We start from the raw sequence: 57,671 nt of genomic DNA, 5'->3' as shown, positions 1-57,671 counted from the left end.
TTAGACAATCATATCTATCAAGGTAATGCGCTCAATATCGATCCCAAACAAGTATTCTGGCGTCGGGCAGTCGATATGAATGATCGTCAATTACGCAATATTATCAGCGGCATTGGCAAAACTACTGATGGCGTGATGCGTGAGGATGGTTTTGATATCACCGTTGCTTCTGAAGTGATGGCTATCTTTTGCTTAGCGACAGACTTGAACGATTTAAAACAGCGCCTAGGCAATATCCTAATAGCTTCCAATAAAGAAAAACAGCCAATCTACGCCAAAGACCTTAACGCTCATGGGGCCATGGCAGTACTCCTAAAAGAAGCTATAAAACCCAACCTTGTACAAACGATTGAGGGCACACCTGCCATCGTCCACGGTGGGCCATTTGCCAATATCGCCCACGGTTGTAGCTCCGTTATCGCAACCCAAGTTGCCATGCATTTAGCAGACTATACACTCACCGAAGCAGGCTTTGGCGCTGACCTTGGGGCGCAAAAGTTTTTTGATATTAAGTGTCGTTTGTCAGGGCTGACGCCAGATGCAGTCGTTATCGTCGCCACCATTCGCGCATTAAAATATAATGGTGGCGTAACTAAAGACACGCTCACTGATCAAAACTTAATCGCACTTGAGCGTGGTCTGCCCAATCTTATGAAGCATATCGAAAATATGCAGGAAGTCTATGGGCTGCCTGTAGTTGTCGCCATTAACCAGTTTGCCAGTGATACCGACGCTGAGATTGAATTGGTGCGACAAGCTTGCCTAGTAAGAGGCGTGGAAGTTGCGCTAACACAAGTATGGGAGAAAGGCGGCGCTGGTGGTGAAGATTTAGCAAAAACTTTGCTAAGTTTGCTCCATGACAACCGTCATAAACCCAGCCAATTTCGTTTGGCTTATGACAATGACCATAGTATTGCAAAGAAAATTTGTACGATAGCACAGCGAATTTATGGGGCAGATGATATTGATATCAGCAGTCTGGCTGAGGCTAAAATACGCCGCCTAGAAGCCCTTAATCTCGATAAGCTGCCGATTTGTATCGCCAAAACTCAGTATTCACTTAGTGATAATGCCAAGCTACTTGGTCGGCCTACTGGTTTTAAAGTTCATGTACGCGATATCAGTATCTTATCTGGCGCAGGCTTCATCTTGGTGATCTGTGGACCTATTATGAAAATGCCCGGCCTGCCTAAAACCCCTTCAGCTAAATATATTGATTTGGATGATGCTGGTAATATTATTGGGCTGTTTTAACTTAATAACAAATCACTTACCACGATAGCTTAGTGCCTCAGATACGTGAGCACTGGTAATATCAATACTATCGGCAAGATCGGCAATGGTACGCGCGACTCGCAATACCCGATGATAGCCACGAGCAGATAAATTTAGACGTTGCTGTGCCATCTGTAATAGCTGCTGTTCGCCCTCTCCTAGCTGAATGTATTTATCAATCTCACTAGGGCTTAGCTCATTATTTACTTTCTGTTGCCGCTGTAATTGCTGCTTATGCGCAGCGGCTACTCGCGTGCGTACTTGTTCGGATGCTTCGCCAGCCTGAGCGTTTTGCAAGTCTGCAATCGGTAACGCTGGTACGGTAATATGTAGATCTATCCTGTCTAGTAGCGGACCTGATAGTTTGTCTTGATAGCGCTTGATCTGTTCAGGACGACAACGACAGCGCCCTGTTCCGTCACCATCGTAGCCGCATGGACAAGGGTTCATCGCCGCCACCAATTGAAAATTTGCCGGAAAGGTCATTTGCGAGTTGGCACGGCTAATCGTGATTTGCTTGGCTTCTAACGGCTGGCGCAATACTTCTAACACGGTACGATCGAATTCTGGTAATTCATCAAGGAATAACACGCCTTTATTAGCAAGCGTAATCTCACCAGGCTTGGGACGTGAGCCTCCGCCGACCAACGCCACCGCTGATATAGTGTGATGCACTTGTCTAAATGGCCGTGTGCCATAATCGTAGTCGCTGTCTGCAACTGAATAGGTGCTCGCCACTTCTAGCGCATCTTCATCACTTAAATCCGGCATGATAGTCGGTAGCCGTGATGCCATCAATGTCTTGCCTGAGCCAGGTGGTCCTGTAAATAACAGCGAGTGACCACCCGCTGCGGCAATCTCTAGCGCGCGCCTAGCATGATGCTGACCTTTGACATCCGCCAAGTCTACCGAATAGCCAAGGTGTTGCTGTGTAGGTTTAGACTGGACCACCTCTAAACGCCTATCTGTAGCACTGGAGTCTGTTAGTGATTGTAGATGATCACAGACAGCTTTTAAGTTTTGGGCGGCCAATATCGTGACACCATCGACACGGCTAGCTTCAGCACCATTGTCCATCGGTACGATTAACTCTGCGGTTTGTGGTTCTTGCCATTGCTCAGTCAGTGGCAGCTCATTGTTTTTTGACGGTTTAGATGCTTTTGACGATTTTAAGGCCAACGCTTCCGCTTTGATCGCGCGTGCTACTGCTAAGCTGCCTGTCACCTGCCGAAGCTCCCCATTGAGCGCAAGCTCGCCGATGAACTCAAACTCTGACAGAGACTCTGGATCAATCTGATCACTGGCTGCCAAAATACCGATAGCGATCGGTAAATCTAGCCTAGCACCTTCTTTGGGCAGGTCTGCTGGGGCTAAGTTAATGGTCAAACGGCGATTGGGAAATTGAAATCCTGAATTAAGAATGGCTGAGCGCACTCTATCTTTACTCTCGCGTACAGCAGCTTCTGGCAAACCTACGATGGTCAATGCTGGCAGGCCTTGGGACAAATGTACTTCAATGATGACTTTGGGAGCATGTAGGCCCACGACCGAACGGGTATAAACTTGAGCAAACGACATCGGCGTTTCCTAATATAGAGAGCCATTAATCATAAAGTATTATTAACCAACGCGCAAATGTCGTGTTTTATCGCTGGTGTAGATGACCGATGTTGTTATATGATGAGTAAATGCTCTTATATTTAGCGTTGGCTGATTGGTACAAGGTGACCATCAGTACTAAAGAGCATTGGCAATAAAAGGATTTTATTGATCATATAAAGCTCGATAATTATTGTTTTTAACGGCTTTATACACACCAACTAACCATGGATGGATAAGCTTATGAGCATTGATATGCTTAATCAGCGTGTGCCTAGGCTCGCGCTACTCACAGTCGCAGTTTCTTTTGGGCTGTCTGGGTGTTTTGGCGACGACAATGACGACTTTACGATTTCTCAACCAACTTACTCCGTAGACATTCAACGTACCGAGTTCGGTATACCTCATATCACTGCCAATGATTATAAAAGTCTAGGCTACGGTGTGGGCTATGCTTTCGCCGAGGACAACCTCTGCTCCCTGGCACGTGAACTGGTGGTCGCTAGCGGTGAGAGTATGCGGTACCTAGGTGATCAAGGTAACTTAGCTAACGATGTATTTTATACGTGGTACAACTCTCCTGAGCGACGTGCTGAATTCCTAGCGGCTCAAGATCCTGAAACTATCGATGCGGTGACAGGTTATGCGGCAGGATATAGTAGGTACTTACGCGATACAGGAGCTGCCAATATCGACCCCGCTTGTGCCAATGCTGAATGGGTCCGAGAAATCACTACCGATGATTTATTGACAGTTTATGGCAAAGCCAACCTGCGCGGTGGACTCTCTAATTTTGTCGGCGCTATCGCAGCAGCTGCACCGCCAGCGCAAAATGTAGTGATGGGCAGCTCAAGAATGAGCAGCGCTGCGACAAACCCAGTAGCCGAATCCGCACCTGAATTCGATATGACAACGATCAACGTCTTAAATGGCGGTAGTAATGCGTATGCGTTTGGTAGCGATGTGACTGGTACCGACAAGGGTATTCTTTATGGTAACCCGCATGAACCATGGAGCGGTGTTCAGCGCTTCTATGAGTTTCATCTGACTATGCCAGGTAAGCTGGATGTGATGGGGGCAGCCCAACAAGGTCAGCCCTTTATCAATATCGGTTTTAACAAGGATGTGGCATGGAGTCACACGGTTTCTACCGCCAAACGCTTTACCCTTTATCAGCTAAGCTTGGTAAACGGTGACCCGATGAAGTATAACTATCTAAATAGCGACGGTATGCTTGAGCAGCGTGATATCGAAGAAGTTGAGGTAACCGTTAAGTTGCCAGATGGCAGGGAACGCGTTGAATCGTTATATGTGTCTCACTATGGACCTATGTTGAATGCCAAAGCGCTAAACGGTCAACTGCCTGGTTGGGGGGACGCAAGCAATGTAGCCTATACTATTCGCGATGCAGCTTCTGAAAATCCCCGCGCGCTCAATCAGTGGCGTAGTATGAATATGGCAACTAGCGTTGAGGATTTAAAAGATAGAATGCAAAACATTCTAGGCCTAGGGTTTGTCAATACCATCGCAACCGACCGTTACGGTAAAGCACTGTATGCAGATATCTCAACCGTGCCTAATGTGACCGCAGAAAAACTAGCAACCTGTAGTGCTAATGCTGGTCCCGCTCTTGGCGCTTTAATAGCATCAAACTTACCTGCGCTCAATGGTAGTACTGCCGCTTGTGAATGGGGTAATGATGCAGATTCACCGCAAGCAGGTATCTTTGGCGGCTCAAATTTACCGTTCTTAATTCGTGATGACTATGTGCTTAACTCAAACGATTCTTATTGGCTGAGTAATGCAGATAAGCCCCTAACAGGATTTTCACCGTTATTGAGACGTGAGTTATTACCTCTCTCTGAAGATGCCTCGCCATTGTCTCCACGTACTCGTATGGCCTTTACTCAAATATTCGATCGATTGGATAATACAGATGGTCTAGGCGGCACTACTTTCAATCTTGATAATATGCAAGAAGTTGTCTACGGCAATCGCAGTTATGGTGCTGAATTGGTACTGGATGATGTTTTAGACGATTGTCAAGCTGCTCCGACCTTGCCTCTAACTGGTGGTGGTACCATCGACGCTACTCAAGCTTGTACTATCTTGAGTAACTGGGATCGTCGTAATAACCTTGATAGCCAAGGCGCTCATGTTTTCAGAAAATTCTGGACCAACTTTGAGTTTAGTAGTTATGCAGGATTTAAAACTCCATTTGATAAAAATGATCCTATCAATACCCCTCGTGACTTAATCATCAACGACAAAACGCGTACTGCTCTAGGCGACGCTATCAACTATTACAATAGTAAAAATATTGCACTTGATGCCACGCTTGCCGATTTACAGTTCGTCATTGATGAAGGCACAAACGGTGAGAAAATCTCAATGCATGGTGGCTTCGGAGGCGAAGGTATCTTCAATGTCGCAAGCTCAAGTCAAAACGATGATGGCACATATGGCCCAATCACCCACGGCCCCACTTATATGCAAGCGGTAACCTTTGATAGTAAAGGTCCCGTTGTAGAGGCGCTATTAGGTTATTCACAAGCTTCAGATACGACGCGACCTTATCATCGTGATCAAACGCGTCGTTACTCTGCTAAGGACTGGATACGCATGCCTTTTAGCAAAACTGAGATCAACAATCAGGCCGTTGGTAATGCGATTCAATTAAGAGAATAAATATCACCCAAATTTAACCGAATAAAAAAGACCTTAGATGAATTCTAGGGTTTTTTTATTGAAAAAAATAAGCAATATTTAACATACTAAAAAATCCATTAAGCTCCCCACTGCGAGTAAGGATTTGTTATACTAGCGACTGTTCACTTATCTGTAAATAACGCGATAAACAACCCTCTTATCTATCGTCGTTTTGGATAAAATGGGTACAAAACGCGCTACTAAAATAAATTACTAATCGATATTTGCATCGTTAGCGGTTAACTCTACAACAGTTAACCATACTATAGTCAAAACGAGGAGTGTCGCATGACGGATCATTCAAAACAAAACATCCAGCAGCCTTATAATCATGCTAACGAGCAGCCGACTACAGTACGCCATGTCATGCAGCCAGATAATCCGTACGCCAGTACGCGCGGCAGCATTACCAGCAAACAGCTACCAGCATTCGATGAAGCGATGATCAATAAATACAATCGCTCAGGGCCACGCTATACCTCCTACCCGACCGCTTTAGAGTTCTCACCGATGCCAGAGGGTCTTGAAACAAAAATTTTGCAAAACCGTGAAGCTCGTGCTCCATTATCCCTATATTTTCACATTCCATTTTGTCGTCACCTTTGCTACTACTGCGCCTGTAATAAAATTATCACCAAAAAAAATAGCGACTCAGGTGATTATCTACAATACCTCATCAAAGAGATTAAACATAAAAGTCGCTTATTATCTGCGCCAGAAGATAGTAGCAAGCCACTCGTTAAACAGTTACATTTAGGCGGTGGTACGCCGACGTTTTTGCGTGATGAAGAAATGGTACAACTATGGGAGTTTTTGCAGACGCAGTTTGAGTTTTTACCTGAAGATGAAGGCGACTACTCTATCGAGATTGACCCACGTGAGTTGAATGGTAAGACCTTAAAAGTATTGCGTAACCTTGGTTTTAACCGTGTCAGCTTAGGCGTACAAGATTTAGACGAGACCGTACAAATCGCGGTCAATCGTGTGCATTCAGCAGAGTTGATTGAAAATGTGCTCACTGAAGCGCGTGAATTGGGTTTTCACTCTATTAATATTGATCTAATTTATGGTCTGCCGCATCAAACGCCTGCTACCTTGGACACAACGGTACGCCGTATCATCGAGATGTCACCAGATCGTCTGTCAGTATTTAACTATGCGCACCTGCCAGAGCGCTTTAAAGCTCAGCGTCAAATTAAAGATGAAGACCTGCCAGATCCAGCGGCTAAGCTCACTATGCTTGGCAATACCATCAATACACTGACCGAGGCGGGCTATCAATATATCGGTATCGACCACTTTGCCAAGCCTGATGACGAGTTGGCTGTCGCACAGCGCGAAGGCAAGCTGCATCGTAATTTTCAAGGGTATACCATCATGGGCGACTGTGACTTGCTAGGCTTTGGCGTTTCATCTATCAGTCAAATTGCCAATGCCAATACCCGCTACATCCTACAAAACGATACCGATCTACAAGCCTATCAAGCCAATATTGATGCGGCGCAAAACAACCCTGCTGTTATGCCAGCGGTAAAAGTTATCAAAACCTCTATTAAGGATCGCTTGCGTGAATATGTCATCATGAACCTACTCTGTCACGATTATATTGACTTTAAAGACGTCAATCAAAAATTTGGTATTGATGCTATTACTTACTTTATTGAGGAAATTCAACAATTGGGTGAGATGCAAAAAGATAGGCTTGTTGATATGGACGCCGCTGGCATTCGTGTATTACCAAAAGGTCGCCTATTAGGGCGTAACGTGGCCATGGTATTTGATGAATATCTTGAGACAAAACATAAAGATCGCTTTTCAAAAGTCATCTAGGCTCATGAAACATAGGGCCAATTATCAGTTATAAAAAAGACCTCAAGTGAGGTCTTTTTTATGACATTGTGAAAGTCTTTGTGCAGTTAAACTTTTAACTTATCACCAACCATACCCTTAACTGTACTTAAGATATCTGCTGGCAATACCACCATTTTTGAGTTGTCAGATTCAGCCAATTGACGAATCGACTTGATATACTGCTCGCCAAGTAAGTAGACAATAGGCATCTCTTCGTCACCCATTGCAGCGGTAATAAGACGAATGGACTCCTCTGAACCTTTAGCAAGTACCACTTGCGCCTCTGCATCACGGCGTGACGCTTCTAGACGGCCATCGGCTTCTAAGATGGCTGCTTGCTTTTGACCATCAGCACGGGTCACTGTGGCACGGCGTAGACGTTCTGCTGCTGCTTGTTCTTCCATCGATGCTTGCATGGTTTGCGATGGATTGATGTCCTGAATCTCAACCGTCTTAAGAGTAATACCCCAATCGGCAATGTCTTCTGAGATGGCTTGCTTGAGTAGTGCTTTGATCTCATCGCGACTAGATAATGCATTATCTAAATCCATCTCACCAATGATCGAACGCAAGGAAGTCTGTACCAAATTACGGATACCATGCTCATAATCTTCGATACCGTAGACCGCCTTGTCTGGGCGCATGATATTGATATAGGCCACCGCATTAGCGATTATCACCACATTATCGCGAGTAATGACTTCTTGCGAGGGAATATCGAGCACAATGTCTTTGGTCGTGACCTTATAAGCAATTCTGTCCACGAAGGGAATAATGAGACTAAAGCCAGGCTCTAGCGTTTGCTGGTATTTACCCAAACGCTGCACCACCCATTTGTACCCTTGCGGTACGATACACACGCTTTTAAAAACGGTAAAAATGACTAGGGCAATCAATACAACCATCACGATACTCAGACCATTCATACTATTTATGATGTTATTCATAACACTCTCCTTGAACCATTGCTATAAATGGAGCAGCAACGTCCTATTTATTTAATATTTACAACTCCGGTGTATCGTATGGTATGACAAATAATGACTATGATAAAAAGGAGGTAATATTCTATGCTACTAATTAAATGTGAATAATCAAACCGTCCGATAAATTATTTATCCATAAACTTTTTTTTCAATCGATCTCTATCAAGACCAGGTTTATTGAGGTTTAGTCTACCAACCTTTGCTTTAGCTGCAACAGAATGACTCTCAACAGTGGGAGCGATATTGGGACGATTGACCGCTTGAGCTTCTATGCGCCTAGTTGGTGCGACAATCAGCTCATTACCGCTTATATCTGTTACCACAACTCGATCACCCACTTCAACCGTTTCATCATTGACTCGGCACGACCATTCATCTGCACCCACAATTGGTACATTAAATCGTACCACACCCAACTTGCCTGCTTGCGGTTTAACTATAATCATACCAGTTTCACCGATGATTACCCCGCCACCCAATCCAGCTTTGGTACGATCTATCGATAATGGTTTTATATACTTAACCCAAGCAAACATAAATAATACTGACAACGCTAACCAGATAATGACCTGCAATATCAAAGGAACAGGTAGCAGCCATGATAGAGCGGCAACAATAACGGCAGCAGCCCCAAACCAAAGACTTGCAAAGGTAGGAATAAATATCTCAGCAATCATTAATAAAAAACCCAATACCAGCCAGTGCCAAGGTTCAATCATCCAAATAGTCTCAATCATCAGCGTATCCTCCTTTGCAGTTCTAACTTTTAATGTAGCACACTTTGATGATAAATAATCTCTTAAAAATCAATATGATACCATTAGTTATGATTATAGATAATGTACCAAACATAATTTTATAATAAAAGTTATAGCCAAAAAAAACGACCACATAAAGTGATCGTTTTTTATTTTTATAGTAGTAACTTAAGCATGCATTAGAATTTTAAATGTGCGCCTACTGTCATAAGGTCAGCATCACTACCAGTGACGGCATATTCAGCTTCAACGTTAAAATCTTGGTTGATTGCATAGCCTAGACCTACGCCACCTGCAAGACTGGTGTCATCATCTGAGAAAGAACGACGTACTCCTGCAGTTGTATAATCGCCTTCTACTTCTGTTTTAGCAATACCTACTTTACCTTTAGCATATAAGGCAGTATTTGGGAAAGCATAGCGGTAAGTACCATAGGCGCCATAGGTTTTAGCATCAATGTCACCATTTCTATAATCAGCATCGTCTGAACCTACATACTCAGCTTCAATACCGAAATTAGGATCAAAGTTGTAACCACCGTAGACACCATACGCGGTAGGATCATCAGCACCATTAACATCTAGATCAAATTGACCAACTTTCACACCGACATACGGTTGGCCAGTATAGCCATTGCCATACGACACGGCAGCTTGTGCACTTACGCTTAATAAAGAACCAGCTGCTAGTGCAAGTAATGTTTTTTGTAAGGTTTTCATTATTATCTCCTTCGAACAAAATTGACAAACAAGTTAGTTATTAGTGTTGGCTGTTATAGCCATATCGCCTTGTTTGCTAACGATGAAGATATAGTAACAAACTATTTCTTACACTCTGTCAGTGTTTAACGGTACGAGAGTTAAGATTTGAAAGTGTTTGTCATCAAATGGGTTACAAATCCTGTTATATGAAATTTTTTGTTACAACTAACGTTTTTGTGCAATAATTCTTACTCATTACTTAAATAAAAAGCCGGAAAATCAGAGGCAGAGCAAAGGAACAACCGTATATGACAAGTTCTATCATAGAGCAATTGCGTGACACACTAACGCATTTGAAGTCTCAACAGCAATATCGACATTTGCCAAACCTAGAGCATCGGGGACGCTACGTTGTGCATAATGGTCATACTCTGCTTAATATTGCCAGTAATGACTATCTTGGGTTGGGCAGTGATGGTGAGTTGCAAGCTGAATTTTTTAGTCAATTAGAAGCGCTGTCAGCAGTACAACTGCCTAAGATGAGTGCGACTTCATCACGGTTACTCACGGGAAATGATACCCAGTTACAAGCGTTAGAGTCTGAAATGCAAGAATGGTATCACACTGCCGTGTGTCGCCAAGATATGCCCACTCCAAAGTCTGTATTGGTATTGAACAGTGGTTATCATGCCAATATTGGGATCTTGCCAGCATTGACCACTCTACCCGTCAACACGCTTGTGTTGGCAGACAAACTGGTACACGCGAGCATCATTGACGGTCTACGTTTAAGTCAAAACAAACTTGTCAGCTATCGCCGCTACCGTCATAACGATTATGAACATTTGGCCAAATTCATTGAACAAGCAGGACCTACCGTTGAGCGCATTATTATCGTTACTGAAAGCGTTTTTAGTATGGATGGTGACCGTGCGGATTTGCCTCAGTTGGTACAATTAAAGGCTAAAGATGCGCGCATTGAGCTATATGTCGATGAGGCGCACGCTATCGGTGTGTTAGGTGAGACGGGCTTAGGGCTAGCAGAAGAGACACAGACGTTGGCGGACATTGATTACTTGGTTGGTACCTTTGGCAAAGCCTTTGCCTCAGTTGGGGCTTATATTATGTGTGATGATATTGTCAAACAATGGCTGATCAACCATATGCGTCCTCTAATATTTAGCACCGCCCTACCCCCAATCAACCATGCATGGACACGCTTTATTTTAGCAAAAATGCCAACACTTAATGACCAACGCAGCCACTTGGCACAGTTATCTACAAAAATTAGCAAAGCCATCAATCAGTCACAGCAAACAGCGCCTATCCGTCAAAATGTAACCTATGAGTCACCTATTGTGCCTTACATATTAGGGGACAATGCGCGCACGATTGCCAAAGCACAGCAGCTACAAACAGCAGGATTTTATGCGCTGCCTATCAGACCGCCTACGGTTCCTGCCAACACCGCTCGTATTCGTCTGGTTATGAATGCCAAACTGACAACCGAGGATTGTGAGCAGTTGATACAACAATTATGATTTAGGAGATACTGAGGTTTGGCAGATATTTTACTCTAGTTGGTTCAAGATAACTTAGTAAGAAGAAAATTGAGTAAAAGTATGCTCAAACCATATCTGTCTTTTATGATATTAACGATATATAAAATAATAATCGACTTAATTGGATGTACTAAGCCATATGGAAATACTTGCCACGCCTTCTCGTTTTAGCAGCAGAAAACAAACCATCGCACGCCATTTTGCTAGTGCGAGTGACTATGACCAGCACGCCCATATTCAGCAGCAAGCATGTCAATCTTTATTGGCTAATATTGCTTATGATAAACAAGACAGTGTATTAGAAATTGGCGCAGGTACTGGTCAAATGACACGCCTACTAGCTGCCCACATTCAAAGCAAGCATTGGCTGATCAACGAGTTATGTACTGAGCAGACAGCTACCTTGCAATCCATCCTTCCTGATGCTCAGATAGTCATTGGCGATGCCGAAACCTTAGACTTTAAAGGAGATCATAGCTTGATAGTGAGTGCCAATGCGGTGCAATGGTTTGATAATCCACTGAGCTTTGTCATGCAATCGGCACCTCGATTAAAAGCTGGTGGCCAGCTACTATTTAGCACTTTTACCGCCAATAACTTTTTGCAAATCAAGACGCTCACCAACCAAGGGCTTCACTATCCAGAAACGAGCAAGTGGCAGCTAGCATTAACTCATGCTGGCTTTGAGAGAGTCGTACTATCAACTCAGCGTTTTGATCTACTGTTTACAACCCCTTATGCAGTATTAAAACACATGAAACTGACAGGAGTGTCGACCAACCAAACGCAATCAGTCAACGCTCAACCTTTTAAGTGGACAAAAGCGCGTTTGCAACAATTTGAGCGAGACTATTGGCAGCATTTTTCGGCAACAAATGAAGAGGGCCAGCCTTGTGTCAGCTTGACTTATGAAGTACTGATAGTGAGCGCTTTTAGACCATAACCTTATAATATACAGTAGTAACACTAAAATCATGGTCATAAAAAAACGCACCCCGAAGGATGCGTTTTTTCATTTAACGATTTATCAATTTGTATCGATTCTACCATTTTCAAAAACTTGAATAGCAAAGATAACGAGCATAAGTACTACATTGAGTAGACTAAGCGAGTTTTTGGGTTTGGTATTATTTTTTGTCTTCGTCTACTTCAGTAAACTCAGCATCGACTACATCATCATTAGCTTGGCTTGCATCCGCTGATTCAGTTTCTTGCTGGAACTGACCTGGGTCCATACCTTCTGCACCTGCGCCAGCCTCACCGTAGATCTTTTGGCTGATTGGCAAGAAAGCATTGTCTAACGCTTCAAGCTTGGCTTTGATGTCATCATGATCATCTTCTTTGGTCGCCGTTTCAAGCTCAGAGATAGCCGCTTCTACTGATGATTTTTCTTCGTCAGTGACTTTATCTTCTGCTTCTTTCAATGCTTTTTGAACCGCATGGATACGACCATCAGCTTCATTACGTACTTGTGCCAAGTTGGCAAACTTCTCGTCTTCAGCAGCATTTGCTTCTGCGTCTTGTACCATTTGTTCGACTTCTTCATCAGACAAACCAGAATCCGCTTTGATCTGAATACTTTGTGCTTTACCAGTACCTTTATCAGTCGCTGAGATATTCATGATACCGTCGGCGTTGATATCAAAGGTAACTTCGATTTGCGGCAAACCACGTGGTGCTGGTGGAATGTCTGTTAAATCAAAACGGCCAAGCTGTTTGTTTTGATTAGCGATTTTACGCTCACCTTGATAGACCTGAATCGTTACTGCTGGCTGATTGTCTTCAGCTGTTGAGAATACTTGTGATTTCTTAGTCGGAATCATCGTGTTCTTCTCAATGATTGGCGTCATCACACCGCCCATCGTTTCGATACCAAGTGTCAATGGTGTCACATCAAGTAATAGGACGTCAGTTTTGTCGCCAGACAATACGGCACCTTGAATAGCAGCACCTGCAGCTACCGCTTCGTCAGGGTTAACATCTTTACGTGGCTCTTGACCAAAGAACTCTTGTACTTTTTTCTGTACTAGTGGCATACGTGTCTGACCACCGACTAAGATTACATCGTCGATATCGCTAATTTTGATGCCGGCATCTTCAAGAGAAATCTTACAAGGACCCATGGTACGCTGAACCAGCTCTTCAGTTAGGCTTTCAAGTTTTGAGCGACTGATGGTCACTACCAAATGCTTAGGACCGCTGCTATCAGCAGTAATGTATGGCAAGTTCACTTCAGTGCTTTGCGCACTTGATAGTTCAATTTTTGCTTTCTCTGCCGCTTCTTTTAGACGCTGCATTGCAAGAGAGTCACCTTTTAGGTTCACGTCTTGCTCTTTTTTGAATTCAGCAACTAGGTATTCAATCAAGGCTGAGTCAAAGTCTTCACCACCAAGGAATGTATCACCATTGGTCGCTAGTACTTCAAACTGCTGCTCGCCATCGACATCAGCGATTTCGATGATTGATACGTCAAAGGTACCACCGCCCAAGTCATAAACAGCAACGGTGCTATCGCCTTGTTTTTTATCCATACCATAAGCAAGTGCAGCGGCGGTTGGCTCGTTGATAATACGCTTGACGTCAAGACCAGCGATTTTACCCGCATCTTTGGTTGCTTGGCGCTGTGAGTCATTAAAGTAAGCTGGTACAGTAATAACTGCTTCACTCACGCTCTCACCAAGATAGTCTTCTGCTGTTTTTTTCATTTTTTTCAAGATTTCAGCAGAAACCTGTGGCGGCGCTAATTTTTTACCGTTCACTTCGACCCAAGCATCACCATTATCTGCTTTAGCAATTTTGTATGGCACCATACCGATGTCTTTTTGCACCACTTTGTCATCGAAACGACGACCAATCAAACGCTTGATTGCAAACAAAGTGTTGCTTGGATTGGTCACTGCCTGACGCTTGGCTGATTGACCAACAAGCGTTTCGTCATCTTTATAAGCGACGATAGATGGCGTTGTACGTGTACCCTCAGCGTTCTCGATAATTTTGACCGAATCGCCTTCCATTACGGCTACACATGAGTTAGTTGTACCTAAATCAATACCAATTACTTTACCCATAATTAATTACTCCAAATTTATTCTAAATTACTGTTTATAAGATTGTTGCTTACCCACGCTAGTCTTTTAAACAACTGGACGATATTACTGGTTTTAGTAATAGACCAAGTTATTAATATAAGCCACTAAGCTTGAGTATCAGACCTTAAGTGGTCACTTGTTGCTTTATATCGGTTTGTGTTTGTGTTTTTTCAAGTCAATGACAGTACATTAACTTGGTTTTGTGTGAAGTTTTGTGAATATCCTTACTTCTAATAAGGCTTACACTCATTCTCACTTCACTTATTGACCAACACGTACCATAGCTGGACGTAATAAACGGCCATTCAAGCTATAGCCTTTTTGCAATACTGTACCAACGGTGTCCGCTTCAGCGTCAGCATCTATACCGACTGCCTCATGAAAGTCTGCATTGAACTTTTCGCCTTGTGGATCGACCACCTCTACGCCATGTCTATTAAGGACCGCAAGTAGCGCTTTATGAGTCAACTGCACACCTTCAGTCACTGGGTCGTTATCAGTAGCGCTCTCAATAGCGCGCTCTAAATTATCGACGATCTCTAGTAGATCTTTGGCAAATTTTTGTAGGGCGAATTTTTTACTTTTATCAGTTTCTTGCTCCATACGCTTTTGCGCATTGTAAGCTTCAGCATTGGCACGAGCCGTTCCTTCTTTGGCTTGTTTTACCTCGCCTTCAAGCTCAGCAATACGTGCATGAAAAGCATCGATATCAATATCGTTTTTAACCGTACTTTCTGCGCCTGAGTTGTTTTCTGGATCAAATTCGTTCATGGTTTCCTCTAAAAGGCTTTCTTCACGCTCAATATTACTCTGAGCCGCCTTTGGATCATTGGTATCAAACTCATGATTGGGTGCTTGTTCAGTCATAATAGCTCCTTATGATTTTAGTAATGGTGCTTAAACTTAATATAAAATAAAACCGTAAAATCTAGATTTCTTATAAATAAACGTTCAATACAATTGTATTCTGATAGCTGCTTGATAAAGACCCTAAGCATAAATTTCAAGCCTAAATGAGATGAATTTTTGGCTTTTGATGAAATAATGAGTTTTCATAGATAAAGACTCGCGTAAAGGACGTTAAAAACCAGCAGCAAACAGGTGCGTGACATCATAGGTTTGTTAACTACAACCAAGCTACCTGCTATAAGTTGTTTTTCTTTTTACTAAATTCGCTAAGGAATACTATGCCTGTTTTACCAACGCCATCTGTCAATGTACTGGTGAATAACATTGCTACTATTATAAAAGTGCTGCGCAATCGAGCAAACAGTGAGGCGCCAAAAGGCGGCTTACTAAATAACAGTCATCTGTCATTTAGTCGTCTAAACCATCGCCACTCTAGCGATACTCTCCATTTACCAGCACGCTATCAAAAGCATGCCTTACACCACATGCTAAAAAGTCTTGGCTATCTACCAACGCCCTTACTTGATAAGTTAAATGCACTTGTTAATGGTGCAGATATTCAGAAATATCCACATACTGATACTCACATGCGCCTGATTATAGCGTTAAACAATAAGCTTAAACGTCCGTTAAGCTTGGATAGTTTGCCGACACTGCGTCACAAATTTGCAGCCGATGCAGTCGCTATGCAAGCGCCAGACGTCTGGCAACAGTTCGATAACCAATCAAAGTCGCTGATTAAAGATAATGCAGAAATCAACGCAAAAAACAACGCGAAAACTCGTACACAAGGTAAGGCAAAAACTGGTGCAGTGGTGCGCTGGCAAGATGACATAATAGCGAACGCTGACGGCGATGATATGACGGTGCGTTGCTACCAACAGCATAAGCAAGGTAATGATGAAACGAACATCGACAAAACAGTTATGTTGTTCTTTCATGGTGGCGGGTTTTGTATTGGCGATATTGATACTCATCATGAGTTTTGTCATACAGTCTGCAGACGAACAGGCTGGTCTGTGGTTAGTGTCGACTATCGATTGGCGCCAGAGCACGCTGCTCCGACCGCTCTTAGAGACTGTCTGGCTGCTTATGAATGGCTAGCTGAGCACTGCCCTACCTTGGGTGCATTGCCATCGCGTATTGTATTGTCAGGTGATAGTGCTGGCGGTTGCTTGGCCATCTTGGTCGCCCAGCAGATCACTGCGCCAGACGCTACGCAATGGTTAAATTTAGGGTTAGATGAAAAAGACATGATTAATAAGTTGCAAGACTTGCCCTGTCCACTTGCCCAACTGCCTCTCTATCCTGTGACCGACATTGAGACGAATTATCCTAGCTGGGCTTTATACGGTAAAGGGTTATTGCTCGATTACAATGATGTCGAAGTATTTGACACCGCCTACATGCAACATAGTACTTTGACAGGCTCACATCCGCTTACTTCACCCATGCATGGTCACAATGCGCATATGTGTCCTAGCTACATTGTGGCGGCTGAGCTAGATATCTTACGTGATGAGGCTCTCGTTTACGCTGACCAATTACAAGATAGTCGTATCGCAACTAAGACCTACACTGTGCTGGGCGCGCCACACGGTTTTATTCATTTAATGAGTATTCATAAGGGTGTTGGTCATGAGACGGCTGGTATTATTGACAAGTTTGCCAGCTTTGTCCGCCAACTACTTACCACTAAGAGCGATTAACCAAATCTCTGAGCGCGAACCCAAGCGAAATGGAATACCCCAAAAACCATAGCCAGATGACACCACAAAGTGTCCACGACCAATCGCTTCATAACCGTAACCTAGACGGTTAATCGAACTGACGATAAAATTAGCAGGAAATACTTGACCATTATGAGTATGTCCTGACACTTGTAAATCAATCGGTAGCTGGCTATGTTCAACGATATCGCTAGGGCGATGGTCTAGTAATATAATAGGCTCATCTATATTGACTTGTCCCAGTAACTCTGGTGTCGCTACGCGCTCACGTTTGTGATTATCAAAACGACCAACCAACCAAATCGGCTGTCCTTGGTGCGTCAGGCAGTACACATCGTCGTTCAATAAATGCACGCCAGCACTACGCAGCGAGTGACTAATAGGCTGCTCGTGTCCGTACAAATCATGATTGCCTAACGTCGCATAAACCCCATAAGACAGGCTGCCACATAGTTCAGTTAAGTTTGCCTGCATATCGTAGGCAATAAATGCGTCGGTATTGTCATCCATAATATCGCCTGGCATCAGCAATATATCTGCCTCAGACTGGATGACGAGGCGGCGCAGCCTATCTATTGCACCGCTACCAAACAGTCGACCAATATGCAAATCACTGGCGACCGCGATACGTAATTGCCCTACCATCGGTTTATTAATATGAATCGTTTTTTTACGCACAACAGGTATGTAGGCGCTATATAAAGCATAAATAAATAGACCAATAAAGATAAGCAGAGCAAGTACTCGCAACCCTGTTGCCACTACCGAAGGATTAAGAGCACGGTAGTCAGTAAAGGTTACTATTAACCAATACCCTCCGTATAACAGGCTGGTCAGCAGCGCGGTTAATACCATAAAGTGCATGAATAACATCCAACCACTCACCCAGCGATAGCTATTGGCAAACACCCTTTTTACACTCAGTAGCAGCAAACTATTGGTAATGATAAATATAGCAATCCATATGGAAATTTGTAGCGCAGGATTTATCAAAGGCTGTAACCACCACTGTAAGCTTAATGCAGCTCCTAAACTAAAAAGCTGCAACAGTACAAAAATAGTGATAAAAAATGCGTAGCGCATGAGTAATTCCGGAGTAGTTTTGGTATTTAAAGAGATTTAGACCAGACAAAGAAAGTTTAAGCGGAAGTTTGGTAGCGTATAAAAAACCCCTACTATGCTTGTATATAGTAGAGGCTTTTAGTATGGGCATTATGTCATTTACTTAAACAGTTTATAGGGCAGATTGTAACCTGATCATCCATATCTCAGACCGTGTTCCCAACCTAAATGGTACAGGACCAAATCCATAGCCTGAAGATACCAAAAACTGCGTATCCTTTATATTTTTGGTGCCGTGTACCAGTGGTTGAAACCACTGCTTTAATAGCGTTAACGGGAATATCTGCCCGCCATGCGTATGCCCCGATAAATGCAAATCTACAGGTGTATCGCCGATCTCTTCTAGCGCTGTAGGGCGATGCTCCAAAAACACCGTTGGCTTATCGGTATCGACCTTCGACAGTAATTCAGAGGCTGATAAACGCGTAGGATCCATATCATCCGAGCGTCCGACTAACCACACCGTGTCATTAAGCAGCACACTCTCATTATCAAGTACGGTGATACCTGCATTGGTTACCGCTTCAGCGATTGCTTCTTCGTACCCTAAATAATCATGGTTGCCTAAAACCGCGTATACGCCAAGCGGTGCGCGTAGTTTTGATAAATGTTCATGCATGTTGGTTTTGTCATAGTAGACGGTAGTATCATTCATCACGTCACCTGCCAGCACCACCATGTCGGCATCTTGAGCATCGATGAGATTGACCAACCTATCTATCTGTCGATTGCCAAACCATCTGCCTAAGTGCGTATCGGATACTAAGGCAATATCTACCGGCTCATCTAATGGTTTGATTGTCGTAACCGTTAACTGATGTACCACTGGCGAGTAAGCATTAAACACCGCTAAACTTACGATACCAATATATGTCATGATGCCGAAGCTACGTATGAGCTTAGGTCGGCGCTGACCTCTTAATAACTTATAATATATCAGAGCAATAGCTGAGGTAATTATCGCCGCATAGATCATAAAGCCTTGTAAAATACTGACGACTAAATAGACATGAAAACGCTCACGCCAAAACTCACTAAGCCCATAAATGAGCGCCACATTATTAATAATAAAAACGGATGATATAATTGCTTTTTTTGGAATCGAACGTCTTGGCTTGATAAGCCACCATAAAATGATACTAGTCGTTGACGCCAATATTTGGGTAACGACAATAAAGAAAAACCACATAATAATATCTGATCAAATAAAGATGCAGCTATCTTACGCCAAGTTTCTTACGCGCTGAATACAGATATTTTATTTCATTGAGGTTTCATGATTTTTATATCTCTATAGTGTTCAAACGTCCAATTTAGTCAGTTATTTTAGTCATTTTTGACAGACATAACTCAATAACTTTTTGAATTACCTGCGTTTCACATGAAACCATACCGTTTTCTATAACTTTCAAAGTTCTATTAATTCTGCTCTTCTAACGCCTGCTTGAACGTTGGCTGTTTAAACTCATAACCTGCGTCCTGCAATGCTTGTGGCAATACCTTTTGCCCATCAATGAGTAGTGTCGACATCTCACCGAACATCAGCTTTAGTAAAAACTCCGGTAACGTAAAAAATGTTGGACGATCTAACCATGATCCAAGCGCCTTAGTAAAAGTATGATTGGTTACAGGGTTAGGCGCAGTAAGGTTATACACCAGCGCTGGCGTATCATTTGTGGTTTTTAGCGAGTTATTATTTATCATTTGAGTGTTCGCAGGATCAGCAAGAGACTTTTCAATAATAAATATCGCAGCCCCCACCCAGTCTTCACGACTAACCCAGCTCATTATTTGCTTGCCATCACCTAATTGTCCACCGACGCCCATTTTAAAAGGTGTTAAAAGCTTACCCAGCATACCGCCATCAGGATGAATCACCACACCAGTGCGCACAATAGCCACCGGTACGCCATGTTCAGTCGCTTTGAGTGCTAATTGCTCCCAATCATCACACAATTTATGAGCAAAATCCGTCTCAAAACCACTGCTTTCAGTCAATGGTTTATCGCCTTGCGTGCCATACCAGCCAATCGCTGAACCACTAACTAGCAGTTTAGGTTTGGCGCTGCTACGTGCAATGAACGCAAGTAGTGACTCGGTAGGCTTCACACGGCTGGCAAGCAGTGTTTCTTTGCGCTCATCACTCCAGCGCGAGTCTGCTATTCCAGCACCTGCTAAATTGAGAATCACATCAAAGCTTTTATCACTCCCTGCAAGCTCATCATAAGTCATCATAGCAATATCGTCAGGGTGTGCTTGGCTGCTATCGCGAGTAAGCCAAGTAATCTGCAGCTCTTTATTTTGTGCGCGGTAACGTGTCATAAGCTCACGACTAAACGCACTACCTAAGAATCCTGAGCCACCACTGATCAAAATATTCATGTCCTACTCCCTAATTATTTTTAGCACTATGATTAGTGTGACAAAAAATAAGCTACAAAAACAATAGGATAATTGTAGAAGTAACTACTTAAGTACAGATTTAGAATATGCAACTTGGCAGCCGCATAGAAAGAAGCATAGGATAAGAGAGACTTAATTTAGGTAATTAAGTCATAGGTAGTTGGCTGGTAGAAAAGCGCCGATAAAACATCAGTATTTTATTCATATACTATCTGATTATTTTCCCTGTCAAGGCATCTCCGATCTGGCTTGGCAACTTATAGCCTAGTGTATCTCCTGTTAGATAATGCACTTGTCGGTCCAGATTACTGTGTTCATTGTCGTTAAGAAAATAGGCTTGTGCTTGAATTAACGTCAGGGCTGGAGGTTTTCCTGAAGGGTTACAGCTTGTCGACACAATAAAGCCGTAAGGATTGTCTGGTGAAACCATCTGCGTACATAGCTGTTGGACTAGAGGGTGCGCGATAATACGTACGGCCACACTATCGTGTTCTCCAGTAATCCATGACGGAATAGGTACAGTAATCTGTTTTGATAAGGGTAATAACCAAGTATGCGCCTGCTTTAAGATAGCTTCTGGGTGCATACGCCAACTCTCAAGGACCGTCTGACGTTGACTGTCGTTTAGGTCATCTAACAATGGCGCTATACGGTGAACATCGTCAGTGACGACAATCATCCCTTTGTGTATTGGCCGCTGTTTCATAGCTAATAATTGCTGCACTGCCATTTGGTTAAATGGATCACAGCCGATACCCCAAACGCTTTCTGTTGGATAAGCAAGTAGCTTTCCTTCTTTAAGCCAGTCAGCAGCTTGAATGACAGAATTAGTAGTAAAGGGCGCGGATTGTTTCATGACTTGAGTGCTTCAAAGAGATAGGAGGTTAAGCACTCATAATAACATATGACAAAGAAAGACTAGGATAGCAGAGTTTGAAATTACCAAAATTGTTCTTGGTTTAAATACTCAATAATTGGAATAAAGAAGAACTTTAAGGTAACTAAAACATAGTTTTAGACGCGTAAGTAGCGCCCGCCTTGCACACTGATAACCCCTAATAATTCAAGCTCCATCAACTGGCCGATTAGCTGCGGTGGGGCCATCTTGGTGGTTACTAACAATGCATCTAAATCCTGTCCATGCCAGTCAAGTTGATCATAAACCGTTAGTAAATGTTCAGCGACGTTTATAGCGTTACCAGAAGACTTAAGAGTAGATGATGACAAGTGATGAGTAGCGGTAGCGAGGCGGCTGTTTAGATCTGACGAATGAAAAATGGGGCTGATATTTGATGTGGTTCTCGCGGCTCTTTTGTGCGAGCGACTACCATAATCTAGCTGACTATTGACATCCTCTATGACCTGTTTAGGATGGTAAATCAACGTTGCGCCTTCACGTATCAGATGATGACAGCCTTCTGCATTACTATTATCAATATGACTTGGAATCGCAAAGACTTGCTTGCCTTGCTCAGAGGTTAGGCGCGCGGTAATCAAGGAGCCACTTTGAATGGTAGCTTCGGTCACAATCGTCGCCAAACTCAGTCCAGCGACTAGTCGGTTGCGGCGTGGAAAAGTATGTTTGTGCGGCTGCGTATGCGGCAGTAACTCACTGACAATACAACCACCTTGCTCGATAATTTGAGCAAACAATTTGTCATGATGATTGGGATAATGCACATCAATCCCTGTACCCATAACACCAATTGTACGGCCTTGAAGTTCAACGTCTGTTTGGGACAGTGCACCTAGATGTGCCCGCTTATCTACACCCATTGCAAGCCCGCTTGTCACGACGTAACCTGTTTGCGCTAAGTACTGTGCAATGTCAAAAGTAATCTTTTGCGCATGTGCTGTCGGCTTTCGACTACCGACGATAGCGATTTGAGCTTGATGCAAACGTGCACTATTACCTCGATAAAACAGCAATGGCGGTGGATCATATATCTGTAAAAGCTGGGAGGGATAATCGGGCTGATCGGCGAATAAGAGACTATAGCGTTTTTCTAGCAACGCCTGCTGAATTTTATCAATATTGGCGAGCGTTTGATCTGGCTGCTCATGACGTTTGAGATGAGTATGATGAATACCCAACTGACGCCATGCTTCTACCGTCGCTTGCCAAGCAAGCTGCGCATCGCCAAAAAACGTCATAAGTTTATGATAAGCAGATAATGACGCATTCACCTCATACCACAGTGCTAAGATTGCACGCTGTTCAATTGATAAAGAAGGCGAATGTTCCATCATGACTGCTTACTCTTAGATAATGGTATAAATGCCTATAGATAAGGCGGTGGCAACAGTTGATCGCCCACATTCAGGGGTAGCTCTGAGCTTAAAATATAAGCATAGCTAATATCATCAAAAGTATTAAATACCATCGCCATACCAGCAGGCTCGCTTGGCAAGCGTACGGGAGTGTCATTGTCCATAGTATCGCGTACTAAAGGGCCTTTTCGATAGACTGTCATTACATCACCAGGTTTAGCCCCTTGGTTACTACCCAAGTTGATTGCAACCACACTACCCTTCGCCGCAGAGCTGATTGAATCCATCACTCGAACGATCAATCCGCCACGGTTTACCGTGGCAGGCGCAGGATAGAATACTGGCGGAATAGAGTCGTCTAATTCGACAAACACGCGATCGCCTTCCCGTACTTCTTTGCCATAAGAGTCCGTCAATTGCAGGCTGCTCACACCGTTCTCTTCAACACTCGTTACCAAGCCAGTGGCTACTTGCGTCACTTCAAGGCCAATGACCTCTTGGGTTCTAGGTTCGACATACATCTCACCTTCACGATACACCCCGTAGCGTTGGCCAACGATAAGTGGTATTCCTTTGGTATAAATCTTATCGCCACTAGCGGTGATCAAGTTACGATTTTTGGACGCTAATACATAAGGGGTGGTATTAAAGTCTTTTGGATTAACGATAATTGTCTTGTCCAACCAGTGCTGGATCGCCGCACGTGGAATCGCCGGAATACTATTGGCAACCGAAGTGACTGCAACGGTATTAGCCACTACATTGCCTGTTACTTGTCTTTCAATACCTGCGCAGCCCTCACCTGTATCAACACCGATTAGCGTCTTACCTTGAATCACACATAAGATAAGCACATCGTTGGGATAGATTAGGTTAGGATTTTTAATTTGTTTATTGGTGGCCCAAATCTCTTTCCAACGCCATGGGCTATCTAGATAACGACCTGATATGTCCCACAATGTATCGCCTTTTTTGACGATATAGCGGTTGGGTGCATCGGCTTTGATAGTTGGCGGTGGGTTATTAGCGTGAGCAGTATTCATCAGCATTGCACCACTAAAAGCAGTAGCAATCAGCGCTTTTGCTATAGAGTTTAGACTCATTTTCATGATTGTATCCACAAATTTTAAAGTACAGCGTAAATAGAATTTTGTTTTATTACTTATCCTTGCAAGATTGAAACCAACAAGTTATTAGAATTGCTTATTAAGTAATGAGACAGTTAAAATTACAATTATATACACAATAGCATATAACCAGACATCTATTTACAAAAATTTAAGTCACACAACAGTCTGTTCAGTCCTAAAATACTTCAATAATCAGGGTTAACTATATCGGTAAGCTAAGTACAAAAAAGCCTCACTATCCGATATGTGGATAGTAAGGCTTATATTAATATATATATAAAGTTTCACGTGAAACAAAATATTTAAGCTTATGTCTACAAGGTAAAACTACGACAAATCAGCCGTTACATGTTGACGAATCTGTTTAGCGACCAACTCTGCTTTGTTGTCCAAAACGATAACATGTTGCGGCAATTCTTCTAATCCTTCGGTGTGAGCAGGACGCTCAATGTCTATTTGACCAACAGCTTCAATGATCGTATCTGCAAATTTGACTGGCAACGCCGTTTCTGCACAAATAATAATTTCACCGTCCTGCTGCAACGCTTTAGCGACTTTAATGCCATCAGCGGTATGTGGGTCAACCAATTCGCTATATGTTTCATATAAAGATTTGATCGTTTGCAGGCGGTCAGCGTGCGTAGACTTGCCTGCAGCGAAGCCATAACGGGTATTAACAGCCTCTAACACATCTGATAAATCAAAACCTTGGCCAGACTTTACGCCCTCAAACAATTCATGGACGCGAGCGCTGTCTTTTTCTAGTAATAGATAAACAAAACGCTCAAAGTTTGATGCTTTAGAGATATCCATTGATGGGCTAGAAGTCACATAGGTTTTATCAGTCGCCCGTGGCTGGTAAGACCCTTGATTAAAGAAGTCATTTAACACATCGTTTTCATTAGTAGCGACGATTAAACGACTTATTGGTAGCCCCATCTCACGAGCAATGTGACCTGCGCAAACATTGCCAAAGTTCCCCGAAGGAATACTGAAGCTGACCTGTTCATCATTGCTACTTGTCACTGCAAAGTAAGCTTTAAAATAATAGACAATCTGCGCCAAGATACGACCCCAGTTAATGGAGTTGACCGTGCCTAAGTTGTAAGCAGCTTTAAATTCTACATCTTGTTGTAAGGCTTTAACGATATCTTGGCAATCATCAAACATACCGTCGATAGCGATATTATGGATATTTTCATCCGTTAAGCTATACATTTGCGCGCGCTGAAATTCACTCATTTTGCCATGTGGTGACAGCATAAAGACTTCGATGTTTTCTTTACCGCGCAGCGCATACTCTGCTGCACTACCCGTGTCACCGCTGGTTGCACCAATAATGGTAATACGCGCCTCTTTTTTCTTAAGCACATATTCAAAAGCATTACCCAAAAACTGCATCGCCACATCTTTAAATGCAAGCGTTGGACCGTTGGATAATCCTAAAATATAAAGATTATCCTCAAGCTTACGGACCGGCACAATTTCATCAGAGCCAAATACTTCAGCAGTATAAGTACGTTCAATAATATCTTTAAGATCGGCAATAGGAATATCTGTGGCAAAGCGCTGCATAATTGCTAGCGCAAGCTCTGGATAGCTAAGCGTGCGCCATTCATCAAGCGTTGCATTGTCAATATTTGGATAGTGCTCAGGTAACATCAAGCCACCGTCTGGTGCCAGTCCCATCAATAGCACATCACTAAAATCCATCGGCGCTGTCTGACCACGGGTACTGATATATTTCATAGTGCATCCCTACTTAAAATGTCTAGAGTTAGTCTTTAGTACCTGAATCTCAATGTCTTATGAATCGCCACAGTCTAGTATTTTTAACCAAGCATTTTGCTTACGCAAAGGTTTATGCTTAGCTAAAAAAACCAGCTTATATTAATGAATCTATAAAGCTGAGAGTGAGGTTCTGTAATATTGTATTTTATTCAGCAGTCTTTTGCAGCAATGCATAATAAAAACCATCTCCGCTAGCGCTATCTATCGGTAGACACTGACGACCGATCGCTTGAGCGATGCCCCAGTTACAATCCTCGGTAAATTCAATCGCTACCGCATTGTTATAGTGCGTGAGGAACTCTTGCATTTGTTCAACGTTTTCTTGCTTTAAGATAGAGCAAGTCACATATAATAGATAGCCACCGACTTTAAGTTGTGGCCACAGATTGTGCAAGATATCCGCTTGTAACAGTGCGGTTTGCTCGACGTCTTCTTCCGTACGCAGGATACTGATATCAGGATGACGACGAATCACCCCCGTAGCCGTACAAGGTGAGTCTAGTAATATAGCGTCAAATACGAGCTTGCTCTTTTTCTTACCAGCACCTTGCCATGTCGTGGCGTCCGCACAGACAATATTGAGCGCGATGTTTTTTTCAGCTTGCTCTAAATCTTGCTGTTGTAAGTTTAAGCGCTGTAAGTTTTCATAAATACGTTCGATACGAGGCGCTTCGTTATCGATAGCCGTTGCCTTGATGTCACCAATCACAGGTGATGTTTCAGTATCCTCTTGTTTCACGTGAAACAACGATGGCTCATTTAAGCTAATTAATTCTAACCAATGAGCAAGCTTACCACCGGGTGCAGCGCAAGCATCTAAAATGCGCAGCTGGTTATTATCAGCGTCTGAATCAATATCTGTATTAGACTTATCAGCACTAACTTTATTCATTAAAGCGGTATGAATGAGTGGCGCGGCAAGTTGAGCATGCATATCTTGTACGCTGGCAGCACCTTCAGCGAAATGAGGCAAAGCGTTCACTGCAGTGCTTTGATGTAGCCTAAGACCTTTGGTTGATAATGTGGTAGGCGTGGCTGTATCTGACGAACTCGTTAAGTTAAAACCACTGGTTAGCTCAATCAAATCCGCTTCTATCTCTGCCCCATCCAATGTTTGTTGATAATCCTCTACTGAGCTAATCCCTGAGTTTACCCGTAAAAACATCGGCGCAGGCTGGCGTAAACCTTGCGTCAACGCTGCATACTCATCACTCCAATCTTGTTTAAGCTGATAAGCGAGCCAGTTGGGCAAACTGTGGTTCTTGTCGCATTTTTTACGGAATTTATTGGTGTTTTTGGCGACTTTACGTAGGATCGCATTGACAAGACCAGAAGCCCGCGCAAATTCAATTTCTTTGGTTGCCTCTACCGTTTCATGAATAGCAGCATGGTCAGCTACCTCTAAGTAAAGCAGCTGTACAAGACCCACTTGAATAGCAGTGCGCACCTCAATCTCATCAATAGGATTGTCAGCTAAGCTATCAAGTAGCCTTGCAAGTGCGTGCCATTGACGCAGCGTGGTCAATAATAACGCATGTGCAAAGCCTTTATCACCGTCGTGTAAGCTATTTAGTAGGGGATCAAGCACACTTGAGAGTGACTGACCCTGTTGAATGGCAAGTAAGCTGCGAATGACGCGTACGCGCACGCTACCCGTCATTTTAAGGTTACTGGACGGTTTATTGTGGTTGTTAGTGCTTTTAGACGCAGTTGCGTTATGTCTCATTAGTATTCATATCCTATACGCATTGGAGCGTCTGCAGTGATTAATTGAATTCGGGGCCAAACTGGTCACCATCATCGAGCTGGTTGCCATGACAGATTTGCTCAGCGCTAACGGGCTTACCACCTGCAAACTGCAAATGAGTAACGGCTAGAGTAGTGGCTGATGATTCAGTTTCACTCTCTTTACCACAAGCGACTAAAATCGCTTTACGTCCCACGCTGATAACAGTGCCAGAAGGTTCTGTAGTTTGCTGTGATGGGTTTGCTGGCAAGCTGTTTAATACTTTTACGCGCGCACCGTTTAAAAACGTATAAGCGCCTGGCCAAGGCGTTAAACCGCGGATTTGACGCTCAATAATGTTAGCTGACTGCGTCCAATCAATCTCGCCCTCAGTTTTTACCAGTTTTTCAGCGTAATTGGCTTGACTGTCATCTTGTACAGTCGCCTCTGCTTGGTAATTTGACAAATCTTGTAGGACAGTGCTGATAGCCGTTGCTCCTAAATCAGCCAATTTGTCGTGCAAGCTTGCAGCTGTATCATCATCAGCGATAGTACAGCTGGCTTCGTAGAGCATATCTCCAGTATCCAGACCTTTATCCATTTGCATAATGGTAATGCCAGTCTTGGTATCCCCTGCCAATAACGCGCGATGAATAGGCGCCGCGCCGCGCCAGCGCGGTAGAAGTGAAGCATGGATATTTAAACAACCATAAGTTGGGATATCTAATACACCGATAGGCAAAATCAAACCATAGGCTGCGACAATCATGATATCAGGCTGATAGCTTGCCAATGTCTGTCTAGCAGCCAAGCCTTCAGTATTGGATTTTTTGAAGGTAGCAGGTTGCTCGATGGCAATATCATGAGTGAGCGCTACTTGTTTAACAGCAGAGGCAGATAGTTTTTGGCCACGGCCTGCCTTGCGATCGGGCTGCGTATATACCGCAACGATGTCTATATTAAGTTGCTCTTGCTGAGCGATGAGTGATTCAAGGCTAGCTGCAGCAAACTCAGGTGTGCCTGCAAACACCACGCGCAATCGATTGGTTTGTACCCTATCATTAGAGACAGCATTAGTTGTGGTCATAGCACCATATTATATATTGTGTGATTGGTCGTCACATTATAGGTGAGTTTACAGTGTTGTGCCATAATTGTGAGCTGAGTTATCTATTTGCAGATAGCTATCGTTGTCTTTAATTTATAATGACTCTCTTGACTTAGTCTGTATTGACATTATGCTAGTGACTTTTGCTATTTATAGGTACTTATCTAGTTGGTATTCACTAGTCGATAGTTAGTTTAGTATGTTTAAATGATAAACCAAGCGGCCACGCTATGTTCAATTTAAAGCTTAAGTAAACATTTAAATTAGTATAATTGTCATAACCGTAAGAGGGACAAATTTGTTACTATAAAGTTTTACCTAACTGTTTTTACTAATACCTCAACCTTTACCTTACGCCTAAAGGTTTGTAGATAATAGCGCTGTCAAAGCGCCCTATCCAACGAATAGATTATATTATTTTAGCTTACCATCGCACTGTATTGTCGCGCAGGTATAGGAACATACCCACATGCAACAGTTTCAGTCATTAAAACGTCTGCTTCTCTTTTATATTTTGACACTGCTAATAATGCTGGCTTTATACTATGCCATGATGCTTTCGACGCTCAAAACTCAGAGCCAGACGCATAGCCAAGTTGTGTTTGCAGCGTTGAAGCATGAGATTATTAATCACGCCGTACCGACAGAAACTGAAATCGAAAACATCGTTACCAAACCTTTTTTTCAAGACATAAGCTACCAGCTGATTTTTATGCTGCCGTCTGGACAAACGTATGTTTATCATCACATACAACCTCAAGAAACCGAGTTTACTAGCGTGACTTTTCCTACGCTTACCTCAACATCTACTACAAATAACAGCTCGTATCAGATAGATAATGACACATTAACTGGTAGAATTAAGCTTGAAAACGGTCATCAGATATATGTCGTACTGCGTCATCAACCTCTCAATATAAGCTGGATATCCTATCAATTTTGGTTGCCACTAATGACAGCGATTATGTTATTTAGTTTGGCATTGCTTTATGCGCTTAAACGCCGTACTAATTGGGAGCAATTGATACAATATACGGACAGTTTAACGATAAGCTCTAAAGAGGCCTATATACCGCCCCCATTCGTCACAGAAAAAGCCACCCCCGAGTTTTTACGCCTCGGCCATACCCTAAGCCGCATCAGTTATCAGCTTCATGACCATCATCGCCGTATCAAAATACTCAATCAGCGTTTAGAGCACTTAGTCAATCAAGCCCCTTTACCAATGTTAATGGTCATGCGCCAAGGTCACATCAGTTTTTTTAACCAGCGCTTTGAGCAAGTTTTTACCACAGCCTTCCAACGTCATAACCATTATAGCTTGACGGATTTTTTGACCGGCAGTGACAAAGCGACTCAGCAACTGCTACAAAAGCTCTCCACGCTACGCGTTACTCGTAATCTATTGGTTTATGGACTAGAGGACAGACAAGCCTATCAGCTACACATTACTCCATGGTTTGGCGCTCATGGACAAGTTCATGGGTTTACAGTGATACTTAATAATATCGATAATCTCATTACGCAAGCTGATGACCTGCACCTGCAAAACCAACAATTACAGCTGCAGATAAAAGAGTTTACCAAGCTTAGGTCTATTATTGGTCATGAGCTACGCACACCATTGAACGCTATTATCGGCACTTTAGGGTTGATAGAGGCGCATCGATTAACGCCAAGGCAGCAAGAGGTGCTGTCGATGTTAACCCAGTCTAGCCAATCAATGCTGGCGATGCTAAACGATATGCTCGATATGGCAAAGATAAAAGCAGGAAAAGCAGATATCGTGAATGAGCCTACTGATATCTTTAAGCTTGGACAACATGTTAGCGATTTAATGATTGGTAGTGCACGTCGGCAAGGTATCAATCTGTTGTATTTTTTTATGCCCGATAGCCCGCGTTATATCAGCACAGATGGCAACCGTTTACGTCAAATTCTTCTCAATTTACTAGATAATGCCACCAAATTCACCTCATCAGGTTATGTAGCACTGGTTATAGAGCCTATTACTTATGAACAGATGCGTTCTATCACAAGCCTTGATAATAAGCGCACCTTAACCACTATTGCACGCAATCAAAATTTAGCCCCCGACAATCGCTTACCCAATACTGGCGCCGAGCATCAGTGGATGCGTTTTAGTGTCAAGGATACTGGCATTGGTATCGCAGAGTCTGAACAAGATAAGCTGTTTTCTTATTTTAACCAAGCAAATCGGCAAATCAGCCAAAACTTTGGCGGTACAGGCTTGGGACTGGCCATTTCTAATAGCTTTGCTCAGTTGTTGGGTGGGTTTATCCAATTAGATAGCGAACTTGACGTAGGTAGCAATTTTGCTCTTTACCTGCCTTGTCAACAGCCGACTTATCAGCCTATTTATCACTTTCATAGTAGTCTCATGCATATTCGTTTTATCGTTATTGTAGAGCAAGACATCTGCGTAACCTTTTTCCAGCATTTGTGCTCCCACTTATCATTGCCCGTGAGTATCTATACGGACTTAGACGACAAGACCGCTCAAAAACTGTATAAGCAGCTAGAGCTTGAAGCAAAAACCCTACAACCTATACTGTTGTTGGATTATGAGTATTATGAAACCTATACTCACTTAGCGCCCGTGACTGGCGCTACTGACGATCCAAGCATAGGTAATCAACAAAGACTTGTTAACAGTGAACAAAGTCAGGTTATTCATAAATTATTGAACGTTACCTCTTTGCCAAAATTGTTATTGAGCATGAAACCTGAGCGCAGTATTCCATCCTCCTTTTTGGATCAGTTTGATGGGTTTTTGAATAAACCTTTAGACGTGGCCTTGTTATTATCTGAGCTCATCCGTTTATTACAGTCTACAACCGTCTCGCATAAATACGAGGATACTGGTAAAACCTCTGAGAGTACAAAAAAACCAACGATGGATAATAACACTGTCGAGGTGGCCAGCGCTCCTACCATATTAGTTGTCGATGACAATCTAACCAACCAAAAAATTACTTGTAAGATGTTGGATAAGTTGGGCTATCCTAGCTTGGTGGCAGATGATGGTCGACAAGCCTTAGAACAACTTGATGCACAGCGACAACAAATCTCATTAATCCTTATGGATTGCCGAATGCCAGTCATGGATGGTTTGCAAGCTACTCAAGTCATACGCTCACAAGGGAATAGTATTCCCATTGTCGCATTAACTGCGAATAATACAGAAGAAGATCGTGAAGCTTGCCGCCAGGCGGGAATGGATGATTTTTTGGCGAAACCTATCAATAAAGATAAGTTAAAAACAGTCTTGCAAAGCCTAATGACAACCGAATAAGTTATTTAACACCGTCAAAAGCTGTCAGTAGGCTTTATTGTTTTCTACTTTGTTACCTGATGCTACGATACGGATTATTTCATAAAACCATTGTCAGCCAAAAAATCTTCAGTAATTTGACTTTGCGAGCTTGGTGCGCCTATGCTGCCTGTTTGCGACTTGCCTAACAGACGCTCCAAATAGCGAGCAACGATATCTACCTCAATATTGACCTTGCTACCTACCAGCCAGTGTTTGGCGATATTGGTTACTTGCGCGGTATGCGGAATGATATTGAGGCAGACGATATTGTCACGTACTAAGTTGGTCGTCAGGCTAATACCATCAACGGTGATAGAGCCTTTAGTCGCAGTATAATGCGCCAGCTCTTTAGGTATCTCAATTTCAATATAGATAGAGCGCGCATCTTGTTGCAGCTTACTGACGCGCCCGACCCCATCGACATGACCGGCAACGATATGGCCACCAAAACGCGTAGTTGGTAACATCGCTTTTTCTAAATTGACAATATGACCCGCTTTTAGCTCTTCTAAAGCGGTTCGAGCGATTGTTTCGCGTGAAACATCAACAGAATAAGAATTACTACCCACTTCTACTACAGTTAAACAAATCCCATTTGACGCAATAGAGTCGCCCAACTTGACATCACTAAAGTCCATGTCGTTCGACTCTATAGTTAGACGGATATCACCGCCTGTAGGCTGCATAGACTTTACTTTTCCGATATTTTCTATAATTCCGGTAAACATATAGACCTCGTGTTTTATCGTGTTGCTGTCGTTAACAACGTATTTTGCTTAATTAATGTACGTTTATATAAGATAAGCTTTAAAAAAATTTGATTATTTTTAATCCTATGATGGGATAAGTTGTGGATAAGTAAGAATAAATGAAGTTACACCCCAACAAAAACCCTTTTTTATACTAAGTTATCCACAAAGTAGTATTTTAGCTTTACTATATCGCTTTTCTTGCAGACTAACTGTAAGTATATGATTTATATATATTATTTCGAATATAGTCTTAAGAGCTACAGTTTATAGTTTCATGTGAAACAAAGTTATGCACAGTTTCACATGAAACATTTTTTTTGACTGGATGACTATTATAAATACTGTACTTTGACAATAATTGTCTACAGCTGTGGATAAGTTGTTTATAACTTATAATTCACAAAGGATATAAGATCAATTTAAGATCAGGGCCAAGCTGCTCATGGCAGCTTACTCTAAAACGCAGCTGCTCAGATAAAGACAATGGATTAAAAGCAACCATCGGCCGTGCCTTTTCACCTAATAAACAAGGCGCTTGATAAACAATAAGCTCATCTACCAGTTGTTGACTTAAAAAACTGCTAGCGACGCTTGCACCCGCCTCTACTAGTACGTCATAGCATTGATATTCACTGACCAAATCTTTTAATAATGCAGTCAAATCATCATTGCGCCAATAAAGCGTATCCAAACGGCGGCATAGCTGATAATCGGACTGCAGACTGTGTTCTAAGCGTTGACGCCTATCCAGCACTACAACCTTAGGAGCTGGTACTTGCCCAGCTGGCACACCCAACTGACTAGAGCGCACGTTAAGTTGTGGATCATCAGTAATGATGGTCTCACTACCAGTGACAATCGCACCACTTAGGGCGCGAAGTTTTTGTACATCCTCGCGAGCTGCTATCGAGGTAATCCATTTTGACTCCCCTGTTGCCATCGCGGTGCGACCATCGAGACTGGCAGCAATCTTAAGCCGAACGTAGGGCATTTGAGTGCGCATCGCCTTTAAAAACCCACGGTTTAATGCTTCTGCTTGTTCTGTTAGTACGCCAACCGTGACTGCAATGCCAGCCTGCTCTAATAGCCTCACACCGCGTCCCGCTACTTGCGGGTTCGGGTCTAGACCTGCAATTACTACGCGCTGTACGCCTGCCTCTATCAGACCTAAAGCACAAGGCGGCGTACGTCCTGTATGGCTACAAGGCTCTAAAGTGACATAGGCGGTGGCACCGACCGCGTACGCACCTGCATCTTTGAGCGCAAATACTTCTGCATGTGGCTGGCCTGCCTTGGGATGAAACCCTTGACCCACCACTACCCCTGCTTGGACAATGACGCAGCCCACAGCAGGATTGGGTCTTGTGGTATATAAACCTTGCTTGGCCTGCTCAATCGCCAGCATCATAAAGTAGCGATCTTGTGCATCTTGCGCGTGGTTGAAGGTAGACATAAGAATCGGCTTAATTTATAAAGAATGTGTGACTATAAAAACGGTACAACGAGACTGGTATAAGTTTTTTGCAGCCTCTGTCAGCGTAGACACAGCAAGCAAGAAAAATTTATACCAGTTGCGTCTCACATTACAACGTATTGATTTTATTTGGTATCGACTATAGCCTATTTTTCATTAGGACGGATATTGGCAATCTCTTGATGAAAAGCATCGATATCTTGAAAGTCGCGATAGACACTGGCAAAGCGTACATAAGCGACATCATCTAAAGTTTTAAGCTCACTCATGATAATCTCGCCCAAGACTTTACTACTAATTTCTCGCTCTCCCATCTGTCTGACACGCTTCTCAATACGACTAATCATCGCCTCTTGCTCGTCAATCGTGATAGGGCGTTTTTGTAAGGGTAATAAGATAGAGCGACGCAGTTTTTCATTATCGTAAGGCTCAATTTTGCCGCTAGACTTAATAATTCTTGGCATCACCACCTCTACCATCTCAAAAGTGGTAAACCGCTCTTGGCAGCTGTTACAAGAACGACGACGACGCACTTGCGCACCTTCCGCAGCAAGACGCGAGTCAATAACTTTGGTATCTGACGCGTTACAGTACGGGCAGTGCATAGTAATTTCCTTGTTTTAACATTAAGAGCAAGAGCCGTTGTTGATAAGTTTAAGCTTTTTATCAGGCAATCGAAGATAGAAACAGTAGTTTGCTAATCACTTACCAATACAAAAACTGCCGAATATCTTACCTAGTAGGTCATCAGCACTGAATTCACCAGTGATTTCACCCAAACTATGCTGAGCTTGACGTAAGCTTTCAGCGACTAACTCTCCTGCTTGAAAGACCGTTAGCTGCTCATGCGCCTCTGCTAGATAGTCAGCCGTCCGTCTAAGCGCATCTATATGACGCGTACGGGCGATGAGGCTATTCTCTGGTGGATGGAAGCCGACTTTAGCACATAATTCTTCGATTAATGTATCAATGCCAGCACCTGTTTCACATGAAACATTTACTTGCTCATAACCGCGATTAGTGATTTCATTTTGTGAGACCGTCATCGCTATTTTATCTTTGCTATGAGTCAACAAATCACTTTTATTGGCAATAATTAATAGTTTTTTGGTGGCTGGTAATTCGCCAAATAGCTGCTTTGCAAGTTGCAACGGTGTGGTATCTTCTTCAAGATCCCGAGTAACATCATAGACCATCAGTAGCATATCAGCTTGCTTAATAGCGGTACGCGCCCGTTCGATACCGATACGCTCCACAGTGTCTTCGGTATCGCGCAGCCCTGCGGTATCAGTGAGATGCAGGGTCAGGCCATTGAGGACGACGGTTTCTTGTAGTGTGTCTCGCGTGGTGCCTGCCACATTGGTAACGATAGCGCGCTCCTGCCCAGCTAGACGATTGAGTAAGCTTGATTTGCCAGCATTAGGACGCCCTGCCAACACCACATGAATCCCATCACGTAACAGCTGACCTTGTTTTGCCGTTGCCAACACTTGCTGTATTTTATCTTGAGTTTGTTCAAGCTTGTTTTGAATGACGCCATCAGATAAAAAGTCAACGTCCTCTTCATCAGGGAAGTCGATGGCGGCTTCAACGTGCAGGCGCAGATGAATAAGCTGTTCTAATAGCTGGTTAATTTTTTGCGAAAACTCCCCGCTTAGCGAACGAATGGCACTGCTCGCAGCCGCAGCACTCGTGGCATCAATAGCATCAGCAATCGCTTCTGCTTGCACCAGATCTAATTTATCATTGTCAAAAGCGCGGTAGGAGAACTCCCCTGCACTGGCCTGTTTGGCACCCAGCTCAAACACGCGAGCAAGCAGCTGGTTTTGCAAAATCATGCCACCATGCCCTTGCAGCTCAATCACATCTTCACCGGTGAACGAATGCGGGCCTTTAAAATATAACACTAATCCTTCATCAATTACCGTGCCATCTGCCTGATAAAACCGGCAAAAACTGGACATGCGCGGAGTAAATGCTGTCTTGCCTGTGAGCTGACAAGCAATGTCATAAGCACGCGCACCTGACAGCCGTATCACACCGACGCCGCCACGCCCAAGTGGTGTGGCAATCGCGGCAATCGTAGCCAAACCGGATGGCTTAGACTTTCCAGATGAATCAGATAAGGCTTGCGTCGTCTGTAAAGAATTCAAAGTTATTCTCATTAACTAAAAGCTCCATTATAGACGCCTAAACCCAGCCTGACAAAGCAAACTTTATATCCTAATGTAGGGTACATGTTTGAGCTTTTATGACGCTGTATTAGCGTTCTGCTTACCTACCAGCAAAAAATATTATAAACAAATTACCTATAAAAAAAACCACCGTTTGCACGATGGTTTTTTTATTCAAAGGCTCTTATTCAAACTAATCAAGTACTTTAACAGTGCGCTGTTTCTGTTCTTCTTCTACCTTTTTATTCACAATATACTGATGCGTCATACTAAACAAGTTGTTCACCGTCCAATACAATACTAGACCTGCTGGGAAGAATAGCATAAAAGCGGTAAAGATAATCGGCAAAAATTTCATTACTTTTGCTTGCATAGGATCCGCTGGCTGTGGGTTTAGCTGCTGCTGTATGAACATAGAAGCACCCATCAGCAGTGGTAAGATAAACCAAGGATCCATCGCTGAGAGATCTTGAATCCACAGTATCCATGGCGCATGACGTAGCTCAACACTTTCGACCAATACCCAATATAAAGCTAAGAAGATTGGCATTTGCATCAATATTGGCAAACAACCTGCCATTGGATTGACTTTTTCTTCTTTATAAATGCCCATCATTTCTTGCGACATTTTCATTCGATCGTCGCCATGCTCTTCTTTCAGCGCCGCTAATCTTGGAGCAATGGCACGCATCTTCGCCATTGAATAGTAGCTCTTATTTGAGAACCACATTAAGGCAAACTTAACCAAGATAGTCAGTACAATAATTGACCAACCCCAGTTGCCAATAATTTTGTGGATACCATCCAAAATAGCAAAAAGTATCTTTGATATTGGCCATAACAAACCATAATCAACCGTCTGATTTAGACCTACTGCTACGTCCTTAAGCTCAGATTGTACTTTTGGTCCTGAATATAACGTTGCATTCAAGGTCGCTTGCTTGTTCGGTCCAACATTGACAGGTTGGCTGTTAAATCCGATAAAGTAATCGTTACCAGTTTCACGACTAAAGAACTTGCCGGTAAAATTCTCAGGTGTCCATGCAGAGACAAAATAATGCTGCACGATACCGACCCAGCCATCATCACTAGTCACTGACAGCTCGTCACTAAAGTTCTTGAATTTTAGCTTATTGTAAGGATCATCAGGTGTACCCCAAGCGCCGCCTAGATAAGTTGCCATGCTAAGCGCACCCTTATCAGACATACCAGGATCTTTACTGTCATCACGCTTCAACTGCGCGAACATCTGTCCTTGCCAGGCATTCGCAGAAGCGTTTTGAATCTGATAGCTAACATCAATCGGATATTTATCTTGCGTAAAAGTAAAGGTTTTGGTGATTGTCACGCCATCTTTTTTATAAGTAAGCGGTACCGACAAGGTTTGTTGGCCCGCTTCCATCACATAATTATTTGCAGTATGGCTATAAGTTGCACGTCCTTCAGCTGTGTCAATACCATCTTGACCAATCAGACCAGACTGAGCCACATAGACACGATTGCCGTTATTTTCTAATAGTACGAAAGGCTCATCACTATCAAGCGTGGCATCATACTGCTTTAAAGCAGCATAGACGATATCACCACCTTCTGGATTGATTTTGATGTCATAGCGGTCAGTTGTAACTGTGATTAATCCTGCATTTTTGGCAGGTGTCGTAGTCACAGCACCAGAGCCAACAGGTAGTGTCTGTACTGGTATGTCACCTGCTGCACCACTTGTAGAGGGAATGTCGGCACCGACCGACGTTGCTGTTTCTGATACCGTGTCTACAGCTGGCTCATTAGCATAATCATCTCGCCATGCCAGAATTAGCAGATAAGCGGTGATTAACATCGCAATGATGATCATCACCCGAAATATCTTTTGCATAAACCTTTCCTAGATTAAAAAATTAGGGAATAAAAAATCAGGCATGTGTTATGACCGCCGCATAGTATTAACTCATACCTTGAGCAGCAGTATCAGCAGTCAATCACATAAAATGTTCATCATTTTACTAAAAAACCACTCTAAATGATACCAAGAGTGTGGATAACTTGTGGGTAACTAAATAGATATCCACAGATGGTCTATCAATGACAAAAACTACATTAGCTTCATCATATGGTTCAAACGAGAAACATAACTTTTACGATCTTTATAGACATAAATACCCTGAAAACTAACGGTAGCTATGGTAGTAGCGGGCACATATTGATAGTAGTAAGAAGACAAAGGTAGCGGTACAAAATCGACACCATGTCCACCCAAAGGATGACAACTTCCAATACGTTTTAACAGTAGCCAACTACCAGATCGAACCCCATGCCATTCTAGAGCTTGCTTGCCATAGTTAGAACATGTTGGGTAATATCGACAACGAGCAGGCAATATTGGACTTATTAATTTTTGATAGAAAACAATTAAAGTAAATAACAGTTTATAAATAAAGTTATTTTTATTTTTTAATATAAAATTCATTTTATTTTTTTTCTATTTTTTTAAAAATATTATTTATCTCGTTTTTTAATTCTTTATTACTTAAATATTTAACAGATTTTTTAACAATAAAAACAATATCTTTATTTTCTAACTTTGAAGATCTTAATCGAAACTGTTCGCGAATTTGACGTTTAATTAAATTTCGTGTGACTGCTGTAGGTACTTTACGCTTAGTAATGGCCATCCCTATGCGTGGTTGCTCGTTCGTATTAGGACGTATAAAGGCCATTAAGTGGGCTTGATGGAGCTTACGTTCAGGCGCATCAAAGACCTCGCGAAAGGCTATAGGCGTTAGTAGACGCTGCTCTTTAGTGAAGCAGGCATTAGGCGTCGTTGAGACAGTATTGGACATAGTACAACCCTGTATGAGAACTAATAATGTTAGTAGAGAGAATAACAAAGTATAGAAATAAAAAAAGCGCCGATATGGGCGCTTTTTTTATATGGCTAAGTGTCAGTTGTGATGATTGACTATCGCAATCTATAAATAATAGAAACACAACAAGCACTATAAACCATGCTCATCGCAGTATTCTGATTATACAGTAAGGCGATGACGTCCTTTAGCGCGGCGACGAGCTAAAACTTGACGACCTTTTTTAGTTGCCATACGGGCACGGAAACCGTGAGTACGTTTACGCTTGATCACGCTTGGTTGGAATGTACGTTTCATAACTCACCTATCAAAATAATGGACTAAATTCGTAATAACGCAGGATTATACCACTGCATTATATCTTGGTCAATAAACTAATTTATTCAGTCTTCTACATTGAACTAATAACTGCTTATTTACAGAAATTCTTTATCAGAAGAATACCTAAAAAAGAGTTGTCTTATGTACTAGTTGAAAAGTTATCCACAGAATTCCTTCGGTTCTATAATAATTATTAATTAATATATATAAGTATTGTTGTTATTGGGAGGCATATTTTCTGTGGTTAACTAAGATTTATTGATTTTTATCAATGAACTAGCTTATGGGTAAACCTGTGGATAACCTGTGGGTGAAATATGGATAACTTGTAATATAAACTTATCCACAATACTGTCCACAATCTTATCCACAAAAAACATGATGTTATCCACAGGCTGTTTATGTTAGATTGTGTCCTAGTTTGATGAGTGATTATTCGGTTGTTTTATATCATCATTTTTTAAGCAGTAACTACAGGCTGTTTTTATTATCAACGAGTCAAATGATACTTGTTAAATTTAGAATATGGGGCGTTTACTTTTCATGATGGATACAGCAGCTATTTGGGATAAGTGTTTGAACGACTTACGTTATCATGTCAAAGATAACGTTTTTACTATGTGGTTAAGACCGCTATCGGCACAGCAAGAAGCACAAACGCTAATAATTCTTGCACCTAACGACTATTTCGTCACATACATCAAAAAAAACCATCTGCATGACATTCAACAGTTAGTTGCTAAACATAGCCAAGGCAGTATCGAAGAAGTTGTTGTACGTGTTGATAATGCTGGCCGCGAGCCAGCTGAGAGTAATCAGGCACAGCCAGACTCCTTGTTGGTAGCAGAAAGTCCCTCCCCTACCCTGCCAAGTTATGATTCTGAAAACACACATCATCGTATCGCTAAAGCAGATATTGACGCTAATATGCGCCATACCGAATTGGTTCATTCTGCTGACGCCAAGTCGTTGAGTTACCTTAATCCAGACTTTACCTTCGAGACTTTTGTGACTGGTAAATCTAATAATTTAGCTTATAAAGCATGTTATGAGCTCAGTAAGCGCCAATCAAAGAATCGTCATAATCCTTTATTTATTTACGGTCCTTCAGGATTGGGAAAAACTCATTTAATGCATTCCGTTGCTCATCGCTATTTAAAAAATAATAGAAGTTTTTATTATTTTACTTCTGAAAAATTTATTAACCAATTAGTTTATTCATTAAGAAATAATAAAATAGAAGATTTTAAAAAGAAAATAAAAAAAGTTGATTTATTAATTGTAGATGATATTCATGTATTGGCTGGAAAAACGAAAAGTAGTAACGAGTTTTTAACGTTATTTGCTGACTTTACTAGTGGTGATAAGCAACTGATTTTGGCTTCTGATCGTCATCCATCACAAATGACGGAATTCGATGAACGCTTTAGATCACGCTTTTCTTGGGGGCTGACCGTAGCTGTTGATCCCCCCGAAATCGATACTCGTATGCAAATCTTGCAGAAGAAGGCAGCATCTTATGGCATGACACTTCCTAAAGAGTGCGCACTATTTATCGCTCAAAATGTGGTTTCTAATGTGAGGCGTTTAGAAGGTGCTTTAAATCAGGTATTTGCTAATGCCAATTTAACTGGTGCACCGATTACTCTTGAGATGGTGCAATATGCACTAAAAGATATCGTGGCAATGCGAGTACAATCCGTCAATATGGACAACATCCGTAAAGTGGTTGCAGAATATTATGACGTTACAGTGAAAGATATCATGGGACGTAAACGTACGCGTAGTATTGCAAGACCGCGTCAAATCGCCATGGCGCTAGCACGTGAGCTCACGGGCGATAGCTTTCCTGAGATTGGGCAGTCATTTGGTGGACGCGACCATACAACGGTCATGCATGCTTGTGATAAGGTCAACCAACTGCGCGCAGCTGACCCTGCTTTTGATAAGGACTATAAAACACTTGCATTAATGTTACAGGCGGCATAGATCGTTTAGTATCACTATGTTTTAGTAGGGGGATATGGTTTATAATATTGAGCGGATAAGCGCACAGATGGTTGATGGTTTATAGCCAGTAGACAAGGTATTATTAAACCATCGTTTGAATTTTATAAAAATAGAGTCATTTAAATATAGTGAGTTCAGTATAAAACCGATACAGTGAGACTGGGATAAATTTTACGCAGCCTTTGTCTGCGCAGGCACAGTACACCAGAAAAATTTATACCAGTTCCGCGTTGGCATATAACGTATCTGTTTTATGTAGAATCGACTATAGTAACTTAAATAAGAGTAACTAAGCATGCAATTATCGATTAATCGAGAGTCGTTACTAAAAGCTATTAATTTAATCGCCAAGGCTGCTGACAAGCGTCATAACATGGTGATCTTAGGTAATATAAAGCTGCAGTTGTCTGAGTCTGAGCTTGTTTTGACCGCATCTGATCTAGAAGTAGAGCTGACATCGACATTGAGATTGCCTACAGGTGCTTGTGTTGAAGCAGGGACAACGACATTACCGGCAACCAAATTAAAAGAGATTTGTAAGTCTTTGCCCACTCAGGCACAGGTAAACCTTACTACCCAAGAAAACGAGCGCTGCTTACTAACTAGTGGCAAGAGCCGTTTTACTTTAGGAACCTTGCCTAGTGAAGATTACCCAAGCTTAGGCAACCCAGAGAACATCACGCCATTGACGATCAGTCGCAGTCGCCTAACTGATTTGATCCATAAGACTCAGTTTGCAATGGCAATCCAAGACGTACGCTATTATCTAACTGGCATGCTATTTGATGTTTCACAGCAGCAGCTGACGACGGTTGCGACCGATGGGCATAGATTGGCTTTAGCACGTAGTGTGATTGATGTTAGTAGTGATTTGAATATGCAAGCTATATTGCCACGTAAAGCTGTCATTGAGCTTGAACGTTTGGCTTCTGAGCTTGGTAAAATGTTGGGCGATAAAGACAATCCAGTAACTTTGAGTTTTGGTCGTGAGTTTTTGCAAGTCAGTTTACCTTTTGGTGAGGTAGATAGTGCAGGGCAGGTCAGTCAAGATCTAATGGTGACTTTTACCGCGCGTTTGATCGATGGTAAGTTTCCTGACTATCGCCGTGTTATGCCAAGTAACACTGACAAGCTGGCTTTGTTTAATCAAGAAAAGATGACTGAAGTGCTGCGCCGTGTTGCAATTTTGAGTAACGAAAAATCTCGCGGTGTGGTGTTTAATTTTGCCAGTGACGGTATGGTAGAAGTCCGTGCCAACAATGCTGAGCAAGATGAGGCGGTTGAAATGATACAAGCTAAATATCAGGGCGACCCGATGGAGTTGTCATTTAACGCCGCTTATCTACAAGATGTGCTAGGCGTTATCCAAGGTGATTTGCAAATGCACATGAGCCAATCAAACGCTTCTGTACTGGTCAATCAGCTAAATGATGATTTTCATCAGTATGTCATTATGCCAATGCGTATATAGTGTTTTTCTCCACTATGGTTAGTACAGCTGTTTTAGTTTGAGATAGGTTACAAGTTGAGGCAATAATTTTTAAATCATCGTTTTTTAATCAAAATTTTGCCCATTTTGGGTTTTTTATAGGCAGCCACCGCTGTTATGATTGAACGTCTACAAGTCTCATATTTGCGTAACTTATCTCAAGTTGACCTGTCTTCTGCCGCTTGTAATGTCATCATCGGTGTCAATGGTAGCGGCAAAACTTCACTACTTGAAGCAATATTTTTATTATCAAGAGGTAAAAGCTTTCGTCATCATCAGCCCAAACGTTATATTCAGCATCATAAAGACAGTACTACTGTACATGCTAGGTTGACTGATAACAGTACATTAGCTATTCAAAAGCAGGCCGATGCGACAACGTTATTACGCCTTAATCAAACCACTGTCTACAACCAAAGCATCCTCACCGAACAGTTGCCCACGCTGTTGATAGACCCTTCCACAATGGATATGTTAGAGCAGGGTAGTGCCAGTCGTCGACAGTTATTAGACTGGTTGGTGTTTCACATGAAACAAGGCTTTCACTCCCAGTGGGTAGCGTATCAGCGTCTATTAAAACAGCGCAATAGTTTGTTAAAAAAGACGAATCATTTATCACATGTTCAGCTTGCAGAGCTAAGATCCTGGGACAAAGGGCTTGGTAACCACGCTGCGCTTATTCACCATTATCGTGAGCAAGTATTTACCGAATGGCAGCCTTATTTTGCAAAAAGCATTGCACAATTACTGCCTGCCTATGCGGATCAACTAAGCTTAAGCTACAATGCAGGCTACGATACAAGTGTGGGACTTGACGTGCAGCTTAATGAGCGCCTAGAGCAGGATTTGCAATTAGGGTACACTCGTATCGGCAATCATCGTGCTGATATTCATGTACATTGGCGCTCTAGTGACTCTACAGGAGCCAAAAGTTCTGATAAAGAAGTAGATGTCGCCTTAAGAGATGAGTTAAACCACAAATTGCCGATTTTGAAAGAACAGGCAGCCAATGTCTTATCTCGCGGTGAAAAGAAGCTCTTGATTACTGCATTGCGTTTGTCTCAATTGCCTTTGCTACTTAATAATGAGGTAGTCACAAAATTATCTAATAGTGATATCCAAACAAGAATGACTCCTGTCGTACTTTTAGATGATATTACGGCAGAATTGGACAGTAGGGCGATAAAAATATTACTAACAACTTTAGCGCGTCTACCTTGTCAAGTATTTATGACCAGTCTGACTGATGATGTTGTACCCCTAGTTAAAGAATTATGGTCAAATCCTAGAACGTTTCATGTGAAACATGGTCAGATCTATTTGACTTAGCAAATTCTGTTATTAGATCACTGTTTTTACTTCTTCATTACATCCTTATTATTTTTCTATTCTCTCATATTTCCAGCTAACTGCTGTCTGGTGTTTATATAATATTTACTACTCTAAAACGACTGTTTCCAAGACCTAAAACAGCCAGTAAACAGTGACTTACGGGTAAAAAAATGTTAAAATAAGGCTTTATTTTTGCCCTATTCTCAGCAAGTTATCTTGTGATTTCATATCACTGTTAGTTATTACTTATGAGTTTGTAAGTAATTGATAAGTTTACTGTTTTATTGATTGTTGGTCGTCTTAATGCAAAGTGGAAATTATAGGCAGACATAATGTGTTGACTCGAAGTCAGTATTATGTTTTATGCAGCTTTGGTTAATGAGACAAGCTCGAGGTTTTAACAGTAAAACGTTCATTTTAAGATAATACTGTAAAGTCTCACCAAAGTGGTGAGTTGATGATATATGGCTGATTGTGGCTAGATTAAGGAATGCACATGAGTGATTCATTACCTACCGATTACGAGCAACTGACGTCAGACAATATGATGTCAGATACTATCGTTGAGACTATTGCGCCAGCGACTATTTCTGAAGGACTTCCATCTGAGTACAGCTCCAAAGACATTCGTGTATTGCGCGGTTTAGAAGCGGTGCGTGTACGTCCTGGTATGTATATCGGTGATACAGATGATGGCACAGGCTTGCATCATATGGTCTTTGAGGTAGTGGACAACTCTATCGATGAGGCGCTAGCTGGTCACTGTGATCAGATTGATATTATCATCCATGAAGATGAGTCGGTCAGTGTCATGGACAATGGTCGCGGTGTCCCTGTTGATATTCATCCAGAAGAAGGGGTGTCTGCCGCGCAGGTCATTATGACCGTACTACATGCAGGCGGTAAGTTTGATGACAACAGCTATAAAGTCTCAGGCGGCTTACATGGCGTTGGCGTTTCAGTCGTTAACGCATTATCGAAAAAGCTTGAGATGAATATCTGGCGTGAAGGTTATCATTACCATCAAACTTATACCGACGGTGTGCCAGATGCTGATATTCAGCAAATGGAAGCGACCGATAAAACGGGTACACAAATCCGTTTTTATCCAAGTAGCGACGTATTTACGGGTACTATCTTCGAGTATGATATTTTGGCCAAACGCTTACGTGAGCTGTCCTTCTTAAACTCAGGTGTGCGCATTGTCTTAACTGACGAGCGTATCGATAAGCGCCATGAGTTTGAGCACAAAGGCGGGTTATCTGAGTTTGTAAGCTATATCAATGCAGGCAAGGACGGCATCAATGAAGTGTTCCATTTTACTAGTGAACAAGACGATGGTATCGCAGTCGAAGTCGCGTTACAGTGGACGGACACTTATAATGAAAAAGTACTTTGTTTCACAAATAACATCCCGCAGCGCGACGGTGGTACGCACTTATCAGGGTTTCGCTCAGCGCTTACCCGTGGTCTAAACAGCTATATGGATCGTGAAAACCTGTTTAAAAAAGAGAAAGTCGCGGTCAGTGGCGATGATGCGCGAGAAGGTCTAAGTGCTATTGTTTCAGTAAAAGTACCTGATCCAAAGTTCTCTAGTCAGACCAAAGACAAGCTGGTATCAAGCGAAGTCAAATCTGCTGTTGAGTCAGCGATGCATGATAAGTTTAATGATTATCTGCTTGAAAATCCAAGCGCTGCCAAAGGTATTGCCAATAAGATTATCGATGCGGCAAGGGCTCGTGATGCGGCGCGTAAAGCGCGTGAGATGACGCGTCGTAAGACTACTTTGGATATCGCAGGTCTGCCGGGTAAGCTGGCTGATTGCCAAGAAAAAGATCCCTCGTTATCAGAGCTATACATCGTGGAGGGTGATTCTGCTGGCGGCTCAGCGAAGCAAGGTCGTAGCCGGAAGACGCAAGCAATTTTGCCACTAAAAGGTAAGATTCTAAATGTCGAGCGTGCGCGTTTTGACAAGATGCTATCGTCTGCAGAAGTAGGTAACTTGATTACCGCGCTTGGCTGCGGTATTGGTCCTGACGAGTACAATCCTGACAAAGTACGCTATCATAAAATTATCATTATGACCGATGCCGACGTCGACGGCTCGCACATTCGTACCTTGCTACTAACGTTCTTTTTCCGTCAAACGCCAGAGCTGATTGAACGTGGTTATATTTATATTGCGCAGCCACCATTGTATAAAGTCAAAAAAGGTCGCCAAGAGTTGTATCTAAAAGATGATGAGGCGCTCAAAGCTTATCTGTTGTCATCTACGATTGATAATACTAAGTTGCATATCAGTGCCGATGCTCCTGCTATTACTGGTCAAGCGCTTGAAACACTGCTAAATGATTACAACCAGACACAGCTGATTAAAGCCCGTTTGCAGATTCGTTTTCCAGCAGTAATTTTGGATGCGTTGACGCATACACCAAAGCTTAGCACTGACATGACTTATGATAAGTCTGCTATGCAAGAATGGCAAGAGACTATGCAAGCTCAGCTTAATCACTTCGGTAGTGATTTAAGCCCTGAGATTGAGCTGGTCAATATTCATGAACAGCAGTCTGAGAGTATGGATGCAGCAGAAAACGTACTCAATATAGAGCCAGCAGTAGAAAACGTAGAAGCCATATCTAATAAAGCGCAGTGGTTACCACGTATTACCGTTTATGTGCATCAATTAGCACATCATTACTTGCTTGATGCAAGTTTCATCAATTCAGGTGAGTATAGCAAGCTGCTTCGCTTATCAAGCGAATGGAACACGCTACTTGAGGATGATGCTTTTATTCGCCGCGAAGCAAATTCAGGTACAGCCAAAGATATCCCTGTGCGCGACTTTGACTATCTCTGGCAGCAAATGATGCTAGATGCCCGTCGTGGTTTGGCAGTTCAGCGCTATAAAGGGCTAGGGGAGATGAATGCTGATCAGCTTTGGGACACGACGATGGATCCTGAAAACCGTCGCATGCTACGTGTCACCATCGAAGACGCTATTGCAGCGGATCATATGTTTACCTGCTTGATGGGCGATCACGTCGAGCCGCGTCGTATCTTTATCGAGGAAAATGCATTAACGGTTTCTAACCTTGATATTTAAGGTTTAGCTTTTACGTTAAGTATAAAATACCGCCTTGTCTTCCAAGGCGGTATTTTTTAACAATAGAGTTGTTTCACGTGAAACTTTATTTAACACCTTATAATACCTTTGCTATATTTTGAGTTAATGGATAACTGGATAATAAGATGGTTGAAGTGGTACTACTGGCTATCGCTTTGGCGATGGATGCGTTCGCAGTCTCTATAGGACTGGGCGCTAAATCGCAAAAACAAAGCCGTCGATATATAGGGCGACTGGCTGTCTACGCTGCCTTATATTTTGGGATTGCACAGGGGATAATGCCGCTTATTGGTTATTTGCTGGGTGCAGCTTTATTAGGTTGGCTTGCCGCTGCTGCTCCTTGGACCGGAGGTTTTATTCTTATTGGGCTGGGCAGCAAGATGCTCTATGAGGTGTTTTTGGGAAGTAAGGAGGCTATCTCAGATCAACAACTTGATGTAAGTAATAATGCCACTCCAGTAAGAAATAACGCAGAAAAATATATCAATCATCGCACCATGTTTACCCTCGCGATTGCCACCAGTATCGATGCCATGGCGGCTGGTTTTACTTTAAACCTACTCGATCTTGATGCGTGGTTTGCTTGTGTGATCATCGCGATTGTCACGGCTATCTTTAGCGCAGTGGGCATCTATTTGGGCAAAAAATCAGGTACGTATCTTGAAGATAAAGCAGAAGCACTCGGCGGCATCGTATTGGTTTTGATTGGGCTCAAAATTATGTTTTTTAGCTAAATAGATACGTTATTTTATGCTCAAATAAAAAGCCACTATAAATCTTTATAGCGGCTTTTTTGTTTCACGTGAAACTCTGTTAATACGCTTTGGCAATGATTATGCTTCGTCAATATTAAATCGCCATGCTAAGACACGGGTGTTTTTTTGTCCTTGGCTCATCTCAATAATACGCATCTGCGCGACGCCAAGCTCTTTTAATAATTGCTGTAACGGTTTTACATTCTCAGATTTTGAGACTAGGCTAGTAAACCAACCAACATGCTCAGCATAGTTTTGGCTCTCTTTTATCATATTACTCAAAAAAGCAATTTCACCACCTTCAGACCACAATTCTTTATGTTGACCGCCAAAGTTGAGGTTTTGCGCGGCATTACCTGACTTTGTAGAGTGACGACTGATTTGTGTACTTTCGTTTTTGCCCCGGTGTCTTTGCAGATTGTGTTGTTTACGGCTATTTGCTTGCAAGGCTTCATCCAAGGAGGCATGGAAGGGCGGATTACAAACCACCACATCAAAGTAGTCTTGACGTCCAATGATATTTTTAAAAATATATTTTGGCTCGGGTTGCAGTTTGACCTTAATCGCGCCTTTTAGTTTTGGGTTCGCCTGACAAATAACGCTTGCGGTATTGACAGAAACGGGGTCAATATCGCTTGCAGTAAAGCGCCAGCCATAGCTTTGACTGCCGATAATAGGGTAGATGGCGCTAGCACCTGTCCCAATATCGAGGGCATGAATTTCTTTGCCAATCGGCGGTGTGTTGTTTTCGTTCACGTGTGTGGTTTGAGCCAATAAGTCGGCAATATAATGAATATAATCGGCGCGTCCAGGGATGGGCGGGCACAAATAACCTTCTGGAATGTCCCAAAACTTGACACCATAATAATGGGCCAATAGCGCTTGATTGAGCACCCGTACCGCCTGATGATCCGAAAAATTAATCGTCGGCTCACCCTTAGGATTGGTGATCGTATGCTTGGCAAGCTCAGGTAAGGCGCGGGTCAATAGCGCAAAGTCGTAGCGACCTTGGTGCGGATTACGCGAGTGCAGCTTGCCAAGTTTTTTGGCAGTCTCAGGTGCGCGGTTTCGGTGTTTATTAGTGTTTGGTCTACTGGTCATAGTATGGGGCTTTGAGGTTTGAATATAACTGTTCAGTTTAGCAGATTTTGCGAGTAGCGAATGTCTTATCGGCTACGTAAAATGAGGTTTAACCCTAATATTATCATTGCGCTACCTAAGATACGGTTTATCCAGTGCTCAATACGCCCAAAACGTCGCAGAATAGCAGGAATAGAGAGCAGCATCACCACAGCGCTAAACCATGCCATCTGTAGCACCATCATCCATACGCCATAGATGGAGAGCTGCCACAGCGGGATATCGGGGGACAATACGAGGGTAAATATTGCGACAAAATATACAGGCGCTTTAGGGTTAAAGACATTACAGAAGAAACCGCGTCGCAGGGTAGCAAGGGTTGAATCGGCTTTTAAAACGTCTTGCTTTGCCTGTTTGTCCGCTTCCTGCTGTGGAGTATCTAGTGCTAAGTCAGTTGTAGGCTTTGGTTTGGCTTGAATACCTTGCCATCCCAAATAAATCAGATAGCTACCACCCAACCATTTAATAGCAGTCAATAACGGCTGCGAATGAGCTATTACCGCCGCTAACCCTAACACGGAATAAATAATATGCACCGCAAGACCAACTGTAATACCTAGACTACAAATCAAGCCAGTACGACGTCCTTTGGTTAAAGTTTCACGTGAAACTAACACAAAGTCAGGACCAGGAGAGGCGGCTGCGAGTAAGTGCACACTAGTGATAAGTAAAAATCCATGCCAAAATTCCATAATAGGCTCTGAGTAATGTTTTAGTTTGAATAATAGTTGCACCAATCGTAAATCAGGTCAACTATTATCGTCAGGTCAGTGAGTATTGATAATGGCTTTGCTGCTTGTGTAATAGTGTATAGATGGCTATATTAAAAGCGACTTCTTATGATTCTCAATAAAGACAAGTATAAAAGGACGAAACTATGACGACGGAACATAATCATCACACAGACACTCGCATTACTTATGAAGTCCAAGACTATATTTGTCTTATTGGACTAAATCGCGTAGATAAGCGAAATGCCTTTGACAGCCATATGATCAATCAATTGTCTGATGCGCTGACTCATTATGACAATGACGATAATTTACGTTGTGCGCTGATATTTGCGCATGGTGAGCACTTTACCGCTGGTCTTGATCTCATGGAGCTACAAGACAAATGGGACAAAGGTGCGTTTGAATTTAACGATGACGAGATTGATCCGTGGGGCATCAGTGGTAAATTACGCACCAAGCCTATTGTCGTTGCGGTACAAGGCACCTGTTTTACTGCTGGGATTGAGCTCATGCTCAACAGTGATGTGGTCATCGCGAGCGAAAATTGCAACTTTGCGCAGATGGAGGTGCAGCGGGGTATTATGCCATTTGGCGGGGCGACGGTCAGATTTGTCGCAGCGGCTGGCTGGCAAAAAGCCATGCCATATTTATTAACTGGCAAGCCCTTTGACGCACAAACCGCTGATAATCTCAATCTGGTCAGTGAAGTCGTGCCGAATGGCAAAGAATACGAACGCGCATTGACCATTGCTAAAGAGATTTGCAAAGCTGCACCGCTTGGCGTACAAGGGCTACTGTCCTCAGCACAAGATGTGAGTCGTAGTGGCACCGCCGCGGCACTGGCTAATATTCATAGTTATTTGCCACATTTATTTCATTCAGAAGACGCTCGCGAGGGTGCGATGGCGATGGTTGAAAGGCGCGAGGCGAATTTTAAAGGTCGTTAAAAAAGGGCGTTAAAGTTTGATTTTATATTCATCCGAGGATTGATTGATTATAATCGCTTGATTATATTTATGCCTACAAGGGGCAATCACACCTATGTTAGACATTATTAACATCACCGCCCCTATCTTCATCATCATTGCGCTTGGCTATTTGTGCGTGCGCATTAAAGCCATCGCTCCTAAGCACGCTAAAGGTATGGGTAGTTTGGTGCTAAATATTGCACTGCCTGCACTCATGTTTAACGCTATTGCAGACATGCCTTTTCAACAAGTCATAATGCCGCACTATCTGTTTGCCTATGCTCTAGGCTCGGTCATGGCTTTTATAGTGGGTGTCGTGCTGACCAAAGTGATTTGGCGACAAGATAATGTCTCCGCCGCACTCAACTCTACGGCGCTTTCGTTCTCTAACAGCGCCTTTATTGGCTATGCGGTGGCCTCTATGGTCATCGGCACTGATAAGGCTGCCGCCTATTTATCCATGGGCGTCATCATCGAAAACCTTATCATCCTGCCGATGCTGTTTATCATGGCTGATATCAATCCCACTTCTAACAAGTCTTTAGCCAGTGTGCTGCTCGGTATTGGCAAAAACTTTACCCGTAATCCGCTGATCATTGCTTTGGTGGTCAGCGTGATCTTTTCTATCTTTAGTCTACCTATACCGCAAGTGGTTGCTCAAACTGCGCAAATACTTACTGGCGCGGCGGCTCCTGTTGCGCTGTTTGTGATCGGTATGAGCCTGTATGGACTGGAGCTTAAAGGCGATTTACCAAAAATCACTACGGTCGGCTTGGGTAAGCTGATACTACATCCGCTGATGATTCTGCTGGCTATTACCTTAATTCCGGGCGGTACGCTAGAAGGTAAATATGTGGCGATGCTGTTTGCTGCCGCGCCGACATTTTCGACCATCGCTATCATTGGTCAGTATTATGGCTTGGTCAATCGTATGTCGGCTATCGTCATCGTCTCTACCATCGGCTCGTTCTTTAGTATGAGTGCGGTGCTAATTTATTGGCAGATGACGGTGGGGTTTTAGGGGGTGTTTTGCATGAAGATAAAGGAAAGGTTTTAGAGGAAGGTAGAATCTAAAGTTTTCATTAACAAGAGTGACTTAATGTAATTCAAATATTTTGTACTGGTGTCAAATGCATATTTACAACCATAAAAGTAACAAGCTCCCTTTATAGTTAAAACTGTATTATTTGACAATCCGCAAATTTCGTACCGTCCAAACCAACCCTCTAAACAACTATCGCTAATATGCTCAATTTGAATAGCAAAAACCCCGCAATAGCGAGGTCTCATTATTTTGTCTAGGGCTAATATCTGTACCAGCATTTTTAACTTTACTATAGTTATTTAGCTGACTTGTAGTAGTCAACGAGCATCGTACCTAACGTACCATTGTCATCGATAGTGACTATTCTGACCGTACCTGACTGTGACTCGGTACTAGACTGCACTTGTCCGGCAGTACCTAAGACGACTTGGTTGTTGCCTGCCGCCATTGCTCCATTGCCGATAGCGATACTGTTCATACCGCCTGCCATAGATTTATTCCCTACGGCGACCGAGTTTTCCCCTTGTGCTGCTGCTGCCTCACCCACTGCGGTAGAGCGTACGCCGCTCGCATTGGCGATATGACCAAAGGCTTGAGCGCGTTCGGCAGTGGCTTTAGATTGCCAACCGATAGACGTTGAGCCGAGACCCGCAGCGTTGGCCTCACCACCAACAGCCGTGGCTGAGTTGAGTCCTGCATTAGCTTTATTACCGATGGCAACGGTATCATTGGTGCCGCCAGCGGTTGCCGCTTCACCCACCGCAGTAGAGCGTACACCGCTCGCACTGGCTAGATGACCGAAGGATTGCGCACGTTCGGCGGTGGCTTTAGATTGCCAACCAATCGACGTTGAGCCGAGACCTGCGGCATTGGCTTGACCGCCAACAGCGGTGGCTGAGTTGAGTCCTGCATTGGCTTGGCTACCGATAGCGACAGTATCGTTAGTGCCGCCAGCCATCGCGCTATTACCGAAAGCAAGGGCAGTACTGCTGCTTGCTTTCATTGGTTGAGAATCAGCGCCTGTTGCCATAGACGTACATGAAGCGACGCCTACAATTGCTAAAGTAAGTGCGCTTATTTTGAGTACTAAGTTTGGTGAAAAATCCATTTTCATTATAAGTTATCCTATGTTAAAAAAGCCAACTTGGCTCAGTAGTGATTTGGGTAAGTAGTAACAGGATTTATACTGCTCATAGTGTTGCATCCCTCCAATAATATAAATCCGAATGTACATTTATATTTATAAATACAAACGTACTATTAACTTATATTAATAACCCAAATAATACTAGTATTTTATTTTAAATATCAACTAAGTCGATAAACAGATAACCCGCGCTAAATAGTTTTAGTCTGTGTATTATCATCTCACTGTACATCTATATGATTTTTATAAAGCGATTGGCGACGCTGCCATTCCTGTTGTACTCTAAACGCCTACTTTACTAATGAAGGAGAATGCCTGTGCTACATAACTTTGACGAGATAATCGACAGACGCGGTACAGGGTCCCTTAAATGGCATTATAGCGACGATACCATTCCACTGTGGGTGGCGGATATGGATTTTAAAGCTGCCAAGCCTATCTTAAACACCATTGAGCGCGTGGTTCAGCACGGCGTATTAGGCTATACCAAACCCACTGAGGCACTATATCAAGCGATTGTTGACTGGCATAGTAGCCGTTATGGATTACTGTTAACCAAAAGCGATATCTTATTCTCCCCAGGCGTGGTGCCAAGTTTAGCGTTAATGATGAACGTCTTTACCGAGATAGGCGATGCGGTACTGATCAATGATCCTATCTATACGCCTTTTATGACCAAGGTTGAACAAAACGATCGCAAGCTAGTGACCTCTGCGTTAAAAGAAGTCGAGGGACAATATCATCTGGATTTGGACGACATCGAAGCCAAAATTATCCAGCATAAAGTAAAGCTTTATTTGTTATGCAATCCGCACAATCCTGGCGGGCGTGTTTGGACGAGGGATGAACTTGAGGCGTTGCTTTCGATTTGCAAAAAGCATGATGTAGCGATTGTCAGCGATGAGATTCATCAAGATTTAACTTTGAACGGTCACACGTTTATCCCTTTTTTAACGCTTGCAGAAGGCTATGAACACAAGGTGGTGAGCCTGACTTCGATGACTAAAACTTTTAACGTAGCGGGCATCAAAGGCTCAATGATTTTTGCTAAGGATGAGGCGTTACTCAAAAAAATCAGCCAGAAACAGAATTTAAATGATGAGTATGAGCTCAATTTATTTGCCTATACCGTGATGCAAAGCGCCTATGAAGAGGGCGAGGAGTGGCTTGAGCAGGCACTTGCTTATATTGAAAAAAACATTGAGTTAACACTAGACTTTTTAGCAGGTCATTTGCCTGACATTAAGGTCATGCGTCCAGAGGCGTCGTATTTAATCTGGCTTGATTGCTCGGCGTATGGGCAAGATGATCAAATGCTGTATGACAAGCTGCGCGATGCTAAAGTTGAGCTCAATGCGGGTATTAAATATGGCGATGAGGGGTATCTTAAAATGCGCCTTAATGTGGCGTGTCCTGAAGCGCTATTGCGAGAAGGGTTGAATCGTATTTATACGGCTTTTAGTGATGTCGTTAAGGACTCATAAAGCTGGCAAGAAATTCGTTTCATTAGCACTGTTTCTGTTTTTGCCTTTATATCTAGCTCTGTTGCTAGCCCATTTTTAAAGTAGATTAATTATCATAGATAAAAACAGCAAAAAGGCTGGGCTACCAACGTAGCCCAGCCTTTTAATTTGATACTTTTTAATTTGATAATTGAGAAAAAGCTTAAATACAGTCACTTTCGATTAGCTACTTCTCATTTCCGTTGTTTTTAGCGTTCACAGCGTTTTCAGTATCCTCGCGCATTTGCTCCCATTCTTCATGTTGATGCATGATTGAGCCTTCAAGTGATACTGAGGTTTCCCCTACTTCCCACGGCGCATTATCAGGCAGCTCTTCGATATGAATGGTTTTTATATTGTAATCAGGCTGATAAGCGAGATCATAACGCGCAGCTTTAATGACCGAGACCATCATCATCGAGAGAATGATAATGAGCGGCGCACCAGCGATAATAGAAGCAGTCTGCAAGGTTTGCAGGTCTCCTAAGAACATTAAAATTGCTGGTAATAAACACAATGTGAATGCCCAAAAGAGACGATTCCAACGGTGCGGTTCATCATCGACTTCTCGTTGTACCACGGACGCCAAGATATAAGAGATAGAGTCAAAGGTAGTAGCAGTAAAGATAGTAGCTAAAAAGGTAAAGATAGCGATGACTACATAAGACATCGGCAAGCTATTTAAGATAGCGAAGATGGCCGCAGTGGGCGACTCATTATTTAGGACAGCCACCACATCGACAACGCCTGTCAATTGTAGATATAGACCATAGTTACCCAAGATAATCATAAACATCGCACAGCCAAGCGAGCCATAGAACATCGACCCCAAGACCATATTACGTATCGTGCGCCCTCTCGAGATTTTGGCAATGAACAGCCCGATAGTCGGTGCAAATACCAACCACCATGCCCAATAAAAAACGGTCCAATCTTGCGGGAAGGTGGTGTGTTCAAAGCCGAACTGTTGGAAGTCTTTGAAGGGTTCTATATAAGTCATCATACGCGGCATTTCGGTGAGAGAACGCCCGATAGCTTCTAAGCCAGTATTCAAAATAAAGACGGTCGGCCCGACAATCAGAATGAATAATAAGAAAACGACGGCTAAATAAAAGTTGATATTGGAGAGTTTTTGAATCCCGCCTTTTAACCCCTGATACGCACTATAAGCAAAAATCATAGTGGTAATTAACAACACCACAATCTGCATAGTGATGTTACGTGGCAAGCCAAATAAATTGTAAAGGCCTTCGTTGATAAGCGGAGAGGCAAGACCTAGCGTCGTCGCACCGCCGCCAACCATACCAAAAACAAATAATACATCGAGCATTTTGGCCCAATTGCTGCCAGCTAGCTTTTCGCCTAATAATGGCATAAGCGTTTGGCTAACTTTAAGTACCGGCGTCTGGCGCACATAATAAAAGTAAGCGATAGGTATAGCAGGTACTAAATAGATAGCCCAAGCGACAGGCCCCCAATGAAAAATACCATAGGTGGTGGCCCAGCGAATGGCATCCGGCGTGCCGCCTGCTATGTTAAAAGGAGGGCTTTGATAATAATACGCCCACTCAATCAGACCCCAGTACAGAATACTGGCTCCAATACCACCGCAGAACAACATCGACGCCCAAGAGGCATCGGAGAACTCAGCGGTTTCTTCTGGACGGCCTAGTTTGATCTTGCCAATATCAGAAATCACGATGTAAATGACGAACAACATGGCAAGGACGCCAAAAGCTAAATAGGCAAAACCAAAGTTATCACTGACAAAGCTACGTGCTATCCCGACCCATATTTTTCCCTGCTCGGGGAAAAGTATCAAAGGCACAGCGATACTAAAAAGTATGACAAGCACCATAAAAAAAGTGAACTTGTCGATACGGGTATCTGGTACGTGATCAGGCCGCCACTGCGGAATGGACATACCTACATCAAAGGTACCTAGATGAGGAGGCTTATGATGCTTTGATCGTGCTCTTACATAGTCTGGAAGATATTCTTTTGATAGCCCGAGACCTGACTTAGATTTATCAGGTTTTTTATTGCCTTTACTGTTATCAGTGTTGCCCATGTTGTTTTCTCTTTGTATTGGTTGTTAAATTCTATACCTTGCCTAGATTCTCTAAGTCTACAAATTCCTTTTTTCCGTGGATAGTATACATTTTTCGATTGATGTCTGGGTAATTGCAAATATCAATCGGCGGTCTGCTTCCGCCCATCAGATAGACTGCGTCTGTATCGCTATCGTTGAGCATAGAATGGGCAGCTCCATGCGCGGGGAAACCTACGAAGTCGCCAGCAGTTAACGGATAATTGTTATCGCCATAACGCAATGAAAGCTGTCCTGATAATACATAGACAAATTCGTCTGACTCTTCATGATAATGATGCTGCGTGGTCTCATCTCCCGGCTCAACGCGCACAAGATGCAGACCGAATTTAGTCAGACCAGTGATGTCACTCAACGAAACCGTATGCCGAATAGCACACTCATTGAACTGGTGAACATGCTTGGTCTCAGGCGTATTTTCGATATCAGACTTGGTTAGGATGTAGTCTTGGGTGTTTTTGAGTGTCTCTTGAAGTAACTCTTGGGGTAACCCTTTCAATGGCTTAGTCATCGTTTATCTCCGTCACTTTTATTTTGCGCTTAACCTTATAGTAGCTATAAATGCATGGTTTTGTTTACTTAATTGCGTATAAAATGCGATTAGTAAGCGCAAAGCTTCCTTATTATCGATATTGCTGCCTTTTCTTTTCTCACATTTAATACCGTCAAATTCAAA

42 protein-coding genes and 1 pseudogene (1 of these 43 cut by a window edge) are annotated in these 57,671 nt (G+C 42.8%); 15 read left to right on the top strand and 28 right to left on the bottom strand.

The annotated features are described in order from the left end of the window. On the top strand, positions 1-1,254 hold the 3' portion of the coding sequence (locus ACS8FC_RS06265; protein ID WP_439296194.1) for a formate--tetrahydrofolate ligase. Its footprint begins 456 nt before the window's first position; only the last 1,254 of its 1,710 coding nucleotides appear in the window; its start codon lies beyond the left edge, outside the window; it ends in the stop codon at positions 1,252-1,254. Between the two features lie 12 nt (positions 1,255-1,266). On the opposite strand, the gene ACS8FC_RS06260 is transcribed toward ACS8FC_RS06265, so the two are convergent. Continuing rightward, positions 1,267-2,853 carry a YifB family Mg chelatase-like AAA ATPase gene (locus ACS8FC_RS06260; RefSeq protein WP_439296193.1) on the bottom strand — a complete coding sequence of 529 codons (1,587 nt, stop codon included), beginning with the start codon at positions 2,851-2,853 and terminating at the stop codon, positions 1,267-1,269. Positions 2,854-3,117: 264 nt separating this feature from the next. On the opposite strand from ACS8FC_RS06260, the gene ACS8FC_RS06255 reads away from it, so the two are divergent. Then, complete coding sequence (locus ACS8FC_RS06255; RefSeq protein WP_439296192.1) at positions 3,118-5,562, top strand: penicillin acylase family protein; 2,445 nt, start codon at positions 3,118-3,120, stop codon at positions 5,560-5,562. 387 nt (positions 5,563-5,949) lie between these two features. Continuing rightward, positions 5,950-7,413, top strand: coding sequence for an oxygen-independent coproporphyrinogen III oxidase (hemN, locus tag ACS8FC_RS06250; RefSeq protein WP_439296218.1), 1,464 nt, complete (start codon positions 5,950-5,952; stop codon positions 7,411-7,413). Positions 7,414-7,499: 86 nt separating this feature from the next. On the opposite strand, the gene ACS8FC_RS06245 is transcribed toward hemN, so the two are convergent. The 3 genes and pseudogenes from ACS8FC_RS06245 to ACS8FC_RS06235 all read right to left on the bottom strand — a co-directional run bounded on the left by ACS8FC_RS06245 (position 7,500) and on the right by ACS8FC_RS06235 (position 9,897). Then, entirely contained in the window at positions 7,500-8,360 is an 861-nt protein-coding gene (locus ACS8FC_RS06245; RefSeq protein WP_439296217.1) for an SPFH domain-containing protein, read from the bottom strand. 341 nt (positions 8,361-8,701) lie between these two features. Then, positions 8,702-9,157 (bottom strand): annotated as a pseudogene (locus ACS8FC_RS06240) (NfeD family protein); the annotation flags it as partial. Between the two features lie 200 nt (positions 9,158-9,357). Beyond that, positions 9,358-9,897 carry a porin family protein gene (locus ACS8FC_RS06235; RefSeq protein ID WP_439296191.1) on the bottom strand — a complete coding sequence of 180 codons (540 nt, stop codon included), beginning with the start codon at positions 9,895-9,897 and terminating at the stop codon, positions 9,358-9,360. 290 nt (positions 9,898-10,187) lie between these two features. Between ACS8FC_RS06235 and ACS8FC_RS06230 the strand changes: the two genes are divergently transcribed. Next, positions 10,188-11,420, top strand: coding sequence for an 8-amino-7-oxononanoate synthase (locus ACS8FC_RS06230; RefSeq protein ID WP_439296190.1), 1,233 nt, complete (start codon positions 10,188-10,190; stop codon positions 11,418-11,420). Positions 11,421-11,580: 160 nt separating this feature from the next. Continuing rightward, complete coding sequence (locus ACS8FC_RS06225; RefSeq protein ID WP_439296189.1) at positions 11,581-12,384, top strand: methyltransferase domain-containing protein; 804 nt, start codon at positions 11,581-11,583, stop codon at positions 12,382-12,384. A 184-nt stretch (positions 12,385-12,568) separates the two neighbouring features. Here ACS8FC_RS06225 and dnaK read toward each other — a convergent pair whose 3' ends face one another. Beyond that, a complete protein-coding gene (gene dnaK, locus ACS8FC_RS06220; RefSeq protein WP_439296188.1) occupies positions 12,569-14,509 on the bottom strand; it encodes a molecular chaperone DnaK in 1,941 nt (646 codons plus the stop codon). Positions 14,510-14,791: 282 nt separating this feature from the next. Continuing rightward, positions 14,792-15,397, bottom strand: a complete 606-nt coding sequence (grpE, locus tag ACS8FC_RS06215; RefSeq protein WP_439263403.1) for a nucleotide exchange factor GrpE — start codon at positions 15,395-15,397, stop codon at positions 14,792-14,794. A gap of 320 nt (positions 15,398-15,717) precedes the next feature. On the opposite strand from grpE, the gene ACS8FC_RS06210 reads away from it, so the two are divergent. Beyond that, the gene (locus ACS8FC_RS06210; protein WP_439296187.1) at positions 15,718-17,148 is read left to right on the top strand and encodes an alpha/beta hydrolase; all 1,431 of its coding nucleotides are present in this window, start codon (positions 15,718-15,720) and stop codon (positions 17,146-17,148) included. Here ACS8FC_RS06210 and ACS8FC_RS06205 read toward each other — a convergent pair. The 9 genes from ACS8FC_RS06205 to fmt form a co-directional block, all read right to left on the bottom strand. Then, positions 17,125-18,252, bottom strand: coding sequence for a metallophosphoesterase (locus ACS8FC_RS06205; RefSeq protein ID WP_439296186.1), 1,128 nt, complete (start codon positions 18,250-18,252; stop codon positions 17,125-17,127). The genes ACS8FC_RS06210 and ACS8FC_RS06205 overlap by 24 nt on opposite strands. A 151-nt stretch (positions 18,253-18,403) precedes the next feature. Beyond that, on the bottom strand, positions 18,404-19,480 hold the full coding sequence (locus ACS8FC_RS06200) for a metallophosphoesterase (RefSeq protein ID WP_439296185.1): 1,077 nt from the start codon (positions 19,478-19,480) through the stop codon (positions 18,404-18,406). 230 nt (positions 19,481-19,710) lie between these two features. Then, positions 19,711-20,673 carry a TIGR01777 family oxidoreductase gene (locus ACS8FC_RS06195; protein ID WP_439296184.1) on the bottom strand — a complete coding sequence of 321 codons (963 nt, stop codon included), beginning with the start codon at positions 20,671-20,673 and terminating at the stop codon, positions 19,711-19,713. Positions 20,674-20,902: 229 nt separating this feature from the next. Continuing rightward, positions 20,903-21,550, bottom strand: coding sequence for a Sua5/YciO/YrdC/YwlC family protein (locus ACS8FC_RS06190; RefSeq protein ID WP_439296183.1), 648 nt, complete (start codon positions 21,548-21,550; stop codon positions 20,903-20,905). Positions 21,551-21,708: 158 nt separating this feature from the next. Next, entirely contained in the window at positions 21,709-22,941 is a 1,233-nt protein-coding gene (dprA, locus tag ACS8FC_RS06185) for a DNA-processing protein DprA (protein WP_439296216.1), read from the bottom strand. 35 nt (positions 22,942-22,976) lie between these two features. Continuing rightward, positions 22,977-24,074 carry a LysM peptidoglycan-binding domain-containing protein gene (locus ACS8FC_RS06180; protein ID WP_439296182.1) on the bottom strand — a complete coding sequence of 366 codons (1,098 nt, stop codon included), beginning with the start codon at positions 24,072-24,074 and terminating at the stop codon, positions 22,977-22,979. A 348-nt stretch (positions 24,075-24,422) separates the two neighbouring features. Next, positions 24,423-25,844 (bottom strand): threonine synthase, encoded by a 1,422-nt coding sequence (gene thrC / locus ACS8FC_RS06175; protein WP_439296181.1) that lies wholly within the window; start codon positions 25,842-25,844, stop codon positions 24,423-24,425. 187 nt (positions 25,845-26,031) lie between these two features. Further along, a complete protein-coding gene (locus ACS8FC_RS06170; RefSeq protein WP_439296180.1) occupies positions 26,032-27,612 on the bottom strand; it encodes a transcription antitermination factor NusB in 1,581 nt (526 codons plus the stop codon). Between the two features lie 40 nt (positions 27,613-27,652). Beyond that, positions 27,653-28,699 carry a methionyl-tRNA formyltransferase gene (fmt, locus tag ACS8FC_RS06165; RefSeq protein WP_439296179.1) on the bottom strand — a complete coding sequence of 349 codons (1,047 nt, stop codon included), beginning with the start codon at positions 28,697-28,699 and terminating at the stop codon, positions 27,653-27,655. A 490-nt stretch (positions 28,700-29,189) separates the two neighbouring features. Here fmt and ACS8FC_RS06160 point away from each other — a divergent pair, with 490 nt between their 5' ends. Next, a complete protein-coding gene (locus ACS8FC_RS06160; RefSeq protein WP_439296178.1) occupies positions 29,190-32,036 on the top strand; it encodes a response regulator in 2,847 nt (948 codons plus the stop codon). A gap of 74 nt (positions 32,037-32,110) precedes the next feature. On the opposite strand, the gene ACS8FC_RS06155 is transcribed toward ACS8FC_RS06160, so the two are convergent. The 8 genes from ACS8FC_RS06155 to rpmH all read right to left on the bottom strand — a co-directional run bounded on the left by ACS8FC_RS06155 (position 32,111) and on the right by rpmH (position 39,615). Next, positions 32,111-32,785 (bottom strand): riboflavin synthase, encoded by a 675-nt coding sequence (locus ACS8FC_RS06155; RefSeq protein WP_439263380.1) that lies wholly within the window; start codon positions 32,783-32,785, stop codon positions 32,111-32,113. A gap of 421 nt (positions 32,786-33,206) precedes the next feature. Beyond that, positions 33,207-34,262: a bifunctional diaminohydroxyphosphoribosylaminopyrimidine deaminase/5-amino-6-(5-phosphoribosylamino)uracil reductase RibD gene (gene ribD, locus ACS8FC_RS06150; RefSeq protein ID WP_439296177.1), complete on the bottom strand. Its 1,056-nt coding sequence runs from the start codon at positions 34,260-34,262 to the stop codon at positions 33,207-33,209. Between the two features lie 167 nt (positions 34,263-34,429). After that, the gene (nrdR, locus tag ACS8FC_RS06145; protein ID WP_058369796.1) at positions 34,430-34,888 is read right to left on the bottom strand and encodes a transcriptional regulator NrdR; all 459 of its coding nucleotides are present in this window, start codon (positions 34,886-34,888) and stop codon (positions 34,430-34,432) included. A 96-nt stretch (positions 34,889-34,984) separates the two neighbouring features. Then, positions 34,985-36,436, bottom strand: coding sequence for a tRNA uridine-5-carboxymethylaminomethyl(34) synthesis GTPase MnmE (mnmE, locus tag ACS8FC_RS06140; RefSeq protein ID WP_439296176.1), 1,452 nt, complete (start codon positions 36,434-36,436; stop codon positions 34,985-34,987). Between the two features lie 214 nt (positions 36,437-36,650). Then, positions 36,651-38,330, bottom strand: coding sequence for a membrane protein insertase YidC (gene yidC, locus ACS8FC_RS06135; protein WP_439296175.1), 1,680 nt, complete (start codon positions 38,328-38,330; stop codon positions 36,651-36,653). A gap of 216 nt (positions 38,331-38,546) precedes the next feature. Next, positions 38,547-38,921, bottom strand: coding sequence for a membrane protein insertion efficiency factor YidD (gene yidD, locus ACS8FC_RS06130; RefSeq protein ID WP_439296174.1), 375 nt, complete (start codon positions 38,919-38,921; stop codon positions 38,547-38,549). A 1-nt stretch (position 38,922) separates the two neighbouring features. Further along, positions 38,923-39,294, bottom strand: coding sequence for a ribonuclease P protein component (rnpA, locus tag ACS8FC_RS06125; protein ID WP_439296173.1), 372 nt, complete (start codon positions 39,292-39,294; stop codon positions 38,923-38,925). A 186-nt stretch (positions 39,295-39,480) separates the two neighbouring features. Then, positions 39,481-39,615: a 50S ribosomal protein L34 gene (rpmH, locus tag ACS8FC_RS06120; protein WP_007394757.1), complete on the bottom strand. Its 135-nt coding sequence runs from the start codon at positions 39,613-39,615 to the stop codon at positions 39,481-39,483. Between the two features lie 567 nt (positions 39,616-40,182). Here rpmH and dnaA point away from each other — a divergent pair. From dnaA to ACS8FC_RS06095, 5 genes are all read left to right on the top strand, one after another. Continuing rightward, entirely contained in the window at positions 40,183-41,628 is a 1,446-nt protein-coding gene (gene dnaA, locus ACS8FC_RS06115) for a chromosomal replication initiator protein DnaA (protein WP_439263368.1), read from the top strand. A gap of 316 nt (positions 41,629-41,944) precedes the next feature. Then, positions 41,945-43,120, top strand: coding sequence for a DNA polymerase III subunit beta (dnaN, locus tag ACS8FC_RS06110; RefSeq protein ID WP_439263366.1), 1,176 nt, complete (start codon positions 41,945-41,947; stop codon positions 43,118-43,120). Between the two features lie 135 nt (positions 43,121-43,255). Beyond that, the gene (recF, locus tag ACS8FC_RS06105; RefSeq protein WP_439296172.1) at positions 43,256-44,467 is read left to right on the top strand and encodes a DNA replication/repair protein RecF; all 1,212 of its coding nucleotides are present in this window, start codon (positions 43,256-43,258) and stop codon (positions 44,465-44,467) included. A gap of 532 nt (positions 44,468-44,999) precedes the next feature. Continuing rightward, positions 45,000-47,573, top strand: a complete 2,574-nt coding sequence (gene gyrB / locus ACS8FC_RS06100; RefSeq protein ID WP_439263460.1) for a DNA topoisomerase (ATP-hydrolyzing) subunit B — start codon at positions 45,000-45,002, stop codon at positions 47,571-47,573. A 146-nt stretch (positions 47,574-47,719) separates the two neighbouring features. Further along, on the top strand, positions 47,720-48,328 hold the full coding sequence (locus ACS8FC_RS06095; protein ID WP_439296171.1) for a manganese efflux pump MntP: 609 nt from the start codon (positions 47,720-47,722) through the stop codon (positions 48,326-48,328). A gap of 99 nt (positions 48,329-48,427) precedes the next feature. Here the strand turns inward: ACS8FC_RS06095 and rlmF are convergent, their stop codons facing one another. Both rlmF and ACS8FC_RS06085 read right to left on the bottom strand, forming a co-directional pair. Continuing rightward, positions 48,428-49,450 (bottom strand): 23S rRNA (adenine(1618)-N(6))-methyltransferase RlmF, encoded by a 1,023-nt coding sequence (gene rlmF / locus ACS8FC_RS06090; protein WP_439296170.1) that lies wholly within the window; start codon positions 49,448-49,450, stop codon positions 48,428-48,430. A 65-nt stretch (positions 49,451-49,515) separates the two neighbouring features. After that, positions 49,516-50,181, bottom strand: a complete 666-nt coding sequence (locus ACS8FC_RS06085; RefSeq protein WP_439263359.1) for a LysE family translocator — start codon at positions 50,179-50,181, stop codon at positions 49,516-49,518. A gap of 185 nt (positions 50,182-50,366) precedes the next feature. Here ACS8FC_RS06085 and ACS8FC_RS06080 point away from each other — a divergent pair, with 185 nt between their 5' ends. Beyond that, positions 50,367-51,170 (top strand): crotonase/enoyl-CoA hydratase family protein, encoded by an 804-nt coding sequence (locus tag ACS8FC_RS06080; RefSeq protein ID WP_439296169.1) that lies wholly within the window; start codon positions 50,367-50,369, stop codon positions 51,168-51,170. Between the two features lie 94 nt (positions 51,171-51,264). Beyond that, positions 51,265-52,212 (top strand): AEC family transporter, encoded by a 948-nt coding sequence (locus ACS8FC_RS06075; RefSeq protein ID WP_439296168.1) that lies wholly within the window; start codon positions 51,265-51,267, stop codon positions 52,210-52,212. A 319-nt stretch (positions 52,213-52,531) separates the two neighbouring features. Here ACS8FC_RS06075 and ACS8FC_RS06070 read toward each other — a convergent pair whose 3' ends face one another. Continuing rightward, positions 52,532-53,350, bottom strand: coding sequence for a hypothetical protein (locus ACS8FC_RS06070; RefSeq protein WP_439296167.1), 819 nt, complete (start codon positions 53,348-53,350; stop codon positions 52,532-52,534). A 344-nt stretch (positions 53,351-53,694) separates the two neighbouring features. Between ACS8FC_RS06070 and ACS8FC_RS06065 the strand changes: the two genes are divergently transcribed. Continuing rightward, complete coding sequence (locus ACS8FC_RS06065) at positions 53,695-54,867, top strand: MalY/PatB family protein (RefSeq protein ID WP_439296166.1); 1,173 nt, start codon at positions 53,695-53,697, stop codon at positions 54,865-54,867. 205 nt (positions 54,868-55,072) lie between these two features. On the opposite strand, the gene ACS8FC_RS06060 is transcribed toward ACS8FC_RS06065, so the two are convergent. Next, positions 55,073-56,956: a BCCT family transporter gene (locus tag ACS8FC_RS06060; protein ID WP_439263349.1), complete on the bottom strand. Its 1,884-nt coding sequence runs from the start codon at positions 56,954-56,956 to the stop codon at positions 55,073-55,075. A 31-nt stretch (positions 56,957-56,987) separates the two neighbouring features. Beyond that, positions 56,988-57,506 carry a cupin domain-containing protein gene (locus ACS8FC_RS06055; RefSeq protein ID WP_439263347.1) on the bottom strand — a complete coding sequence of 173 codons (519 nt, stop codon included), beginning with the start codon at positions 57,504-57,506 and terminating at the stop codon, positions 56,988-56,990. Positions 57,507-57,671 lie beyond the last annotated feature (165 nt).

The sequence above is a fragment of the Psychrobacter sp. 1Y4 genome (genome assembly GCF_051847555.1).
This window is presented reverse-complemented; position numbering and strand designations above follow the sequence as displayed.

Excerpts from the sequence above, each read along its gene's own strand:
- ACS8FC_RS06190 (WP_439296183.1), bottom strand. The coding sequence starts at position 21,550 with ATGAAACAATCCGCGCCCTTTACTACTAATTCTGTCATTCAAGCTGCT.
- ACS8FC_RS06055 (WP_439263347.1), bottom strand. The coding sequence starts at position 57,506 with ATGACTAAGCCATTGAAAGGGTTACCCCAAGAGTTACTTCAAGAGACA.
- nrdR (WP_058369796.1), bottom strand. The coding sequence starts at position 34,888 with ATGCACTGCCCGTACTGTAACGCGTCAGATACCAAAGTTATTGACTCG.
- ACS8FC_RS06180 (WP_439296182.1), bottom strand. The coding sequence starts at position 24,074 with ATGAAAATGAGTCTAAACTCTATAGCAAAAGCGCTGATTGCTACTGCT.
- ACS8FC_RS06260 (WP_439296193.1), bottom strand. The coding sequence starts at position 2,853 with ATGTCGTTTGCTCAAGTTTATACCCGTTCGGTCGTGGGCCTACATGCT.
- ACS8FC_RS06080 (WP_439296169.1), top strand. The coding sequence starts at position 50,367 with ATGACGACGGAACATAATCATCACACAGACACTCGCATTACTTATGAA.
- ribD (WP_439296177.1), bottom strand. The coding sequence starts at position 34,262 with ATGTCTACCTTCAACCACGCGCAAGATGCACAAGATCGCTACTTTATG.
- dnaN (WP_439263366.1), top strand. The coding sequence starts at position 41,945 with ATGCAATTATCGATTAATCGAGAGTCGTTACTAAAAGCTATTAATTTA.
- ACS8FC_RS06255 (WP_439296192.1), top strand. The coding sequence starts at position 3,118 with ATGAGCATTGATATGCTTAATCAGCGTGTGCCTAGGCTCGCGCTACTC.
- rnpA (WP_439296173.1), bottom strand. The coding sequence starts at position 39,294 with ATGTCCAATACTGTCTCAACGACGCCTAATGCCTGCTTCACTAAAGAG.
- dnaA (WP_439263368.1), top strand. The coding sequence starts at position 40,183 with ATGATGGATACAGCAGCTATTTGGGATAAGTGTTTGAACGACTTACGT.
- ACS8FC_RS06065 (WP_439296166.1), top strand. The coding sequence starts at position 53,695 with ATGCCTGTGCTACATAACTTTGACGAGATAATCGACAGACGCGGTACA.
- rpmH (WP_007394757.1), bottom strand. The coding sequence starts at position 39,615 with ATGAAACGTACATTCCAACCAAGCGTGATCAAGCGTAAACGTACTCAC.
- ACS8FC_RS06225 (WP_439296189.1), top strand. The coding sequence starts at position 11,581 with ATGGAAATACTTGCCACGCCTTCTCGTTTTAGCAGCAGAAAACAAACC.
- yidC (WP_439296175.1), bottom strand. The coding sequence starts at position 38,330 with ATGCAAAAGATATTTCGGGTGATGATCATCATTGCGATGTTAATCACC.
- recF (WP_439296172.1), top strand. The coding sequence starts at position 43,256 with ATGATTGAACGTCTACAAGTCTCATATTTGCGTAACTTATCTCAAGTT.
- ACS8FC_RS06060 (WP_439263349.1), bottom strand. The coding sequence starts at position 56,956 with ATGGGCAACACTGATAACAGTAAAGGCAATAAAAAACCTGATAAATCT.
- rlmF (WP_439296170.1), bottom strand. The coding sequence starts at position 49,450 with ATGACCAGTAGACCAAACACTAATAAACACCGAAACCGCGCACCTGAG.
- ACS8FC_RS06230 (WP_439296190.1), top strand. The coding sequence starts at position 10,188 with ATGACAAGTTCTATCATAGAGCAATTGCGTGACACACTAACGCATTTG.
- ACS8FC_RS06170 (WP_439296180.1), bottom strand. The coding sequence starts at position 27,612 with ATGAGACATAACGCAACTGCGTCTAAAAGCACTAACAACCACAATAAA.
- ACS8FC_RS06195 (WP_439296184.1), bottom strand. The coding sequence starts at position 20,673 with ATGAATATTTTGATCAGTGGTGGCTCAGGATTCTTAGGTAGTGCGTTT.
- ACS8FC_RS06160 (WP_439296178.1), top strand. The coding sequence starts at position 29,190 with ATGCAACAGTTTCAGTCATTAAAACGTCTGCTTCTCTTTTATATTTTG.
- ACS8FC_RS06085 (WP_439263359.1), bottom strand. The coding sequence starts at position 50,181 with ATGGAATTTTGGCATGGATTTTTACTTATCACTAGTGTGCACTTACTC.
- ACS8FC_RS06075 (WP_439296168.1), top strand. The coding sequence starts at position 51,265 with ATGTTAGACATTATTAACATCACCGCCCCTATCTTCATCATCATTGCG.
- dprA (WP_439296216.1), bottom strand. The coding sequence starts at position 22,941 with ATGGAACATTCGCCTTCTTTATCAATTGAACAGCGTGCAATCTTAGCA.
- hemN (WP_439296218.1), top strand. The coding sequence starts at position 5,950 with ATGCAGCCAGATAATCCGTACGCCAGTACGCGCGGCAGCATTACCAGC.
- ACS8FC_RS06095 (WP_439296171.1), top strand. The coding sequence starts at position 47,720 with ATGGTTGAAGTGGTACTACTGGCTATCGCTTTGGCGATGGATGCGTTC.
- fmt (WP_439296179.1), bottom strand. The coding sequence starts at position 28,699 with ATGACCACAACTAATGCTGTCTCTAATGATAGGGTACAAACCAATCGA.
- ACS8FC_RS06155 (WP_439263380.1), bottom strand. The coding sequence starts at position 32,785 with ATGTTTACCGGAATTATAGAAAATATCGGAAAAGTAAAGTCTATGCAG.
- ACS8FC_RS06210 (WP_439296187.1), top strand. The coding sequence starts at position 15,718 with ATGCCTGTTTTACCAACGCCATCTGTCAATGTACTGGTGAATAACATT.
- dnaK (WP_439296188.1), bottom strand. The coding sequence starts at position 14,509 with ATGGGTAAAGTAATTGGTATTGATTTAGGTACAACTAACTCATGTGTA.
- ACS8FC_RS06070 (WP_439296167.1), bottom strand. The coding sequence starts at position 53,350 with ATGAAAATGGATTTTTCACCAAACTTAGTACTCAAAATAAGCGCACTT.
- thrC (WP_439296181.1), bottom strand. The coding sequence starts at position 25,844 with ATGAAATATATCAGTACCCGTGGTCAGACAGCGCCGATGGATTTTAGT.
- ACS8FC_RS06245 (WP_439296217.1), bottom strand. The coding sequence starts at position 8,360 with ATGAATGGTCTGAGTATCGTGATGGTTGTATTGATTGCCCTAGTCATT.
- yidD (WP_439296174.1), bottom strand. The coding sequence starts at position 38,921 with ATGAATTTTATATTAAAAAATAAAAATAACTTTATTTATAAACTGTTA.
- ACS8FC_RS06235 (WP_439296191.1), bottom strand. The coding sequence starts at position 9,897 with ATGAAAACCTTACAAAAAACATTACTTGCACTAGCAGCTGGTTCTTTA.
- ACS8FC_RS06200 (WP_439296185.1), bottom strand. The coding sequence starts at position 19,480 with ATGTGGTTTTTCTTTATTGTCGTTACCCAAATATTGGCGTCAACGACT.
- grpE (WP_439263403.1), bottom strand. The coding sequence starts at position 15,397 with ATGACTGAACAAGCACCCAATCATGAGTTTGATACCAATGATCCAAAG.
- ACS8FC_RS06205 (WP_439296186.1), bottom strand. The coding sequence starts at position 18,252 with ATGCGCTACGCATTTTTTATCACTATTTTTGTACTGTTGCAGCTTTTT.